At 27.6% G+C, this 57,671-nt stretch carries 50 protein-coding genes (2 of these 50 running past the window's edge); 10 read left to right on the top strand and 40 right to left on the bottom strand.

What is annotated here, in order from left to right:
• The 6 genes from H5J23_RS06795 to H5J23_RS06770 form a co-directional block, all read right to left on the bottom strand.
• A protein-coding gene (locus tag H5J23_RS06795; RefSeq protein ID WP_185891467.1) for an ABC transporter permease crosses the window boundary here: on the bottom strand, positions 1-290 show its start. 496 nt of this gene lie to the left of the window's left edge; only the first 290 of its 786 coding nucleotides appear in the window; its start codon is at positions 288-290; its stop codon lies beyond the left edge, outside the window.
• On the bottom strand, positions 280-1,173 hold the full coding sequence (locus H5J23_RS06790; protein WP_040407346.1) for an ABC transporter permease subunit: 894 nt from the start codon (positions 1,171-1,173) through the stop codon (positions 280-282). The genes H5J23_RS06795 and H5J23_RS06790 overlap by 11 nt, the downstream gene beginning before the upstream one ends.
• 14 nt (positions 1,174-1,187) lie before the next feature.
• Entirely contained in the window at positions 1,188-1,952 is a 765-nt protein-coding gene (locus H5J23_RS06785) for an alkaline phosphatase family protein (protein ID WP_023050921.1), read from the bottom strand.
• An 8-nt stretch (positions 1,953-1,960) separates the two neighbouring features.
• The gene (locus tag H5J23_RS06780) at positions 1,961-3,004 is read right to left on the bottom strand and encodes an ABC transporter substrate-binding protein (RefSeq protein ID WP_255494358.1); all 1,044 of its coding nucleotides are present in this window, start codon (positions 3,002-3,004) and stop codon (positions 1,961-1,963) included.
• Positions 3,005-3,177: 173 nt separating this feature from the next.
• Positions 3,178-4,326, bottom strand: a complete 1,149-nt coding sequence (yiaY, locus tag H5J23_RS06775; RefSeq protein WP_040407349.1) for an L-threonine dehydrogenase — start codon at positions 4,324-4,326, stop codon at positions 3,178-3,180.
• Positions 4,327-4,441: 115 nt separating this feature from the next.
• Complete coding sequence (locus H5J23_RS06770; RefSeq protein WP_185891465.1) at positions 4,442-5,791, bottom strand: CehA/McbA family metallohydrolase; 1,350 nt, start codon at positions 5,789-5,791, stop codon at positions 4,442-4,444.
• A 467-nt stretch (positions 5,792-6,258) separates the two neighbouring features.
• On the opposite strand from H5J23_RS06770, the gene H5J23_RS06765 reads away from it, so the two are divergent.
• Positions 6,259-6,768, top strand: coding sequence for a lytic transglycosylase domain-containing protein (locus tag H5J23_RS06765; protein ID WP_023050859.1), 510 nt, complete (start codon positions 6,259-6,261; stop codon positions 6,766-6,768).
• A gap of 35 nt (positions 6,769-6,803) precedes the next feature.
• On the opposite strand, the gene H5J23_RS06760 is transcribed toward H5J23_RS06765, so the two are convergent.
• From H5J23_RS06760 to H5J23_RS06725, 8 genes are all read right to left on the bottom strand, one after another.
• Positions 6,804-8,747, bottom strand: coding sequence for a KUP/HAK/KT family potassium transporter (locus tag H5J23_RS06760; RefSeq protein ID WP_023050858.1), 1,944 nt, complete (start codon positions 8,745-8,747; stop codon positions 6,804-6,806).
• Positions 8,748-8,863: 116 nt separating this feature from the next.
• A complete protein-coding gene (locus H5J23_RS06755) occupies positions 8,864-10,513 on the bottom strand; it encodes a peptide ABC transporter substrate-binding protein (protein ID WP_023050857.1) in 1,650 nt (549 codons plus the stop codon).
• 12 nt (positions 10,514-10,525) lie between these two features.
• Positions 10,526-11,506 (bottom strand): ABC transporter ATP-binding protein, encoded by a 981-nt coding sequence (locus tag H5J23_RS06750; RefSeq protein ID WP_023050856.1) that lies wholly within the window; start codon positions 11,504-11,506, stop codon positions 10,526-10,528.
• 9 nt (positions 11,507-11,515) lie between these two features.
• Entirely contained in the window at positions 11,516-12,508 is a 993-nt protein-coding gene (locus H5J23_RS06745; protein ID WP_185891463.1) for an ABC transporter ATP-binding protein, read from the bottom strand.
• A gap of 2 nt (positions 12,509-12,510) precedes the next feature.
• Entirely contained in the window at positions 12,511-13,521 is a 1,011-nt protein-coding gene (locus H5J23_RS06740; protein WP_023050854.1) for an ABC transporter permease, read from the bottom strand.
• Between the two features lie 9 nt (positions 13,522-13,530).
• Positions 13,531-14,451, bottom strand: coding sequence for an ABC transporter permease (locus H5J23_RS06735; protein WP_040407313.1), 921 nt, complete (start codon positions 14,449-14,451; stop codon positions 13,531-13,533).
• Between the two features lie 151 nt (positions 14,452-14,602).
• Positions 14,603-15,301 (bottom strand): DUF554 domain-containing protein, encoded by a 699-nt coding sequence (locus H5J23_RS06730; RefSeq protein ID WP_185891461.1) that lies wholly within the window; start codon positions 15,299-15,301, stop codon positions 14,603-14,605.
• A 20-nt stretch (positions 15,302-15,321) separates the two neighbouring features.
• Positions 15,322-16,350 (bottom strand): PTS transporter subunit IIC, encoded by a 1,029-nt coding sequence (locus H5J23_RS06725; protein ID WP_023050850.1) that lies wholly within the window; start codon positions 16,348-16,350, stop codon positions 15,322-15,324.
• Between the two features lie 161 nt (positions 16,351-16,511).
• On the opposite strand from H5J23_RS06725, the gene yjeM reads away from it, so the two are divergent.
• Positions 16,512-18,050 carry a glutamate/gamma-aminobutyrate family transporter YjeM gene (yjeM, locus tag H5J23_RS06720; protein WP_023050849.1) on the top strand — a complete coding sequence of 513 codons (1,539 nt, stop codon included), beginning with the start codon at positions 16,512-16,514 and terminating at the stop codon, positions 18,048-18,050.
• A 55-nt stretch (positions 18,051-18,105) separates the two neighbouring features.
• Here yjeM and H5J23_RS06715 read toward each other — a convergent pair whose 3' ends face one another.
• The 3 genes from H5J23_RS06715 to H5J23_RS06705 all read right to left on the bottom strand — a co-directional run bounded on the left by H5J23_RS06715 (position 18,106) and on the right by H5J23_RS06705 (position 21,442).
• A complete protein-coding gene (locus tag H5J23_RS06715) occupies positions 18,106-18,726 on the bottom strand; it encodes a DUF1847 domain-containing protein (protein WP_023050848.1) in 621 nt (206 codons plus the stop codon).
• Positions 18,727-18,769: 43 nt separating this feature from the next.
• Entirely contained in the window at positions 18,770-19,555 is a 786-nt protein-coding gene (locus H5J23_RS06710; protein ID WP_023050847.1) for a sulfite exporter TauE/SafE family protein, read from the bottom strand.
• A 123-nt stretch (positions 19,556-19,678) separates the two neighbouring features.
• A complete protein-coding gene (locus tag H5J23_RS06705; protein WP_185891459.1) occupies positions 19,679-21,442 on the bottom strand; it encodes a flavocytochrome c in 1,764 nt (587 codons plus the stop codon).
• Positions 21,443-21,930: 488 nt separating this feature from the next.
• Between H5J23_RS06705 and zupT the strand changes: the two genes are divergently transcribed.
• Entirely contained in the window at positions 21,931-22,731 is an 801-nt protein-coding gene (zupT, locus tag H5J23_RS06700) for a zinc transporter ZupT (RefSeq protein WP_185891457.1), read from the top strand.
• Between the two features lie 81 nt (positions 22,732-22,812).
• Here the strand turns inward: zupT and H5J23_RS06695 are convergent, their stop codons facing one another.
• From H5J23_RS06695 to H5J23_RS06680, 4 genes are read right to left on the bottom strand one after another with little or no spacing between them, the layout of a single operon-like run.
• Positions 22,813-24,111 carry a serine dehydratase subunit alpha family protein gene (locus H5J23_RS06695; protein ID WP_185891455.1) on the bottom strand — a complete coding sequence of 433 codons (1,299 nt, stop codon included), beginning with the start codon at positions 24,109-24,111 and terminating at the stop codon, positions 22,813-22,815.
• A gap of 14 nt (positions 24,112-24,125) precedes the next feature.
• The gene (locus H5J23_RS06690; RefSeq protein ID WP_185891453.1) at positions 24,126-24,371 is read right to left on the bottom strand and encodes a glutaredoxin; all 246 of its coding nucleotides are present in this window, start codon (positions 24,369-24,371) and stop codon (positions 24,126-24,128) included.
• A 29-nt stretch (positions 24,372-24,400) separates the two neighbouring features.
• Positions 24,401-25,648, bottom strand: a complete 1,248-nt coding sequence (locus H5J23_RS06685; RefSeq protein ID WP_185891451.1) for a dicarboxylate/amino acid:cation symporter — start codon at positions 25,646-25,648, stop codon at positions 24,401-24,403.
• A gap of 21 nt (positions 25,649-25,669) precedes the next feature.
• Complete coding sequence (locus H5J23_RS06680; RefSeq protein ID WP_185891449.1) at positions 25,670-26,839, bottom strand: MalY/PatB family protein; 1,170 nt, start codon at positions 26,837-26,839, stop codon at positions 25,670-25,672.
• Positions 26,840-26,978: 139 nt separating this feature from the next.
• Here H5J23_RS06680 and H5J23_RS06675 point away from each other — a divergent pair, with 139 nt between their 5' ends.
• Positions 26,979-27,914, top strand: a complete 936-nt coding sequence (locus H5J23_RS06675) for a LysR family transcriptional regulator (protein ID WP_185891447.1) — start codon at positions 26,979-26,981, stop codon at positions 27,912-27,914.
• Between the two features lie 24 nt (positions 27,915-27,938).
• Complete coding sequence (locus H5J23_RS06670) at positions 27,939-28,664, top strand: SDR family oxidoreductase (RefSeq protein WP_185891445.1); 726 nt, start codon at positions 27,939-27,941, stop codon at positions 28,662-28,664.
• 400 nt (positions 28,665-29,064) lie between these two features.
• Here the strand turns inward: H5J23_RS06670 and H5J23_RS06665 are convergent, their stop codons facing one another.
• The gene (locus tag H5J23_RS06665; protein WP_185891443.1) at positions 29,065-29,925 is read right to left on the bottom strand and encodes a patatin family protein; all 861 of its coding nucleotides are present in this window, start codon (positions 29,923-29,925) and stop codon (positions 29,065-29,067) included.
• 220 nt (positions 29,926-30,145) lie between these two features.
• Between H5J23_RS06665 and H5J23_RS06660 the strand changes: the two genes are divergently transcribed.
• A complete protein-coding gene (locus tag H5J23_RS06660; protein ID WP_023051725.1) occupies positions 30,146-30,577 on the top strand; it encodes a hypothetical protein in 432 nt (143 codons plus the stop codon).
• Between the two features lie 66 nt (positions 30,578-30,643).
• Here the strand turns inward: H5J23_RS06660 and H5J23_RS06655 are convergent, their stop codons facing one another.
• Together H5J23_RS06655 and aqpZ are read right to left on the bottom strand one after the other, a co-directional pair.
• Complete coding sequence (locus H5J23_RS06655; protein ID WP_185891441.1) at positions 30,644-31,312, bottom strand: cupin domain-containing protein; 669 nt, start codon at positions 31,310-31,312, stop codon at positions 30,644-30,646.
• Positions 31,313-31,418: 106 nt separating this feature from the next.
• Positions 31,419-32,111 carry an aquaporin Z gene (gene aqpZ / locus H5J23_RS06650; protein ID WP_185891439.1) on the bottom strand — a complete coding sequence of 231 codons (693 nt, stop codon included), beginning with the start codon at positions 32,109-32,111 and terminating at the stop codon, positions 31,419-31,421.
• Between the two features lie 288 nt (positions 32,112-32,399).
• On the opposite strand from aqpZ, the gene H5J23_RS06645 reads away from it, so the two are divergent.
• On the top strand, positions 32,400-33,743 hold the full coding sequence (locus tag H5J23_RS06645; RefSeq protein WP_185891437.1) for a bifunctional diguanylate cyclase/phosphodiesterase: 1,344 nt from the start codon (positions 32,400-32,402) through the stop codon (positions 33,741-33,743).
• A gap of 77 nt (positions 33,744-33,820) precedes the next feature.
• On the opposite strand, the gene H5J23_RS06640 is transcribed toward H5J23_RS06645, so the two are convergent.
• Positions 33,821-34,060: a hypothetical protein gene (locus H5J23_RS06640; protein WP_185891435.1), complete on the bottom strand. Its 240-nt coding sequence runs from the start codon at positions 34,058-34,060 to the stop codon at positions 33,821-33,823.
• Positions 34,061-34,137: 77 nt separating this feature from the next.
• The gene (locus H5J23_RS06635) at positions 34,138-35,484 is read right to left on the bottom strand and encodes an MATE family efflux transporter (protein WP_185891433.1); all 1,347 of its coding nucleotides are present in this window, start codon (positions 35,482-35,484) and stop codon (positions 34,138-34,140) included.
• 254 nt (positions 35,485-35,738) lie between these two features.
• Here H5J23_RS06635 and H5J23_RS06630 point away from each other — a divergent pair, with 254 nt between their 5' ends.
• Genes H5J23_RS06630 through H5J23_RS06620 form a run of 3 tightly spaced genes read left to right on the top strand, consistent with a single transcriptional unit; the run spans position 35,739 to position 36,911 of the window.
• The gene (locus H5J23_RS06630) at positions 35,739-36,362 is read left to right on the top strand and encodes a hypothetical protein (RefSeq protein ID WP_185891431.1); all 624 of its coding nucleotides are present in this window, start codon (positions 35,739-35,741) and stop codon (positions 36,360-36,362) included.
• A gap of 9 nt (positions 36,363-36,371) precedes the next feature.
• Positions 36,372-36,737 carry a hypothetical protein gene (locus tag H5J23_RS06625; protein ID WP_185891429.1) on the top strand — a complete coding sequence of 122 codons (366 nt, stop codon included), beginning with the start codon at positions 36,372-36,374 and terminating at the stop codon, positions 36,735-36,737.
• A 9-nt stretch (positions 36,738-36,746) separates the two neighbouring features.
• Positions 36,747-36,911 carry a hypothetical protein gene (locus H5J23_RS06620; RefSeq protein ID WP_185891427.1) on the top strand — a complete coding sequence of 55 codons (165 nt, stop codon included), beginning with the start codon at positions 36,747-36,749 and terminating at the stop codon, positions 36,909-36,911.
• A 181-nt stretch (positions 36,912-37,092) separates the two neighbouring features.
• On the opposite strand, the gene H5J23_RS06615 is transcribed toward H5J23_RS06620, so the two are convergent.
• The 14 genes from H5J23_RS06615 to H5J23_RS06550 all read right to left on the bottom strand — a co-directional run.
• Positions 37,093-37,554 carry a hypothetical protein gene (locus H5J23_RS06615; protein WP_185891425.1) on the bottom strand — a complete coding sequence of 154 codons (462 nt, stop codon included), beginning with the start codon at positions 37,552-37,554 and terminating at the stop codon, positions 37,093-37,095.
• A gap of 13 nt (positions 37,555-37,567) precedes the next feature.
• On the bottom strand, positions 37,568-39,139 hold the full coding sequence (locus H5J23_RS06610) for a hypothetical protein (RefSeq protein WP_185891424.1): 1,572 nt from the start codon (positions 39,137-39,139) through the stop codon (positions 37,568-37,570).
• A 16-nt stretch (positions 39,140-39,155) separates the two neighbouring features.
• Positions 39,156-40,550 carry a DnaJ domain-containing protein gene (locus H5J23_RS06605; protein ID WP_185891422.1) on the bottom strand — a complete coding sequence of 465 codons (1,395 nt, stop codon included), beginning with the start codon at positions 40,548-40,550 and terminating at the stop codon, positions 39,156-39,158.
• Positions 40,547-41,620: a tol-pal system YbgF family protein gene (locus H5J23_RS06600; RefSeq protein ID WP_185891420.1), complete on the bottom strand. Its 1,074-nt coding sequence runs from the start codon at positions 41,618-41,620 to the stop codon at positions 40,547-40,549. The genes H5J23_RS06605 and H5J23_RS06600 overlap by 4 nt, the downstream gene beginning before the upstream one ends.
• Before the next feature lie 2 nt (positions 41,621-41,622).
• Positions 41,623-43,287 carry an Hsp70 family protein gene (locus H5J23_RS06595; RefSeq protein ID WP_185891418.1) on the bottom strand — a complete coding sequence of 555 codons (1,665 nt, stop codon included), beginning with the start codon at positions 43,285-43,287 and terminating at the stop codon, positions 41,623-41,625.
• Positions 43,288-43,304: 17 nt separating this feature from the next.
• Positions 43,305-43,835, bottom strand: coding sequence for a nucleotide exchange factor GrpE (gene grpE, locus H5J23_RS06590; protein ID WP_185891416.1), 531 nt, complete (start codon positions 43,833-43,835; stop codon positions 43,305-43,307).
• 27 nt (positions 43,836-43,862) lie between these two features.
• Positions 43,863-44,558, bottom strand: coding sequence for a hypothetical protein (locus H5J23_RS06585; RefSeq protein WP_185891414.1), 696 nt, complete (start codon positions 44,556-44,558; stop codon positions 43,863-43,865).
• A 2-nt stretch (positions 44,559-44,560) separates the two neighbouring features.
• Complete coding sequence (locus tag H5J23_RS06580; RefSeq protein ID WP_185891412.1) at positions 44,561-47,407, bottom strand: DarT ssDNA thymidine ADP-ribosyltransferase family protein; 2,847 nt, start codon at positions 47,405-47,407, stop codon at positions 44,561-44,563.
• Entirely contained in the window at positions 47,404-48,594 is a 1,191-nt protein-coding gene (locus H5J23_RS06575; protein ID WP_185891410.1) for a lipopolysaccharide assembly protein LapB, read from the bottom strand. Before H5J23_RS06575 ends, H5J23_RS06580 begins: the two co-directional genes overlap by 4 nt.
• A gap of 326 nt (positions 48,595-48,920) precedes the next feature.
• A complete protein-coding gene (gene brxL, locus H5J23_RS06570; RefSeq protein ID WP_185891408.1) occupies positions 48,921-50,321 on the bottom strand; it encodes a BREX system Lon protease-like protein BrxL in 1,401 nt (466 codons plus the stop codon).
• A gap of 25 nt (positions 50,322-50,346) precedes the next feature.
• Entirely contained in the window at positions 50,347-52,581 is a 2,235-nt protein-coding gene (locus H5J23_RS06565; RefSeq protein WP_185891406.1) for a PglZ domain-containing protein, read from the bottom strand.
• 8 nt (positions 52,582-52,589) lie between these two features.
• Positions 52,590-56,555 carry a hypothetical protein gene (locus tag H5J23_RS06560; protein ID WP_185891404.1) on the bottom strand — a complete coding sequence of 1,322 codons (3,966 nt, stop codon included), beginning with the start codon at positions 56,553-56,555 and terminating at the stop codon, positions 52,590-52,592.
• A complete protein-coding gene (locus tag H5J23_RS06555; RefSeq protein ID WP_185891402.1) occupies positions 56,545-56,988 on the bottom strand; it encodes a hypothetical protein in 444 nt (147 codons plus the stop codon). Before H5J23_RS06555 ends, H5J23_RS06560 begins: the two co-directional genes overlap by 11 nt.
• Positions 56,989-56,999: 11 nt before the next feature.
• Positions 57,000-57,671: the 3' portion of a DUF4007 family protein gene (locus H5J23_RS06550; RefSeq protein ID WP_185891400.1), read on the bottom strand. Its footprint extends 141 nt past the window's final position; 672 of the gene's 813 nt are visible here — the last part of the coding sequence; the start codon falls outside the window, past its right edge; it ends in the stop codon at positions 57,000-57,002.

Here is a 57,671-nt window from a genome sequence, read left to right as displayed (position 1 = left end):
TCCATCATTTTTTCTATTTTTCTAAAGTAGTAAGTAGCTACAAATACAGTTGGTACAAGTACTATCCCTATAAAAAACAGAGAGATTAAACATATCCAAAAGCTTTTTCCAATAGCATTTAAAAACATCTCATTTTGAAAAATTTCTAAATACCATTTTAGTGTCAAACTTTGAGGTAACAAAGTATTAGTCCATTTAGTACTTAAAGAGTATAGTAATGTCCCTAATATTGGTAAAAACAGTGTCGTTAATATAGTTATTACAACCCATATATGAATTTTATTTTTCATATTTTCCTCTTTTCTTTTTTAACATCACTTCATTTATTATTACAACAAAAATCAATATTCCCCCTAACAGTATTGACATTGCACTAGCTATACCTGGTTCATAAGCTACCTCTCCAGCTATATAGCTAGTAATTCTTATTGTCATTACATTGTATGTTCCATTTGTTAGAGCTAACGTACATGCATAAGCTCCCATGGCATTTGCAAACATTATGAGTACTGTTCCTAAAATCTCTTTTAACATAACTGGAATTCCAACTCTTTTCCAAAATGTGAAAGTTCCTCCCCCTAATATATTAACCATCTCTTGCCACTGAGGATCTAATCTATCAAATACTGGATATAGTAAAAGTAATCCTAGTGGTAACTGAAAATATATGTACATAAGCATCAACCCAGTTTTTGAATAAACATCAAACCCATCTATTAGCCCAATATTTTTCAGTAAAATTGTCATTACTCCATTGCTTCCAAGAAGAATTATGAAAGCAAAAGCAAGTGGTATTCCACTAAAATTTGAAAGCATATTTATAAATAGTAAGATATTCTTTTTTGAACTATTTTTTAATCTGTTTAAAGAGTATGCTCCTTGAAGAGAGATTAATAATCCAACAAAAGTTGAAACTAGCGCAAGCTCTATGGAATTAAAAACCGATTGCTTTATAAATTTACTTTTTAATATATACTCATAGTTCTCTAAAGTAATCTCATTAAATTCATTTAAAAAACTTCCTATGACAACTGAGATAAAAGGAGTTATTAAAAACATTCCTATTAAAATTATAAAAGGAATTAAAATTAAAAATCCTTTCTCATGCTCTTTTAAACCTCTTTTAGGTATACTTATTTTTTTGGACTTCTCAAGTTTTAAAATATTTTCCAAGGCTTCCTCCAATCTCAACTTACTCCTAAAATATCACAACATATTTTCTTTATATCTTTTTGATCTATTTTTTTCTCTTTATAATCTTTAGACATATCTCCTAAAATCCAAAGAGGAACTTCTCTTTCAAGTTTGCTATCTCCTCCATGGTTTCCCTTTTCATCCATTCCATGATCAGAAGTTATTATAATCTCATATCCAGCCTCTTGCCACATCGGTAAATAGTGTGAGAAGTAGTAATTCAATTTGTGAACTCTATTTTCATACTTTTTTGAAAGTCCCCCATATTTATGACCTGCATCATCAATATTCATAGTATGTAAAAGTAAAAAGTCTGGATTTTTATCTTTTATAAGCTTATTAGTTAAAGAAAATAGATGAGAATCTGGATAGCTATCTTCCCAATAAAATCTTCCATAGTTTATATTTTTTTCTAAATCTTCAACTTCAATATCCTCTTCTATATTGAAAGGTCCGTTATATAACTCGTGTACCCAATGGTATGCAACGGCTGCTGTTTTCAAATTAGCTTTTTTTGCCAAAGAAAATATACTTTCCTCCTTAGACATTCTATTTATCTGATTATTTATTATTCCACTTTCTATTGGAGTCTTCCCTGTTAAAATAGTTTCATAAAGTGGTCTTGAAAGACTTGGAAGTTCACTTAGCAAAGTAAATTTTTCCCCCATATTAGCTGATTCTAAAGCTTTTAAATATCCCATTTTGTGACTTACGTGATCTCCCATCCCATCGATTAAAACTAAAATTAACTTCTTCATAATCCCTCCTACTTTCTATTTACTAAAACTTCCTCTTGCCAAACTCTTCCTAAATTTTTTGAAGTTTTGTCCCAAGCCTCATGATTTTCAATAGCTCTTGCATTCTTATACTGCTCATCTGGAATCATCCTTTTCTTTATATCCTCTGGCAACTCAATTTTTCTAATTGGTCTTGCATTTCCTTTAGCTAAATTTATTTGACCATCATCACTAAATATATATTCTCTTGTTAATTTAGCTGCATTTGGATTCTTTGCCCATTTATTAATTATTGTTGTATATCCACTTATAAGAGAACCATCTGAAGGGATTAAAACTTCAAATCTATCTTTATCAATTGAATCTCTATAGCTCAAACCATTAAAATCCCAAATCAATCCAACTTCAACTTCACCTTTTTCTAAATTTTGAATATTTGGTGCTGCTGCTGATACTCTTCCCTCTTTTGCTAAATTAGCAAAATACTTTATTGCTGGTTCTATATTATTTTCATTTCCACCTAATGCATAAGCTGCTGCTAAAACTGCACTTGAAGCTTGAGCTGCTGTTCCAACATCTCCTGGACTTACTTTAAATTTGCTATTTTTTAAAGCCTCCCAAGATCTAGGTATATCTTTTTCTGGAATTTTATCTTTATCCACTATAAAGGCTATTGTTCCTGTATAAGCTAACATCCAATGTCCATTTTTATCTTTAGCCCACTCTGGTACCTCTTCCCAATAGCTTGTTTTGTATGGTTGAGTAACCCCTTGTTTCACAGCAATATTTGCAAATCCTGCTCCTATATCACCAATATCTGCTGTAGCATTTTTTCCCTCATTTTTAAATTTTGCAATTTCCTGAGCACTACTCATATCAGTATCACTATGTTTTATATTATATTTTTCTTTTATTTGACTCCAAGTATCTTTCCAATTGGCCCAGTTATCAGGCATTCCTACGGATAATACTTCCCCTTCTTTTTGTGCTTTCTCTTGAATCTCTTGTAAAGTTTCTCCATAAGTTAAAACAGTTGATAAAAGTGTTGCCAATAAAACAAATTTTTTCATCATTTCTCCTCCCTAAAACTTTAATTCTAACTTACTTTAACACCTTCCTGTTAATATAAAATAAATTATCAGTAAATTAATTGTAAAAACTATCTTTAAACTTCAAATAAAATTTTAAACAAAAAAGTGCCAGAAACATTTTCTGACACTTTACTTAAAATATTTATATTATTTTTTTACATTGCACTTCTATATATCTCAATAATTTCCTCTAACGTAGCTTGTTTAGGATTTGTAAATCCACATGCATCTTTTAAAGCGTTTGTTGCTAAAATAGTAAAGTCTTCCTCTTTAGCTCCTAACTCTTTTATTCCTTTTGGGATTCCAATATCATTTGATAACTTTACAATCTCTTCTATTGCTAAATCAGCTGAATTATTTTCATTTACAATATGAGGATTTACTCCTAACAATATTGCAACTTTTCTTAATTTCTCTTTTGATACTTCAGCATTATATCTAACTACATGAGGTAGTAAAATTGCATTACATACACCATGAGGTAAATCATAGAATCCTCCTAATTGGTGGGCCATTGCATGAACATATCCCAATGAAGCATTATTAAAAGCCATTCCTGCTAAATACTCTGCATAAGCCATATTATCTCTTGCTTTAATATCTTTTCCATTAAATACAGCATCTCTTAAGTTTTTAGAAATCAGCTCTATAGCTTTTTCAGCACATGCATCTGTTACTGGAGTTGCAATTGTTGAAACATAAGCTTCTATTGCATGTGTTAAAGCATCCATTCCTGTTGCTGCTGTTAAACTCTTTGGCATATCTAACATTAACTCTGGATCATTTACAGCTATAATTGGAGTTACATTTTTATCTACTATAGCCATTTTTACATGTCTATCTTCATCTGTTATTATACAAAATCTTGTCATCTCTGAAGCTGTTCCAGCTGTTGTATTTATTGACATTAAAGGAAGTTGAGGGTGTGCAGATCTATCTACCCCTTCGTAATCTTTTATCTCTCCACCATTAGCAGCTACTAAAGCTATCCCTTTTGCTGCATCATGAGGTGATCCTCCACCAAAAGATATTACAAAATCACATCCATTATCTTTTAAAATTTTCAATCCATCATTAACATTTGTCACTGTTGGATTTGGTTTTGTTTCATCAAAGATAACATACTCTATTTTATTCTCATCTAATACATTTGTTAATTTTTTAACTAAACCAATATTTACTAATATTTTATCTGTTACTATTAAAGACTTTTTTAAACCTCTCGATTTAATTTCATTTCCTAGATTTTTAATACATCCCTCTCCCATATAAGAAATTGATGGCATGAAAAAAGCATATGACATAATAGCCTCCTAATAAATGTATTTTTTAGTGTACACCAATAATAACTCTTTTTGTACTATAAATCAATACTTTTTTTATTTTTATTATTTTGAATTAGTATTCAAGCTAACTTTTTCACTCTACCCATATTTTTTCTTTTATTTGGAACCACTTTTCTAAAGATGGTTTTTTTAAGCTATTATATATTGGATTTATTACCACCATAGGCTCATCTTTTTCTGATACTCCCTCAATTCTTAGGTATTCTCCCTCTTTAAGTTCATTAAAAATATTAATCTCTTGTCCTACAATCATATTTATAACTTTTCCATTTTTAATAACTCTCCAAATTAAAGTTTGTGAAGAAAGTATCTTTATGCTGATTTCACCATATATTTCATCTCCTGGATAAACAATCTGTCCATTATTTTCCATTCTAAGTTTTATCTCTCCTACTCTAGATATATAAGTTCGTCCTTTTTTCATATTTTCTAAAATATTTTTAGTTTCATATTTATCTAATCTTATATAGTTTAAAGGATCTCCTAAACTTTCTCCATGATTGTCGCTTCCACCTACTGCAAATATTTTATGTCCATCACACCATAACATATCCAATGCTTCTAATGCTTTTTTATCATAATATGGATTATTCCCTTCTCTTGTTGGAGAGTTTATTACCTCTATAAAATCTAAATCTTTTAAATCAATATTATAAAACAACCCTAAAAACATTCTTGAAGTATTATGAAACGGATGATTTAATGATACATATCCACCTTGCTTTTTAACTTCTTTAAATATTTTTGCCAATGAAATCTCTTTAGTATCATTTTCATCTATATGATTATAATAATCTATTAATTTTTTTAAACCAAACAGATTAAAGTGTCCCAAATTATCCAATGTCAATTCTGTTGAAGGTATCACAGGAATATCTATGTCTGGATATTTTGTTAAAACACTGTTATGTTCTGTTGGAAATATAAAATCTATCTCTTTTTTAATTAATTCTTTTTTTATATCTCTTAATGATATACCTCCATCAGATATATTTGTATGATTGTGAAGCTCTCCTGCATACCACTCTTTTGTGTCTAAATAGCAATCTTTTAAAGTTATCTTTTTCATATTTTCTTTTTTTATCAGATTTCCATTTTCAATTTTTATCTCCAACTCAAACTCGTCACTTACAACATAGTTTTTTAACAGTTTTAATTTCCATTCCCCCTCTGGTAACTCTCCTGGAATACAACAATTTGAAGTACTCTCCCAATGCGTTGTTAAATAATATTTCTTCTTAGTAGTTTTAAAAGATGTTAATATTCTAGTTCTTCCTTCGCTATCCTCTAAAGATATTATTATATGTTCAAAGGGTCCCTTATTTAAATTTAAAGAGATTCTATTAATATCATTTGATACCATAAATTTATACTCTAATTTTTCAATATTTTTATCATTATCAAAACTTCCTTTAAATATCATTTTTACTTCCTCCCTAACATTATGTAAATATACTTATTTTAACAAAAATATGTTAAAGCAAAATTAAGTTACAGTAAATTTAGCGTTAATAATAATTTTATTCATCTCAAAAAAAGATTTTTATCTCTTTTCTTGTATATTTATATAGAATATATTGATTTATTAAAAAATATATAGTATATATTTTATTAAGGGAGTTATAATTGGGGGTGTTTTTATGGATTTAAAAAGTCTTTTAATTAAGGATTTAATGAAACAAAAAGAGGAAAAAACAAAAAATTTAAAAGAAAATTTGCATTTAGAAAGCTTAAGATTGCAAAAAAAATAAAAAAAATTTTAATCTATAAATAAGCAAGTAATCATGGAAATCGTAGTCAATCACTTTTGTTGACCCACGGTTTCCTTTTATTTTATTGGTTTTTATGTTATAATAACTATGTGATATTTTTTACAAGAGGTGAGGTTTATTGAAGTTAATATTTAAATTTGTTGCGCTATTTTTTATTTTAACAATCTGCGTTTTCTCTCAAGAAAACAACTCTTCAGATAAAATAAAAGATTACGTAAAGAAAAATACCACTACAGAAAAAACTGCTACTAACATATATAAAAGTATTATTGAGAATTCAGAAAAGCATGATGTTGAACCAGAATTAATTGCTGCTATAATAAAAGTTGAAAGTGATTTTAAACATAGCACTATTTCTACAGCTGGAGCAAGAGGATTAATGCAGCTTATGCCTAAAACAGCAAAACTTATGAAAGTTAATCCTAACGATATGAATGCCAATATAAAAGGTGGAACAAAATATATTGCTTGGTGTTTAGAACAGCAAAATAATAATTTGAAATTAGCTCTAGCATCTTATAATGCTGGAATTGGAAATGTTAAAAAGTACAACGGTATTCCACCATTTAGAGAAACTCAAAACTATGTTAAAAGAGTAATGAAAGAATATAACTATTTAAAAGCATAGCAAAAGAAAAGGTCGTAACTATACGACCTTTTTTATTACTTTATTCTTTTTAGATTTTCATCTGGTAACCCTTTACCAAATAAAATTGGAACTTTTTCAATATCAACTACACTGGTATCAATTCCATACCATTTTTGAGGAGAAACTGTGAATTTTTTTATAAATAACTGAGTGGAAATTATAAAACTATCCCATGCTGAGAAATCATTTTCTAAAGCCAATACCTCTTCTATTATTATAAATTTAAAATTTCCAATACCTTTAAGGTTTTCATAATCTATCATATAGTTTCTTGGTTTAAATACGACCTCTCCTGATTTTATTAAATCACGAATGACTTGAAACATAAGTGTATTTATTCCCTGAGATACTCTAAATCCTAGATTAAAATCTATTACAAAAATTCTATTCTCTTCTATCTTGTTAAAAATATACTCTCTTGTATAAGGATCGTCTGTTACATTTATATTTATAAACCAATAGTTATCTGCTTTTTTAGGTTCATTATTAAATATTGAATAGATAACCTTTGGTTCTACTTGATTCCATAATTTAGATTTTGTTAAATAAACTACATTCCCTGCATAAAGAGGTAGCTCACTGTCTGTTTTTAATATATTAAAATTCTCTTTATAATCAGTTAAATTAACAAACTTAAGATATCTTTTCTTAATTTCAAAGCTATACTGCCATACATACATTACAAATGCCAATGCCGCTGTAATTATCAATGTTACATATCCACCACTTAATATTTTAAAACTATTTGCGTATAAAAATGATAGTTCGATAGTTCCAAAAACTAGCAAAACAACAATCCATAATTTTTTTTGATTTTTTACAAATCTTATATACTGGGATAAAAGTAGTGTTGTCATAAGCATTGTTATTGTTATAGATAGCCCATATGCCGCTTGCATATTTTGTGATTGTTTAAAAATAAATATTATTCCTACACATCCAATACATAGAGCTTTATTTACCGTTCCTATATAAACTTGTCCCTTTTCCTTTGTTGGATATCTTATAGCTAATTTAGGAAAAATATTTAACTTTATCGCTTCAGATATTAAAGTAAATGATCCAGATATTAGAGCTTGGCTGGCTATAATAGCAGCTAGCGTCGCTATTATTACCCCTGGTATAATAAACCATCTAGGCATTATTAAGAAAAATGGACTATTTACAAATGTATGTCCCTCTCTTGAAAGTAGATATGCTCCCTGTCCAAAGTAGCTTAATAGCAATGTTATTTTTACAAAAATCCAACTATAATATATGTTTACTCTTCCACAGTGACCAAGATCTGAGTATAGTGCTTCAGCCCCTGTTGTACATAGAAACACAGCCCCTAATATATACGGGACATTTCCACTAACTAAAAGTTTAAAGGCATAGTATGGATTTATTCCCTCTAGTATTCTTGGGTTTTGTACCAACTGAACGATTCCAAAAAAACCAATCATAGAAAACCATACAAACATAATAGGTCCAAAAATTTTCCCTATCTTTTCTGTTCCAAACTTCTGAACTGAAAACAGTAACAATATAATCACTAGTACTATCATCACTGTTGCATCCTCTTTTAAAAACACTATTAAATTCAACCCTTCTATAGCCGAACTTACAGATATAGGAGGAGTAAGTATTCCATCAGCCAAAATAGCAGCTACCCCAATTATTGCAGGAACTATAAGCCATTTAAAATACCTTTTTACAAGTGCATACAGTGCAAGAATTCCTCCCTCACCATTATTATCTGCTTGTAATGTCAAGACCACATACTTTATTGTCGTTTGTAGCGTCAGTGTCCAAAACACCAAAGAAACTCCACCTAATACTAACTCTCTAGTTGCTATACTATTATTAGTATAAAGAATAGCTTGCATAACATAAAGAGGGGAGGTTCCTATATCGCCGTAAACTATTCCAAGGGCTACAAGTAAAGACCCTATTGTTATATCCTTATTTTTAAACATACCTTTCCTCCATTCCCTTTTTTTATTTTATTCGCTATCTTTATATATTTTCATTTAAATATTTCATTAAAAAAGACTTCACCTAAAATATCGATGAAGTCTTTTAAGATTAATTATTAATTTTCTACATAAGCCTTTTTAAAATGATATCCTCCTAAAGGTGATTTTACCCATCCCTTTACTTTTGGATTAGCTGCAACAACACTTGTATAATAATAAAGTGGAATTATTGGCATATCATCCATTAAAATATTTTCAGCTTTATGAAGCAGCGCTGTTCTCTTTTCTGGATCATTCTCCTTTTGAGCTTCCTTTATTAAATTATCATACTCTGGATTAGAATATCCTGATACATTGTTTCCTCCTCCAGTTACCCAAAGATCTAAGAAGTTCATCGGATCATTATAATCAGCTATCCAACCATGTCTTGCAATATCATAATTTTTATTATTTCTAGTTGTTTGGAATACTGCCCACTCCTCATTTTTTAAATCTACATCTACACCTAGATTTTTCTTCCACATATCTTGAACTGCTTGAGCCACCATTGCATGTCCATCCCCTGTATTAAATGTAAATGTTAATTTTGGTATAGATTCTGGTGTTGTGTAACCAGCCTCAACCATTAATTTTTTAGCTAATTCAACATCTCCCTCTCCAGGCAAATATGCACTATTCTTTGTAAAGTCATTTCCGTCTGTAGCAACTATTCCTTCTGGAACAAAACTTCTAGCTGGAAGTTGTCCAGCCTTTGTAACCTCTTCAACAATAAGTTTTTTATTCAAACCTAAAGCAAGTGCTTTTCTTACTTTTGGATTTCCTAAAAACTTTACCACTTCTGGATTACTATTGTTACCAGACACATTTACAACATAAAAATATGTTCCTAAATATGGATATATTTTTCCTTCTCCACTAGCTAAAAGAGATGGTATCTCACTAGCTGGAGGAGCATCTATAATGTCAACTTCTCCCGCTTTAAAAGCATTTAAATAAGTTTTATCATCCACAATTATATCAAATCTTAATTCATCCAATTTCACATCATTTTTTCCCCAGTAATTTTCATTTGGAACTAATAATATATTTTCTTTAGGACTCCATGATTTAATTTTAAATGGTCCATTTCCTATATAAGTTTTAGCATCTATTGCCCATGCTGGATTATCTTTTACAACATCCTCTCTAAGTGGAAAGTATGATGGTAGAGATGTTAAAGATAGAAAATATGGTGTAGCATTCTCTAAAGTTACCTCTAAAGTTTTATCATCTATTGCTTTTACTCCAATCTCCTCTTCTGTAACCTCTCCATTATAAAACTTTTCACCATTTTTTAAATAAAATAGCATGTAAGCATATTCCATTCCTGTATCTGGTGTTAATCCTCTTTTCCAAGAGTAAACAAAATCCTGTGCTTTTACTGGTTTCCCATCAGACCATTTTCCATTCTCTTTCAGTTTAAAAGTATATACCTTACCATCAGGAGATACTTCAACACTTTCCGCTGCTGCTGGAACTAACTTTCCATCATCCCCTTCCATGAAAAGACCTTCGAATATGTTAGATGCAACAATTGAACCATCTACTGCTGTATTTAACTGTGGATCTATTGTTCTTGGATCAGTTCCTAAATTATAAGATATTGAATTTTTCTTACTCTCTACTGAAGTCTGTGCTTTTTTCTCTTCATCTTTCCCACCACATGCAACTAAAAATAAAACTGCTGATGCTATTGCTAAACTTTTTCCATTTAATCTCCCGAACATAAACTCCTCCTTTTAGATATTAGTATATAAATGACATGCAACTTTGTGATTCTCTCTAACCTCTATTAATTTAGGTTCTATCTCTTCACATTTTTCAAATGCTTTTGGACATCTACTTTTAAATCTGCAACCACCCTTTGGGTTTATTGGAGTTGGTATATCTCCCTCTAAAATTATTCTTTCTTTTTTTGATGATATATCTGGATCTGGTATTGGTATAGCTGATAATAATGCTTCAGTATAAGGGTGAAGTGGAGTATTATAAACCTCATCACTTGTTGAAATTTCAACTAACTTTCCTAAATACATTATTCCAACTCTATCAGAAATATGTTTTACCATAGATAGATCATGAGCTATAAAAAGATAAGTCAATCCTAATTTCTTTTGTAGCTCTTCTAAAGTATTTATTATTTGAGCTTGAATTGAAACGTCTAAAGCTGATATTGGTTCATCACAAACTATAAATTCAGGATTGCAAGCTAGTGCTCTAGCTATTCCAACTCTTTGTCTTTGTCCTCCTGAAAATTCATGAGGATATCTACTCATATGTGAAGAGTTTAATCCCACTAGTTCTAGTATCTCTAAAACTTTTTTATCTCTATTTTTCTCTTCATATAGATTGTGAATCTCCATTGGTTCTTTTATTATATCTCCAATAGTTTGTCTCGGATTTAAAGAGGCATATGGATCTTGAAATATCATTTGAATCTTTCTTCTAAAACTTTTCATCTCTTGAAAATTTAAGTTAGTTATATTTTTATTATCATATACTATCTCACCAGAAGTTGGTTCATATAATCTTACAACTGTTCTACCTAAAGTTGTCTTTCCACATCCAGATTCCCCTACTAATCCAAGTGTTTCTCCTTTTTTTATCTCTAGTGTTACATCATCAACTGCATGTAAAACTTTTTTATTTTTCTCAAATATACTTTTCTTTAAGTTAAAATGTTTACAAAGGCCTTTTATTTCAAGTAAATTTTCTCCCATCTCTCCTCCTTACCTTATACTTACTTTAGGTGCATCTTTATGATTTAACCAGCAAGCTGATTTGTGATTCTCATCAATTTTAAAAAGTGGTGGCATATTCTCCTTACACGCTCTCATTGCAAAATCACATCTTTGATAAAATGGACACCCTTTAGGAGGATTTAAAAGATCTGGTGGTGTTCCCATTATTGGTTTCAATGGCTCTTTCCCCAACCTTTCAGGATTTGGTACACTTTTTAAAAGCCCAGCTGTATATGGATGTTTTGTATTATAAAATATATCCCTTGTTAAACCTTGTTCTACAATTACTCCACCATACATAACATTTACACGATCACACATCTCTGCTACTACACCTAAATCATGAGTTATTAAAATTATTGATGTATTTATTGTTTGTTTTATCTTTCTCATTAAATCTAAAATTTGTGCTTGAATTGTTACATCTAAAGCTGTTGTTGGTTCATCTGCTATAAGTAGCTCTGGACTACAAGCTAATGCCATAGCTATCATAACTCTTTGTCTCATTCCACCTGAAAACTCATGTGGATACTGATTCATTCTAGCTCTTCCCATGGGAATCCCCACCGCATCTAAAAGTTCCACAGCTTTTTCAAAAGCCTCGCTATTGCTCATCCCTTTATGAACAATAAGTGTTTCCATTATCTGCTTTCCTATAGGAATTAAAAGGTTTAATGATGTCATAGGATCTTGGAATATCATTGACATTGTATTTCCTCTAATTTTATTCATCTGTTTCTCATTTATATTATCAATTCTTTGCCCCTTAAAAACTATTTCGCCCTCTTTTATTTTTCCATTTTCTTCAAGAAGTTTCATTATACTCATCATAGTAATACTTTTTCCACTTCCTGATTCCCCTACTACTCCTAAAACCTCTCCCTTTAAAAGGTCAAAGGTCACTCCCCTAACTGACTGCACCTCTCCATGATGTGTATCAAAAGATGTTCTTAATTTTTTTACTTCTAATAACTTTTCCATAACTACCCCCTTACCTTAGGATCTAATGCATCTCTTAATCCATCCCCTAATAGATTAAATGCCAATATTGTTAAACATATTGCTAAAGTTGGAAATACTAATTGATATGGATATAATCTAAATCCACCTAATGCATCATTTGCTAGCGTTCCCCAAGAAGCTGCTGGTGGAGTAATTCCTAAACCTATAAAACTTAAAAATGCTTCTGTAAAAATTGCTGATGGTATTTGTAAAGTTAATGTAACTATTATTGAACTCATACTATTTGGCAAAAGATGTTTAAAAAGTATTCTTCTATTTGAAGCTCCAAGTGTTCTAGCAGCTAAAATATACTCCTGCTGTTTTAACTGTAAAATCTCCCCTCTTACTATTCTTGCCATTCCAATCCAATATGATAATGCCAGTGCTAAAACTATATTTAAAAATCCACCTTTTTCAAAAGTAACCATAATTAAAATTACATATATTGTCATTGGAATAGAGTATATAATATCCACAACTCTCATCATAAAAGTATCAACTCTTCCTCCAAAATATCCAGATACTCCTCCATATAAAATTCCAATTATTAGATTTAAAAAAGATGCTATAAATGCAATTGCTAAAGAGTAACGTGCCCCATACATAACTCTCACAAAAATATCTCTTCCAAGTTGGTCAGTTCCAAACCAATGAGCTGCACTTGGAAATCTATTTGTCATACTTAAGTTAGTTTCAAAGATGCTATATTTTGAAAAAATCGGAACCACTACAGCAAGAGTTGTTATCAGTATAATAAATATTAATCCTGCTATTGAAAGTTTATTTTGTTTTAATTTTCTCCAAGCATCTTCAGCGAAAGTAAAACTTTTTCTAGTTATCTCCTCTTTCACCTTTTCGTTTTCAGTAGCAAATGTAAAATCTAACTCTGAACTTCCCTCTTTAGTTTCAGTATTAGTATATTTCACAGCTTTAGAAGAAAATATCTCTTCTCTAAAATTAGCAAAATCTACTTCTATATTTTTGTAAGCCATACTTCCTCCCTATTTATCAAGTTTAATTCTTGGATCAATAACTACATAAAGTAAATCTACAATTAGATTACAAATCATTAAAAATGCACTATAGAATATAGTCACTCCCAAAATAACTGTGTAATCTCTATTTGTTATTGTTGTTACGAATTCACTTCCTAAACCTGGAATTGCAAATATTTTTTCGATAACAAAGCTTCCAGTTAATATTCCTGCTACTAATGGACCAAGATATGTTACTATTGGAATTAGAGTATTTCTTAAAGCGTGTCTTATAATTATTCTTCCTCTACTTAGACCTTTTGCTCTTGCTGTCCTTATATAATCTGATTTCATAACCTCAATTAATTTTGATCTAGTTAATCTTGCTATAAAAGCTATTGAATAACCTGATAAAGCTACACTTGGTAAAATATAGGACTGCCAACTTTTAAGTCCCACAATTGGAAACAGTTTTAATTTTACTCCAAAAATATACATTAAGAAAACTCCTATTACAAAGCTTGGAATAGTTACACCAAATGTGGATAGTAACATACATAGTGAATCTGGCCACTTGTTAAAGTTTAGTGCTGCTAGTATTCCCAAAGCTATTCCTATAACTAGAGATAATGATACTGCTACTAGACCTAATTTTGCAGATGTTGGAAAGGAATAACCAATTATCCAGTTTACTGTTCTTCCCTCTCTTTTCATACTTGGCCCTAGATCTCCCCTTGATAAATCTTTTATGTATGCTACATACTGCTCACCTAAGGGTTTATCTAATCCAAATTTCTCTTCTAATTTTACTTTGATTTTTGGAGGTATATTCTTTTCCCCATCAAAAGGGCCTCCAGGCATGAGTCTCATTAAAAAAAATGTTAATGTGATAACTAAGAAAAGTGTAAAAATTGTTGTTAAAATTCTTTTTAAAATATATAGGACCATTCTTTTTACCCCCTATTAAAAATTTAAAAAGATTATACATCTTTATTTTATTTTTTGCAAATATTTTTTTATTTTTTTATTTTTTGCAAATATTTTTTATTTTACTGTATAAAAAAAACTTTATCTAAATTTTATAGATAAAGTTTTTTGCTTAAAATCCAATTACTCTTATAAAAAATGTTAGTATTGGAACAATTAATATTGCAGGAAGATAGTTTGCCACCTTTATTTTTGTTATTCCAATTATGTTTAATCCCAATGCTATTATTAGTAGTGACCCTACACTTGTTATCTCTGATATTGTATTTTGTGTTAAAATAGGTTCTAAATATTGTGCTAAAACTACTAACAATCCTTGAAAAAGAAAAACAAATAATGAAGAAAATAATACTCCTATTCCTAAAGTTGCTGCTAACATTGTCGATGAAATTAAATCTAAAAATGATTTTGTATAAAGCATTTGGTTATCACCTGTTAATCCAGCATTTAGTGAACCAACAATAGTCATAGCTCCTATACAAAAGAGAAGACTTCCTGTAACAAATCCTTGAGTTACAGACACTTTAGAGTTTTCATCCTTTTTTACTTTTCTTTCAAAATACTCTCCAATATTTTGGATTTTTTCATTTAAATCAATTCCCTCTCCTATAATTACCCCTAGGATAATTGATCCTATTAAAACCAATGGATTTTCACCTTTCAAAGTTCCAGAGATTCCTATTGATAGAGTACATAACCCAATTCCTATCATAATAGAGCTTGTAAACTTTTCTGAAATTTTACTTTTAAAAATTAAACCTACAAAACTACCGATAATTACAGCTAAGGTATTCACTATTACTCCTAGCATTTTACCACTCCCCTTATATCTTAATTTTCTATTTTCATATCCCCATCTTTTATAAATTCTCTTTTTCTAAGAAAAATTGATATTAGGTATGTTACCACTCCTGGGAGTAAAATGTAAAGAGTAATTATTAAAAAAATAGTTTTCACTCCTCCTCTTCCTATTTTATCCATAGTTATATAGCTCTCGAGTATTCCTACTAACCCACTTGTTCCCATTCCTGCTCCTGCAAAACTATTTTCCATTTTAAAAACTATCGTCACAAGTGGACTTAAAATAATTGATGCTAATATTTGAGGTATCCAAACTCTCCAATTTTTAACTATATTTGAAAATTGAAGCATAGATGTTCCCAAACCTTGCGCTACTAATCCTCCCCATCCATTTTCTCTAAAACTTGTCACTGCAAATCCAACCATTTGAGTACAACATCCAAGTGTCGCAGCTCCAGCTGCAAGGCCCTCTAACTTTAGCATCATTGCTATTGCAGCACTACTAATTGGTAAAGTTAAAGCCATTCCCATAAATACAGATATTAATATTCCCATAAAAAATGGGTGTAGTTCTGTTGATTCCATAACTAAAAATCCTATTGCAGTCATTAGCTTTCCTAAAATTGGACCTACACTTACTCCTACTAATCCTCCTACTAAAATTGTTATTGCTGGTGTTAAAACTATATCTAGTTTTGTTTCCTTTGAAATTAGTTTTCCAAACTCTGCACCAATTAAAGATGCTATATACGCTCCAACAGGTCCACCTAAAGAGTATCCAACCATTCCTGTAAAAGTTGATGAAAACAATACTAAAGGTGGAGCTTTCAAGCTATATGCTATAGCTACTCCTATTCCTGCTCCTGTTATATCTCTAGCAATAGGCCATATAGTATCTGTTAAAAATTTTATGCTTAATTGTTGACCAAGCATATTTAAGATTGACCCTGTTATTAAAGTAGAAAACATCCCTAGTGCCATAGCTCCTAGTGCATCTACAAAATATTTTTTTCCTGATAATTCTACATCTTTTCTTTTTAAAAATTCACGTATCTTCATAATGAAATATTATATCATACTAAACCTAAAAATGTCACTTTTTAACCATATTAGAACTTTTATTAACTTTAAACACTCTATATTCCTTACCTATTTGACACCTTATTTTGCTAATGATAGAATACAAAAAATCACTTTATTATTTTTTAAGGAGGAACCTTATGAGTAATCACACAAAAACAGATCAGAACAAAATGGGAATGACGGCTCTTGCATTAATGATTTTTACATCAGTTTATGGATTTGCTAATATCGCATTATCCTTTTTCAACATGGGATATTCTGCGATACCTTATTTCCTCTTATCAGCAGTTTTATACTTTATTCCGTTCTCTTTAATCATTGCAGAGATGGCACAAGCTTTTAAAGATGACCATGGTGGTATTTACACTTGGATGGAAAAGTCTGTGGGCATTAAATGGGCATTCACTGGAATTTTTATGTGGTGGATATCTTATGTTGTATGGATGGTTGGAAAAGCAACTAATATGTGGATCCCTCTATCTTTTGGTATCTTTGGTAAAAATATTTTTACAGATGCCAATGTTATGGCATGGACAGGATTGAAATCATCTCAATTTTTCGGAATTATTGGAATTATATTCATGATTTATACTACTTATGTAGCTATAAAAGGTATTAAAGGAATTTCAAAGGTTGCTTCAATCGGTGGAATTGCTGTTATAGCTTTAAATATTCTTCTATTCGTTGGAGGAATTTTAGTTCTTTTAACTAAGGGATTAACTTTTGGAGAGACTAGTTTCAACCTATTCACTTCTCCTAATCCTAACTTTGCAACTCCTGTTGCTTCACTAGGATTTTTAGTTTATTCAATCTTTGCTTTTGGTGGAATGGAAGCATCTGGTGGATTAGTTGACAATGTAAAAGATAAAAAATCATATATTGGTGGACTAACTTTTGCTGGAGCAATTATCTCTATTGGATATGCTATTGGAGTATTTTTAGTTGGAACATTTACAAACTGGGCTGACATTATGGGAGCTACTGATGTAAATGGTGAAGCAATTGTTAACTACGCAACTGTTACTTATGTTATTGTTGGACAACTTGGACTTACTCTTGGAAAAATATTCAATATGAGTAATCCTGAAATTTTAAAAGTTTTATTTGCTAGATTTGCTGGATTTGGAATGTTCTTCGCATATGTTGGAGCTTTCTTTACGCTGGTTTACGCTCCATTAAAACAGATGATTGATGGAACTCCTGAAGAGTTATGGCCATATGGAATTGGATCTGATGACCCAGTTACGAGAACTCCTAAAAAAGCTTTAATTATGCAAGCTATATTTGTTGTAGTTATGATAGCTCTTGTTGCTTTTGGTGGATCTGGAGCTTCTAAATTCTTTGCTACTTTACAAGGAATGACTAATATTGCTATGACACTACCATATATATTCATCTCATATGCTTACATTAAATTCTTAAATAATGATAGTATTGATAAGCCTTTCCAAGTTTTATCAAGAAATAAAAGTTTTGGTATCTTTGCTGGATGGATAGTAACTTTAGTTGTTACTTTTGCAAATATATTCTCAGTTATGGATTTAAATGGCTCTGATGTTGGAATTTTTGGAATAAATATACCTGGTGTTTACGATGAATTTATAATCGGACCAGTTATCTTCTCAATAATTTCATATTTAATCGTTCATCACTACGAGAAAAATAGAAAAAAATAATATTATTTTGTAAATTAAAAGGTATCTTGAATAATTTCAAGATACCTTTTTTATATTAGAATAGTTTTTTCTTATAGTATGCATCAGCTTGATATATTGCTGCCACAGGATTGTGACATAATACTCTATCTTTTACTGCAAATACAGTAACTGGTGCTTCCGAATGTTTTATAAATAATGTATCGTGTCCTACGCAAAGACCAAACAGTATATTTAAATCTGTTTTCTCTTCGTTTAAATGTAATGCTTGCCCAATTGGATTACACATAATATCATTTTTCACGTAAGTTTCTTTTTCCTCTTGAGGTATTCCTAAAAATCCCTTTAAAATAGCTCCATTTTTACAAATTACAGAAACTACTTTTAATCCGTGGTGCTCTAATATTTTTACAAAAGTTTTAGCTTCTTCGTGAAGTCCTGTGCAGAAAGCTAACCCTATACGCTCATATCCACATTTCTTTGCAAAAGCTATAGTCTCTTGAACACGAGTCCAATTTGTATTTCCTTCAGCTTCTACAAGTGCTGATTGAACAGCAATTGTTAAGTCATCTCCTACATGTAACTCTTTTGCTTTATTTTGCATCTCTTCATTTCTACTAGGACAAAATACCTTTGGCATTTTATCTTGGTCCTTTGATAAACAACCTCTTGTCATACATTTTGCACAAATACTCATTTTCTCTCTCCTAACTCATTGTTTTTGTTTTTATTTTTAATACTTATAAAACTCCTAGATAACTCATTCCATTATAAATACTAATTAAAATTATTCCTACAACCATGCATAGATATATTTTATCTACACCTTTTAGTGAAAGTTTTTTTGAAATTATAGGACCAACCGTACCTCCGATTACTCCTCCTGCAACCATCATTACAAATGCTAACCAAACAAATTCAGGTATCCCTTTAAAAATTGTTTGAGCTACGCTTACTCCCTGTGAAAACAGTATTATGTAAATAGAGTTTATTGCTGCTTCCTTTGAGTTTAAACCAAAACATAGATATAAAATCATTAAATTTATTGGCCCTCCACCAATACCTAAAAATGAAGATAATGCTCCTAATAGAAATCCAATTATTAAAGATACCGTTGTATTTTCTATATTAAAAGGTGTAATTTTTGATTTTTGAATAGTGAATATCAATACCCCAACTGTAACTGCCGCTAAAACAAATGATTGAACTGCTCCAGCCATATTTGGATCTCCACTTGCAACTCTTACCCAATCAAACAGCTGTTTACCTAAAAGACCTCCAATAGCTGCCCCAATGGCTAACGGTGTTCCTCTTTTTTTCTCTGGCCTTACCCCTGCCTTACTATTACGATATAGTGTCATCGTTGTCATTCCAAGTACAGTACATCCTGATAAAAAGCTAATTGTTGATACTTGCATTGTTCCCAAAGCATCAAGAATTGGTTTAATAATAACTCCTCCGCCAATACCACTTATAGCTCCTAAAATCGATGCCCCAAGACAAACTACAAAATACAATATTTCCATACTACTCCCCTCGTACTATTTTATTTTTTGTTTTGCTTAATTTTATCTGATATTTGACTTATACGTCAACACAATGTTTTTGTATTATTTATTTTGTTTATTTTTTAATCTTTAGTAGCTTTTTTAATTCACTTTTTGTAAATTTTTAGCTGCATTTTCACCTGAAATTTTTCCAAATACCGTTATATCTGTAATAGCATTACTTCCTAAACGATTTTTCCCATGAATATCTCCAGTAACCTCTCCAGCAGCAAATAACCCCTCTATTGGATTTCCATTTTTATCTAAAACTCTCCCTTTTGAATCTATTACTAATCCACCCATTGTATGATGAATAGCTGGGGTATTTTTTAGAATATAATATGGTCCCTCTGTAAATGCTACAAGTCCACCTCTTTTATTAAACTCTAAATCTTTTCCATTTTTAGCATACTCATTATACTTTTCAACAGTATTTTTCAACTCTTTTGCATCTATTCCAAAATGCTTTGCAGCTTCATCAATAGTATCTGCTTTCACTAAAATTCCTCTTCTTAATAAGGCTTCATACTCTCCTTTATGATGAACAGCTACTTCTGTTTTATCTAATTGGGCTTGATCCCAGAATAAGTATCCTACTCCACCAGTTTGTTTAGTTATAGCAAAAGAGATTACATCTCTTCTATCTAACTCTTCAACAAAACGTTTTCCCTCTTTATTAACTAAAATTGCACTTCCTGCTAATCTTACATCTCCTGTATAAAGTAGCGCTCCATTTTCTGGATCACAAACTGGATAAGTTTGGATAAATTCCATATCTGTTGTTGCTGCTCCTACTTTTTCTCCCATTACAATTCCATCACCAGTTATTCCAGTTGTATTTGTAGAAAGAATCTTTTCATCCATTCTTGGATCATGTTTTTTTCTCATCTCTATATTTGAACCGAATCCACCACTTGCTATAATTACTCCATTTTTCCCCATAAAATTATGTGTTTCTGTTGGTGTTAAAGCTTTTACTCCAACTACTCTATTTCCTTCTGTTATTAATTCCACTGCATTCATCTCTAAATAAACTGGAATTCCTAACTCTTTTGCTTTTGTCATTAATTTTCCAATAACTTCTACACCACTTGCTCCATTTGGAACTAAACTTCTTTTAACTGAATGTCCACCAAAAAACATCTGTCTATCTTCAAATACAACATTTACATAATCTTTTAACCATATTGCTCCATCTAATGCGTTATCAGCTAAAACTCTTACTAAATTAGGATTGCTTTCGTTGTCTCCACCTTTCATTGTGTCATTGAAAAATTGATCCTTACTATCTTTTAGCCCCTCTTTTTTTTGTACCCAGTTTTCTGGTGCTGCATACTCTGCTCCAGAAATAAGTGTGTTCCCACCTGGAAAAGCCATTTTCTCTATAACAGTGACATTAGCTCCATTTAGTTTCGCTTCTATTGCTGCAATTAATCCCGCTCCACCAGCTCCGATAACAACAACATCATCTTTATGCTCTACCACTTTATCAGTGAATTTTTCTTTAGTCTCTTTAACTCTTCTTAAATCTGTTTTATATCCTGAAGATTTTATTGCATTATTTATAGCTGCTATAACTCCCCTACTTGTTCCTGTTGCACCAGCTACTACATCTACTCCTAGCCCTTGTGTTTGTAAAACTTTTTTTGGAATAATATTTACAGGTGCCTCTGATATTATTGGCGTATCTGTATTTGAAATTACTTTTATATCCTCTATTTTATCTTTAGAGAGTTTTACCTCTACTTTTATCTCTCCTTTATATCCATTTGCACTTCCTAAGTATATTCCCTCTTTAAAATTTTCTCCCATACTTAGATTCCCCATAACTACCATCAACGACAATAACAATAATCTTTTTTTCATTCAAAAACTCCTCCGTATCTATACTAGTATATTTTATAATAATATATTTATAACTAAAAAACAACATTTTATCGTTTTTTTAAACTTATAATTTTTAAATATTAAAAAATAATAATATTTATTATATATATTTTCTAATTATTTTATTACATATATCATTTTATAACATCATTATTTTTTAATTACTTTTATAATTTTAAGACCATATTTAAAGTATTTTACTTGAAAAACAAATGTAAATATCTACTTTTTCATTTTTTTGGACAAACGTTAATTTTTTTGACTCTCTAATTTTGAATTTAAAACGTTCGTTTGAATTTATCCTTATAAAGGTAGAATTACTTATAAAATCAACCTAAAGTGTTCAAAACTACCTAAAATACCCTTTCAAATATTTGTATTACACTCTCTTTTTATTTTACTTTGACTTTCAAATATTTTATTGATATAATTAATGTAAAATGAATTTTATAGAAAGAGGTATTTATATGAACAATATTTTATTTGCATTCCTTTTAACACTCGGTGCTGGATTATGCACTGGAATTGGAAGCTTTATTGCATTCTTCTCTAAAAGAACAAACATAAAATTTTTATCAGTGACGCTTGGATTTTCTGCAGGTGTTATGATATATGTTTCATTTATAGAGATTTTCCCCACAGCTCAAGAATCACTTATTAAATTTGCAGGAGAAAAAAATGGAACAATTTTTACTGTACTTGCCTTCTTTGGAGGAATGCTTTTAATAGCTTTAATTGATAAATTAATCCCAAGTTATGAAAATCCTCATGAGGTAAAAAATATTGAAGATATCAATGATAAAACACTGGAGAAAAATAGAAGTTTGCATAGAATGGGAATCTTCTCAGCATTAGCTATTGGTATTCATAACTTCCCAGAAGGATTAGCAACTTTTATGAGTGCAATAGATAACCCCACTCTAGGAATTTCTATCGCAATAGCAATAGCACTGCATAATATTCCAGAAGGAATAGCTGTATCAGTCCCTATTTACTTTTCAACTGGAAGTAAAAAAAAGGCTCTTATGTACTCCTTTTTATCAGGAGTATCAGAACCTCTTGGAGCAGTAATTGGATATTTAATATTACTACCTTTTATGAATGATTTAATTTTCGGTATAATTTTTGCTGGAGTCGCAGGTATCATGGTCTTCATCTCTTTAGATGAACTACTTCCTGCAGCAGAAAAATATGGCGAACACCATTTATCTATCTATGGACTAATAAGTGGAATGATTGTCATGGCAACTAGTTTATTAATATTTTAGTAATTTTATTTAAAAGTTTTTTTAAAAAAATAAAAATCTAAGGTAGATATAAAATATATCTACCTTAGATTTTTATAGCTTTCAATTATTATTCATCACTTTTTCAAGCATAATATCTAATATTACTTTATCCGTAGTTTGCATCCCTAACTTTGATACCCTACCTAAATTTTTTACAGTATCTTCTGGAGTAGAAGCACAAATTCCATTGCTCGAAGGAATAACTATATCTGAATAAGCTAGATACGCACTCATTACAGCTGCATTACTTGCTGTTGCCAGTTTTAAAGCACATCCTATTTTACCACCATCACAGATCATTCCTGTAAGATTTGCTATCATATTAATAATTGTTTTTCCCATTTGGTTCGTACTTCCATTCATAAGATAAACCATTGCACTTGAAGCACTTGTTGCTGCTGCAACACCACATCCACATGTTGCGGAAAGTTTTCCTGAAAATTGTTTAATATAAACATTTAAAGTATGAGCTATAGCTAAAGCCCTCAAAAGTTTAATTTTTTCAGATTCCATATATTTTGCAAACTCTACCACTGGTATTATTGTTGTTAAACCATGATTTCCACTTCCAGCACTACTCATAGCAGAATATGGACATCCTGACATTCTACTTTCTGATGCACTTGCTACCTTAACCATTATTCTACTAAAAAGAGTATCTCCTAAAACGTCATTTTTTGTAAGCTTTTTTAAACTGTGTGCTATTCCAAGCCCATCTTTATTTTGCTCTGATAAGCCAAAATCTGCCAAAGCAGTATTCATTAACACTCCATCATACATAAACAAAAGTTCCTCTTCTGTACAACTATCAATAATCCTAACTATTTCTTCTATTTTTAAATCTGATAATCTCTTGTATAATTGGTTATCTAAAATAGTCAACTCTTTTTGTTCACTTAGTAAAACACCATTTTTTTCTATTAAAAAAATATTATCGTGAGAATTTTTAATTATGCATCTTGCAGTTCCTTCAGTAGTTTTAATGATAGCTTCAATATAAAGGACTTCTTTTGATCTATCAATAGTTACTATAACTAATTTTTTTTCAATTAACTCTATTGTTTTTTTACTGATTTCATCTGTTATTTTATTAAAAAGTTGAAGTTTATCTTTTGGATTCGAAAGTAAAGCTCCTAAAGCAGCTGCATAATTTAATCCAACATGTTTAAATCCAGGTATTCCTACAGCCATTCCATTTTTATATATACTGGGGTTAACAATAATTTCAATTTTTTCAATAGCTCCACCAACTATTTCAGCAGCTGTAGCAGTGGATAAAGCCACTGCTACAGGTTCAGTACAACCTAAAGCTGGTACAACCTCTTGATGTAAAAGTTCTAATAATTCAATTTTATTCATTAGCTCTCTAACTCCTATAAAATATCATCTAAATTTAAAGTAACTTTTTCATCTTTTAAAAAACAAGGAATTCCAAGTCCTCCTTTATTTTTTACTTCTTCATATATAGGATTAGTTTCTCTAATATTTAAATACTCTTTTAAAGCTGGAAAACTTGAAGATATATCTTTAAAATCAAAATCTACCTTATTCTCTTTAAGTTTGCATAAAGCGTAAATTGTGTCTGGACATAAATGACTACCTATAACTATTATTTTCATAAAACTCTCCTTTTATACTTTTTTATATTTTAAACTGTTAAAACTTCCTCTTTATTTTCCTCAATCCATTTTTCTCCCTCTACAACTCTAGAAACCATCATAGAAGCAATTGTATCTCCAGCGGCATTTAAACAAGTTGCCATTGGATCAACTAAAAATCCTAATGTAGCAACAATTGGAAATGCTTCAGGTGGAAATCCGAATAAACTCACTATTAGCATTTCACCAACTAATCCCCCTCCTGGAGCTCCAGATAATACAAATGCACTAAGTATTGATACAACTAACGCCATAAGATACGTATCTATTCCTGCAAATTCAAGATCAAATATTCCAAATAAAAAACTTATTTTTAAAATAGATGAAATTACTGATCCGTCCATATGCATTGTTGCTCCCATAGGTAACACAATTTCATATACATCTTTTGGAACACCTATGTTTTTACATGCTGCCATATTTGTTGGTAATGTGGCAACTGAACTTTGTGTAGCAAATGCTGTAAGAGCTGGTGTTAGTATATACTTTGACATTCTACTTACTCCCTCTTTTCCTCCAGAAATATAAGCATAAAGTGGAAATGCTAATACGGCATACAAGATACAAGTTGGATAGTATATTAACATCGCTCTTCCGTAATCACCTAATAATTTAGGTCCAAACTCACCGATTAAACTTGCAAAATATGCTCCTAAACCAACTGGAGCTAATTTCATAATTAATTCAACAAGTTTCATTATGATATTGTTCATATTATTTAATAATTTTCCAACTGGACTTTCCTCTCCACCACAAACAGATACACTAAATCCAAATCCAATAGAAGCAATAATAATCGGTAACATATTTTTACGACTAAATAATCCACTAAAATCATTAACTGTTAAAGAATTTACAATTAAATTAGCTGCGCTACTAGGAGTTCCCATATTCCCTGAATTTAAAACAATTTTTGCTCCAACTGCAGGTGGAAAAATATTAACAACTACAAATATTAAAATAGCTGCTACTATACCAGTTCCTATAAAAATAGCCATTAAGCTTCCTAAAATTTTCCCAAGTCTTTTCATATTTAACATATTTCCAACTGCTGTTGAAATTGATATAAAAACCATTGGAACAACAATTGTAAACATTAAATTCAGAAAAATATCCCCAATTGGTGAAAGAATCATAGCTTTTTCTCCTAAAACAACACCGACAATACTACCTACAATAATCCCCAATAAAAGTAAAATTGAACTTCCATAATTTCCCCAAAATTTTGATCTTTCCATTTTTTTACTACCTCCCTCAGTTTATAATTCGTCAACTGCTTTTTTTAACTGATCCAATGCTTGTTTTAAAACACTTTTTGGACATGCAACATTTAATCTCATAAATCCACTTAACTCTTTATCAAATGCTGTTCCACTATTTAAACCAAGTTTTGCTTTTTCAATCATAAATTTCTCTAACTCTGTATTAGTAAGATTTAAAGCTCTACAATCTAACCACATTAAGTATGTTGCATCAGGAGCATAAGTTTTAATTTTTGGAATATTTTCTTTACAATATTCAACTACGAAATCAAAGTTATTACTAATATATGGTAACAGCTGATTTAACCACTCCTCTCCTTCGTTGTAAGCTACTTCCATAGCAACAGATGAAAAAGAATTATTACGATGAATATCTTTTGAAAACCACCATTTATCAAACTCATCTTTCAACTTATTATTTGGAAAAACAATAGTACAAGCTTGTAATCCTGCTAAATTAAATGTCTTTGTTGCTGAAAAACAAGTTACCACTGTTTTTTTAGCTAAATCACTTACTGTTGCTGTTGGAATAAATTTTTTGTCATGAAAAATCAAATCCGAATGAATCTCATCACTTACTAGTAAAACATCGTTCTCTGCACAAAGATTTACAATTTTTTCAATTTCCTCTTTTTTCCATACTATGCCTAATGGATTATGTGGATTACAAAATAAAAACATAGAGACTTTTTTTATTTTATTTTCAAAATCTTCCCAATCAATAGACCATTTTCCATCTTTCTCTACAAAATGATTTGTTAATATATGATTACCTGAGTTTTGAACTATTTCGAAAAATTCTCCATAAACTGGTGGTTGAATTAAAATACTACTTCCACTTTTACACCAAATTTCAGCCATCACTGTCATAGCAGGAACTACTCCTACAGAAAATGAGCATAATGATTTATCAATCTCCCACCCGTTTCTTCGCTTTTGCCAATCGCACCCAGCTTTAAAATAACTATCTGGTCTTGAAACATAACCAAAGATTCCCTCTTCAGCTTTATTTTTTAAAGCATCTATAATTGGTTGAGCTGTTTTAAAGTCCATATCTGCTATCCAAAGTGGTATTAAATCATCTGTCCCAAATTTTTTTATTCGTTCATCATATTTTGCACATCTAGTGTTTGCTCTAGAAATAACTTCATCAAAATTATATTTCATCTTCTAGTTTTCAACTCCTTTTGTAATTTATAATCAGATATTACCACGAAACAATATAGTTGTAAAATTGAATATATTGATATATAATATAGAAAAAAATTGTATTTTAGAACATTAAATACAATAGTATGGAGTTAATATGAATAATAGCGATGTTATAGCTTTTTCAGAAGTTGTTAAACAAGGAAGTTTTTCTAAAGCTGCAGAAAAACTTTTTATTACTCAATCTGCTTTAAGTTCAAAAATCAAAAACCTTGAAGTGGAACTTGATTGTAAACTTTTTTATAGAAGAAAAGGTGTAAGATACGTTGAACTTACCAAAGCTGGAAAAGATTTTTTAAATTTAATTGATCGATGGAATAAGCTTTGGTTCGAGATGTCCAATATTAAATCTACAGTGTCTGATATTTCTTTTGTAGTTTCTGCATTAAATAGTATTAGCACTTCTCTTCTTCCACAAGTTTTTCTAAATTTTTTAGAAGGAAATAGTAAAGTCTTTTTAAAAACAGAGGATTTATCTAGTTATGCTTCTTATGATGCCATTGAAAATAGAACGGTTGATTTTTCTATTGTAGTTGATCAAAGATACTCTTTAAATGTTTCTTGTAATCCATTATTTTCAGAAAAAATGGTAATAATCTCTGGAAATAACTCTAGTTTTTCTGATAAAATTGATTTATCAGAACTAGACCCTTCTAAATTCATTTATTGTCCTTGGTTTTTAGAATTTGAACAATGGTGCCAAGTTTGTTTTGGGAAAAATTTTAAACCCTATATTCAAATTCAAATAGTACACCAAATAGAATTTATGTTAACAAATAAAGATTGTTGGTGTATTGTGCCAAACACTGTTGCTCAAATGCTTGTGAAAAAATCAAATATAAAAGTTCATGAAACAAACTCTAATCTCCCTAAAAGAAAGATATTTTATTTACACTCCATTGAAAATAGATATGAAAATCATATTATTTCTGAATTAATTTATCATTTGAAATGTGAACTTATCAAATTAGAGAAAAATGGAGTTTTAGAATGTGATTTTCAATATGTTGAAAAAGATTTTGAATTGATATAAAAAATTAAAAAAGTTAGGTGAATTATGGAAAACGATAAGTTAAAAAAGATTTGTATTATTACTGGAGGAAGTGGTGGCATTGGTTACCAGCTTTCTGAAGGCTTTAATAAAAAAGGATATAAAGTAGTTGTTTTAGATATTAAAAAGCAAAAAGAACTTTCAAAAGATATTGATTTTATAAAAGTTGATTTGAGATTAGAAAATGAAATAAAATATGTCTTTTCTCAAGTTATAGAAAAATATGGAACGGCTCACATACTTATAAATAATGGAGCTATTTCAAATTTTAACAAAAGTATTGAAGATATCTCTATCAATGAATTTGATGATGTTATAAATGTCAATCTTCGTGGAAGTTTTATATGCTGTAAGGAGTTTATAAAAGCAAATAAAAAACAAAACTATGGGCGAATAATAAATATTGCATCTACTCGGTGGAATCAAAATGAAGCTAACTGGGAAGCTTACGGTGCTTCAAAAGGTGGATTAATCTCTATGACTAACACTCTTGCTATCTCTCTTTCTAAAACACCTATTACTGTTAATGCAATAAGTCCTGGATGGATACAAGTAGATAATTATGAAGATTTAACAGAAACTGATCACTCTCAACATCCTTCAGGTAGGGTGGGTATTCCTCGAGATATCCTTAATGCTTGTTTATTTTTAGCTAATCCTGAAAATGATTTTATTAATGCTGCAAATTTAGTCATTGATGGTGGTATGACTAAAAAAATGATTTATGAATAGTAAATAATTTACAAATAAAAAAGTAGAGGGCAACCATCACAAATCCCTCTACTTCACTACTAAATCACCTTTGAATAACTTTAAAACTTTCAATCATTTTCTTAAAAAACTTTTTAAATCTCTTAATAGTAAAACAGTTTACTGACTTTAAATCTATTACCTCATATAATAGTTAGAAAAACAACTTCACGATTTGTTAAAATTAATTAAAATACTATTTTTCTTCATTTTTTAAAAATTAAAACATCTTTGAAACTGTGTGATGGCTATTTTCTTACTTTAAAACTTTTAAATTCTTTTCTACCTTCTAACTATTATTATAACTTTTAGACGTTTTTTTTCTAAAAAAAAGTTTGAAAAAATTTGAATTTTTCATTATCCCTCTCCAGTAACACTTTACTTATGCTTTATTTAGCCATTCTATTAACTTTTCATAATTTTCTTCAGCATCTTTTAAGCCAAGTTTATATAATGTATCTATTTTATTTAAATCTTTTTCCAATCTATCTACTACCACAACCTCACTTGGTCTAAAAACAAAGACATCATCTTTTCTTTCTAACTCCTCAATTTCTCTTAAGGTTCGATTATATACCAAATGTCTTCTATTAAGAGCTTTAGCTACTTTTGGATATTTTTTATAATATAAATTTATCAACAGTTGTAATTTCAAAGGATCTTTTTTATATGTCTTGTCCTCTGTTAAAATAATTACATTTTTGTTGTTTCCATCTAAAATCGATTGAACTATTGGAATAGGAGAAGCAATCCCACCATCTAAATATATCTTTTCATTGATTGTTGCTTCTTTAGATAAAAATGGTAAACTTCCAGAAGCAATTAAAGCTTCTAATAAATCATCTGTTTTTCTAAAATCTTTTTTACTAAAAAATTCTGTTTTTCCCTTCAAACAATTAAAAGCTCCTACTTTGAACTCTAAATCACAATTAGCAAAGGTTTCGAAATCAAAAGGTGAAATGTCATATGTAATTTTTTTATATGCAAAATCTGTATTAATATAACTACCATTTTTTATTAAATGTTTATATCCCATATACCTATCATCATTTAAATACTTTAATATAATGTCAATATTTCTTCTTTTCTGTCTAGAAGCATATGATGCTGAATAAATAGCTCCTGCTGATACTCCAACTGTATATTTAAAATATAATTTTCTTAATAAAAAATAGTCTAAAATACCTGATGTGTAAGCTCCTCTTAACCCACCACCTTCTAATACTAACCCTATATTATTCATAGTTCATAACTCCTTTAATTATCTGAAAGATTATTTTAAAATTTTAATACTATATATATAAATATACCTAAAAATCAAAAAAGTCAACATTTTTTTGAATCATGGGTCAAATGTGTGTATTATTAATACAAATATATATTGTGCTTCTTTGAAAAAAGTTATATAATACTCTATAGTCTTAAAAATTCTATATTGATAAAATATACCTAGGAGAAAATAAATGGAAACAATTATAAAAGATTTGAAAAATGAGTTATCTTATAAAACTAGATTAGAAGCTTTAGATAAAATTAAAGATTACGATTTAAATGATGAGGAGTATTTTTTTATAAAAATTCTTGTAATTAAATTAGCTTTAAATGATAGAGTTTTTGCTGTGAAGCACGCTGCTTTTTTACTTTGTCAAAAAAATAAACTTAAAAAAAATAACGAACCTATCAATTTAGGAAAAAAGAATACAGGATATTCTCCTAATGACGTTAGAAAAATGTTTTTAAAAATTAAAAGACAAACAGGAATGGAGGCTTTAGATTTAGATCTTTTTAAAGAGTACTTCCAAACTATCGCTCCTCAAATGTATGACGTTATGTCTTCTGAGCATATGTATTTTGATAACTGGATAAGAGGTATTTATAAATATTTATCTAAATAATTGTAAATTTAAATTACCCCCTACTTAAATATAAGTAAGGGGTAATTTTATATGTTTATTTTAAATCTAATTAATTTCAATTAACAGAAATTTACTATCTGTTTTAGCTTTTATTTCATACAGAACATTGGGAGGGATTACTATAATTTGATCCTCTTTTAAAATCTCTTTCTGATTATTAATAGCTATATCTAGCTCTCCATGTAAATTTAAAATTAGCAGTTCACCTTCAGTTTTATTATGCTCAATCTCTTCATTTTCAGATATGGCAAACATTAATGACGTTAGATTCTCTAAATTTAAAACTCTTTTACTGACAACTCCACCTTTAAATCCAGTCACTATATCTTTCATTAAAAGTTCTTTTGAATACTCTAAATTTACAAACCCACCAATCTCTTCGTGTTTTTTTACTATTATCAATAACATTTTAGCCTTTTCTAAAGCTTTTAAAGCATGAGGTATATTTGCAGGCATTAATATCATCTCACCTTTTTTTACTTTATGAACTATTTTATTTATAGAAATTTCTAACTCTCCGTCTAAAACATAAACTAAAGCATCTGCTGGAGCACTATGTTCACTTAACATCTCTTCTTTATCAAAAGCAAAAACAGCTGAATTCAAAGAATTTTTTAAAGCAATCATCATACTATTTATCGTTTTTTCTCCATAAGGAACTAAATCTTCCAAATTTATAACTTTATTGAACTCCATATTTCTTATTGCATTCATTTTATTTCACCTCAATTTTTATTAAATAAAATTAAAACTATCTAAAATGAATTTTACCTCAATATGAAAATAAAATATGTATCATATGTTACTCTTTTAATAATTTTTAATTTTTTTCATCTAAAATTAATTTATAAATAACTCCTGCAATGATAGCACCTGCTAATGGAGCCACCCAGAATATCCATAGCTGATTAAGTGCTTCTCCTCCTGCAATAAGTGCAACTGCTGTACTTCTAGCAGGATTTACAGATGTATTTGTAACTGGAATACTAATTAAGTGGATTAAAGTTAATCCCAATCCAATAGCTATTGGAGCAAATCCTTTTGGAGCCTTTTCAGATGTTGATCCTAATATTATAAATAAAAACATAGCTGTTAATACTACTTCTGTTAATACTCCAGAAGCTAATGAGTACCCATTTGGAGAAAGAGCTCCAACACCATTCAATGCAAATCCGTTATCTAAAATAAAAGTTGAAGAACCAGAAGCTATTGCAAGTAATACTAATCCTCCAATAAATCCTCCTACAACTTGAGCTAATATATATGGAATAACCTCTTTTTTATCAAACTTCCCAGCTGTAAATAATCCTATTGTAACAGCAGGATTTAAATGACATCCTGATATATGTCCTATTGCAAATGCCATAGTTAAAACTGTTAATCCAAAAGCTAAAGCCACTCCAGTAAACCCAATTCCTAGCTCTGGATATCCTGCCGCTAAAACAGCACTTCCACACCCTCCTAAAACTAACCAAAAAGTTCCTAAGAACTCTGCAAATAATTTTCTAAACATTATTTTATACCTCCTAATTTATAACAATTTTTTAACAAAAAATATTATATCAAAGTTTACATATAGTTAACAATGTAAATTTTTTTAAAACACTAGTGTCTCTTTGTATCGTTTTTTTATTTTACACAATGTACTGAAAATACTGATTTATTAACGCAACTTCTTTAAACTAGATTGTAATATTATTCTAAAAATGACACAATTTTTTAGAGTATAAATCTATTTTGAAAAAATGATTTTATAATATATAATAACATTAGAATAAAATTAGCATGGGGGAAATTTAAAATGAAAGAAAATTTGGCAATTGTTGCCTCATCATTATTTACAGCTATGAGTGCAGTTTTACTTTTTAAAACTGTTGATAAAGAAGTTGTAAGAGATGAAATATTTGATCCTTTAACTGGATTTTTTAATAGAAGTGAATACAATAGATTTTGTTTAAAAAACAATTTAAAAACAGGGGTTGCAATTTTAATAGACTTAGATAATTTCAAAGAAGTTAATGATACATATGGTCACCACATTGGAGATAAAGTTCTGGTTGAATATGCAAGCATTTTAAAAAAAGTGTTCAGAGATGAGTTTGGAGAGAATAATATATTTAGAATATCAGGAGATGAATTTTACTGCTTTTTAAAAAATACAGAATATAATAATATTTTAAAAATATTAAAAACTAGACTAAAAGAAAGTTATTTTTTAGAAAAATATGACGTTAAATCAAGTATTGGGGCACATCGCAAACAAGAATACGAAAAAATAGAGTTATCTTTTGTTAATGCAGATTTTGCAATGTATGAAGCTAAAAAAATATATGGTCACACAGTTTACGAAACAAATGAAGCATTTTTAAAATTAAAAAAAAGAGAAAATTTAATAAAAAAAATAGTAAAAGAAAGTGTCGAAGAAATTTATGTATTAATTCAGCCTAAAGTTTCTTTAGATGATCCAAGTCAAATTGTTGGTGCTGAAGTTTTAGCAAGATGGAAAAATAAAATATTAGGTGAAATTTATCCCAATGAATTTATCCCAATCGCCGAAGAATTAAAAATAATCGATACAATTGATTTTAAAGTCGCAGAAGAAGCTATTAAAATCTCTAAAGAATGGGTTGCTACAGGTAAGGTTAAAGATGATTTTGTAATATCTTTTAATTTTTCAATGTTAACTTTAGAAAAAAAAGATGTCGTTGAAAGAGTTTTAAAGCTTTTAAAAAAATATAGTTTAAATGGAAAAAATATAGAAATTGAATTAACTGAAAGCATTTTTAGTTCTGATTTAAAAGAGTTAATGGAAAAAATAAAAAAACTTAGAGATAATAAGATAAATATATCACTAGATGACTTTACAGCAGGACACTCAACCGCAGCTATTTTGCCAATTTTAGATATTCAAACGGTAAAATTCGATAGAACACTTTTAGAAAGTGTTAGTAAAAGTAAAAAAGGAAAAATTATGTACGAAAGTTTAATTAAAGTCATAAAAAGTTTAAATTTAAAAATGGTATCAGAAGGAATAGAAACTCAGGAAGAATTAGAATTTTTAAAAAAAAATGGTATCTTTGTAGGACAAGGCTACCTCTTTTCTAAACCTGTTTCCAAAAAGTTATTTTTTGAGAATAAAAATTAACTATCATTTTATAATAAAAAAAGATTCTTTCTAATATTAATTGAAAGAACCTTTTTTATTTTACAAGAAATTAAATATTAAAAATCTTCTTCTTCAACCTCAAGAAAACTTTCAATCTCTTTTAATCCAACAAATACATTTTCTTCACTAATATCGTCATCTGTTGAAACAATTAAAGTTGGAAAGACTTTAACTGAATACTCTTCTACAAGTGATTTATTCTCCTCAACATCTACATATTTGACATTTTCAAAGTCTTTCAAAATCTCAATAACCTCTTCAGATTCTTTTGAATTTTTTTTATAAAAAAGTATCATTTCTAAACCTCCTAATTAATATAGTTGTAGAAATATACTAAAAAAACATTGAAATCCTTCAAAAAATATAATGTATTCTAAACTACCACTTTCTTTGGCAGATTTCTTTTTAGCATTATAACTGTTATAACAGAACTTATTGTATCTGCTATTGGTTGAGCTAACCATATTCCTCGTAATCCTAAAAGTTTTGAGCAGATTGTTATTAACGGAATTAATAAAATAACTTGTCTTAATAAACTTAAAAACATAGCTATTTTTCCTTTACCTACAGCTAAAAAGTAGTTACTTCCAGCCATTGCTAATCCTATTGCTGGCATTGCAATTAGGTATATTCTCATTCCTTCTACTGACATTTTTATAATCGTTGGGTCATTATTAAACATTTTAACTATTGTAATTGGAAAACTTTCTATAAAAAATAGTATTACAAAAAATATTAAAGTTCCAACTCCCATAGATATTTTAAGAGCTTCCTTCATTCTATCAAACTGTTTTGCTCCATAATTATATCCAATAACTGGTTGAGCTCCTTGAGATATTCCATATACAGGCATAAAACAAAGAAGAGCAACTGCATTAACTGTTGTCATAGCTCCAATTGCTAAGTCTCCACCATAAGTTTTTAAAGCATTGTTATTTATTACTTGAACCATACTTGTAGCTAATTGCATTACAAATGGAGATATTCCAATGGACAAAATAAGTTTTATAATATTTAAATCTAAAGAAAAATACTCTTTTTTTATTTTCAAATCTGACCTTTTACTTTTAAAATAAGCATATGATAAAACTAGTGTCACAATTTGAGAAAATATAGTAGCATAAGCAGCACCTTTTACTCCTAAATTCAGTACAAATATAAATATTGGATCTAAAATAATATTTACTAAGCAACTAAAAACCATTATAGCCGAACAAATTTTCGGACTTCCATCAGCTCTAATAATATTATTCAAAGCATAGCCCATTATATTAAATACAGTTCCATATAAAATAATAGTGATGTAATCTTTGGCATATTTAAATGTTATATCACTAGCTCCAAAGCTTTTTAGTATCGGCTCCATAAAAAGAGTTCCAAGTATTGTTATTCCTATTCCTAAAATTATAGACAGTGTAATAATATGTCCAACTATTTTTTCTGCATCTCTTTTTTTATCCTCTCCCAATTTTATAGAGATATTTGCTGTAGCTCCTATCCCTATTAACATTGAAAAAGCTAAAACTATATTAGCTAATGGTAGTGTAACTCCTACTCCTGTTATAGCTAATGTTCCAACTTCTGGCATATTTCCAATATAAATTCTGTCAACTACATTGTATAAAGCACTTACTAACATACTTATTATTGCTGGAATAGAATATTTTAATAGTAAACTCTTTATATTTCCATCTTTTAACGTCATATTTTTTTCACTCATATTTTACTTTTTAAATTTACTCCTTCATTTTCAGTCTTGATAATTAGTTTACACCTTTTACTAAAAATAATCAATAAAAAAATGACTAATCAGTCATTTTTTAAAATGTCAATTAATTTATTTTTAATTCTCAAAATAGCAAATTTTTATTTCTATATTAAAATATCTTTAATAAAAAAAAGATATTTAAAACTTTTTAGTAAAAATTTAAAACAAGTGTAAAAATTAAATATCTTTTATAAAGGAGCGTGAATATGAAAAAATTATGGATATTTTTTTTGATAGTTCTCTGTCTTTCAAGCTGCGGTAAATCAGCACCTCAATTAAAAACCGATAAATACATGGATGTAAATAAAGTAGTTCAAACTGGCCAAGGACGTACAGTATGGGTTTCTTCAGCCAAAGTATCAGGAAACTACGAAGCTGAATTTGATAAAACTTTTGGTAATACATTTTTAAAAACTATTGTTCAAGATGAACTATATAAAAGTGGTTTTAATGTTATGGAAAGAGCTGAAATGGGAGATATTATGGAAGAACATATCTTTTCTAAAACAATGACGTCTACTCCTCTACCTTCAAACATGATTCCTGCTAAATATACCCTATCTATGAAACTTATAAATATTCAATCTTCTACAAGTGGAATATTTCTTCCTCTAATTTATATGGATACAAATGATGAAATTGAATGTTCTGTTGAGCTAAAACTAATTGATAATACAACTGGAGTTGTTAAAACAAGAAGTGGTCACGCTATAGTTGTTTTAAATAGTAAAAACATCTTACTTTTCTTTGGAGATATAACTTCTAGTAGTAACGGTGGCGTGGAATTTTCTATAAGAAGTGCTATAAGAGATGCTTTAACTAAATTTTAGGAGGGCTCTATGAAAAAATTAATTATTTTTTTAATATTAAACTCTTTTATATCTGGAAAAGAGATCATTTACAGTAGTTTTCCTGAAACTTCTAACTCTATTGATATAGTTGAAGGTTACAATAAATGGCAAAATCAAGTTTTAGATTTAAGATTAAATGAGGATTTAAGAGAACTTCAGCGTTTAAAATCCAAAGGTGAGATTCAAAAAGAACAACTTAAATTTCTTTATAGAGATGCTGAATATAGAATTATTACAGAAAGAGAAAGCCTTAAAAATGATTTAATTCGAGCTAAAATATATTATTACTACCATAAACATCATAGAAAATACTACTACTATGACTTTAACTACAATATAATCTATTTAAATTAAGGAGGACCTATGCCAAAAAATACTTTTTTTGAAGATGACTATGATGAAAATGAAGAGTGGGAAGATGAATTTAATGACTTTTACGAAGATGATGAACTAGATTATGAAGAGCTTAGAGATGCTGAAAAGGGATTTAGACACACTCATATCCCAAATCCAGATTTCAATTTCTAATTGCTTTTTAACTTTAAAATAATTTTTTATATAATTTTCAAACTTTTTTTATACAGTTTTCAGTCTAAAAATTGTAACAAAAAAATGAGAACATAATTAACCCCCTTAAGAGCCTCTACCCCCAGAGGCTCTTTCCCTTTTTTTAAAACAGCTCATCTCTATGTATAAAATATTATAATTTCTACAAAGCTATAATTTTTTCCTTTTTTAAACTATAACTGAAAAGCTCTGCTAACACTTCTAACTCACATTTTCTTTTCTCTGAAATTACTTCAAAATTATTAAAATAATTACTTATTTCATTCATTTCATTTTGAGTACAAATATTAAGTTGGCTCAATAATTTAATCGCTATATAACTTGCATACTCTTCATTTTGAATGATTTTAGATTTTTCTATAAGCATATGACCAATTTCATGAAATAAAACAAAAAAAGTTAATATATCTAATGATAAATTCAGTTCATAAGAACTTTCTAATAACTTTTTTTTACATAATTTTATCAATTCAAACTTTTCATTTTTATTTTGAATGTATTTCAAATACACACCTAATTTATTTTTTTTATTATTATTTAAATAAATCTTCACATTGTACTTTTTATTTATAAAATCTATCAATAAAAATAATTTCTCATCCATAACTTTACTTTCTTTAATTTATATTTATTTGTCTTCTTTGGTCATAAGAATTAAATCCTGCTTTATTATAACCTCCCTTATCATAACCCTGTCTGTTATAACCTTCTTTGTTATAACCATTTTCATCATAAAAAGTTCCATTTTTATGTTTATTATTTTTGGTAAATTTATTCCAACTATAACCATCCTTATCATAGCCTTCTTCATTATATCCATATTTATCATAACCTCGTTCATCATAACCATCAGTATCATAACCACTTTCATCATAGCCGTCTTTATCGTAACCTTCTTTACTATAACCCAACTCATCGTAACCTAACTTATTATAACCAAACATATCATAACCTAACTTATTATAACCAAACATATCGTAACCCTTTTCGTCATATTTTGTCTTTGTTATTTCATGAATTCCATATTTATCAAATTTTTTTATACTATAACCTGCTTTGTTATAACCATCTTTGTCATATTTTGTCTTTGTTATTTCATGAATTTCACTTCTATCAAATCCAGCTTTATCATAACCTTTTTGATTATAACCATCCTTATCATAGCTTGTCTCTGTTTCCTTATGGATACCCAATCTATTATATTTTTCTTTATTGTAGCCACTTTTATCATAACCTCGTTCATCATAAACAGTTTTTGTGTTTCTATGAATTTCTTCTTTATTAAATCCTCTTAAATCATAACCTTCCCTATCATAACCATATTCATTATATTGTGTCCCTGTCTTTTTATGAAAGCCAAATTTACTATAATTTTCTTTATCGTACCCTTCTTTATCATAACCATATTCATTATATTGTGTCCCTGTTTCTTTATGAATACCTGCTTTGTTATAACCATCTTTATCATATTTTGTCTTTGTTATTTCATGAATTTCACTTTTATCAAATCCAGCTTTATCATAACCTTTTTGATTATAACCATCCTTATCATAACTTGTTCCTGTTTCCTTATGGATACCCAATCTATCATATTTTTCTTTATTGTAGCCACTTTTATCATAACCTCGTTCATCATAAATAGTTTTTGTGTTTCTATGAATTTCTTCTTTATTAAATCCTCTTGAATCATAGCCTTCCCTATCATAACCATATTCATTATACTTTGTTCCTGTCTTTTTATGAAAGCCAAATTTATTATAATTTTCTTTATTATAACCTTTTGAGTCATAACCCTCTCTGTTATACCCCTCTTTGTTATATCCCTCTTTGTTGTAACCACTTCTATTATAAATTGTTTTTGTTATTTTATTTATTCCCTTTTTATCAAAATCTCTTCTATCATAACCTTCTTTGCTATAACCACTTTTATCATATCCTTCTCGATTAAAACCTTCTCGATTAAAGCCTTCTCGATTATACTTTCTTTCATCATAACCATCAGCATCATATCCCAATTTATCGTATTTTGTTTTTGTTATTCTATGAAACTTTTCTTTATTAAATCCTCTTCTATCATAACCTTCTTTATCGTAACCTTTTTTGTCATAACCTTCTGAATCATAAGTTGATTTGTCTGCTAATGCAAAATAAAGAATTGTAACAATTAACATTAAAACTAATAATTCCATTCTCCCTCCTTTTTTCTTAAGAAACAATTTCAACTACTTTTTCAATAAATGTAGAAGTTACTTTATGAATATTTGGATAATTTCTTTTTATTAAAGATATTCCATCTCTTATTTCATTTTTTCTTTCTTTATTTAATTGATTCAACCCATCTTTTAAAGAATCATCATTTTTATCAACTAAAGAAGCTATACACATTTTCAATCCTCTCGATATTCCATTATGTGAAAAAAAAGTTTTAAACTCTTCTACAACTCTTAATTGTAGCCTATTTAATTTTTCTATTTCACTATAAATATCCTCTACCTCTTCATACAACTCTCTATAATACTTTTTTATTCTATCTAAAGATGCTTTTATAATTTCTCCACATTCTCCTGAATAGACCTCTAAGTGCCGTAAAATATTATTTAAATTATTTTTTCTATCTTCTTTAGTATTTTCAGTTCCATGCATATAATAAACTAATGGCCCTTTTAACATTCCCTCTACTTTATCGTCATTTAGTAAATTATCTGTTAATTTATAAAGAGTAGCAATTTTAATTCGTTCATTTAATTCACAATTTTCATCTAAACACAGTGTCTTAGCTATTTTATATAGTATTTCCGAAAATTCATATCTTTGAACTTCTGATAAAAGAATACCTAATCTTGTAAAATCCCATATAACATTTTCTCTAATTTGAGGGTCATTTGGTATTATTTTTTTTATATCTTTAACTAAATCAACTATTTTATAAGTATCATCCATTCTAATATAGGTTTCTATCAATTTTGAGTAACAATAATAGTCATTAAAATCAACCTCTCCATCACTCATAATATCCTTTTTTAATAATTTTTCTACTTCAAAATATCTTTTCTGTTTCCAATATAAACTAATTAGCCACCCCATAACTTCTTTATCAGTTTTATCAAATTCATAAGCTTTTAAATATAATTTTTCTGCTTTATCTATTTTTCCCATCATTTCAAATGAAAATCCTAAATTACAAATATAGTTCATATTATCAGGATAATTATCAGCTAATATCATATATTCAAGAGAAGCTTTTTTATACTTTCTTTTTAACATATATGCATTACCCAATGAATTTCTTATTGTACCTAATTCACTATTAAACTCTAAGATTTTTTCAAAACATTTAATTGCATCATCATAATTTTCATTTTCTAAATGTTTTTTTCCGTTATTTTCAAGTTCTTCAATCTCTCCACCACATTTAAGAGAAATATCATAATTTTTTTTACTCTCATCATCTTTTAGAGTATCATAGGCCTCTCTTATTATTTTATATTCCTCTGGATTTTTCTCTGGTGGATACTTACGTAAAAGTTTAACATATGCTTTTTTAATTTCTTGTTGAGTTGCTAAATCTGAAATTTCTAATATTTCGTAAAAATTTTTCATTTCACTCCTCCAGCTTCATATTTTCTTAATAGAGTTTTTACTTCTTGCGTATAGATTTGTGTATTAGGATACTTAATTAAATAACTATTAAATACCTTTATTGCTTCACTCATTCTGCCTAAATTTTCATATGTTTTTCCTAGCCAAAACATACTTTCTCTAGAATATATCGAATATTCATTTGATTCAGAAAGTATTTCAAAATATTTTAATGCTTGAGAATATTTTTTTTCTTTTCTCAATTTAAGACCTTTATTAAACAACTCTTTTGCTGTAAAGTCATTTTTTAGAATCAATGTTTCATCTATTTTTTCAGGTTCAATTGCTTCATTTTTTACTATATTTATATTTTTTTCTTTTTGTAATTTTAAATTCTTATTTTTTTCTAGTTTTAATTCCTCTTTTAACTGATTTAAATTAACTGTTGATTGTTGATTTACTTTTTCTAATTTTTTAAACTCTATATTTTTTAGATTTATTTTATTTTCCAAAGAATATTTTTCATAAAAACCAAATAATATTCCTAATAAGCCCAATATTAAAAAATATACTCCATATTTATTTTTACTATTTTTTATTTCTGGAATTTGTTTTTGAAGTATAAAATCACTTATTCTTAAACTTTCTTTATTATAACTATCCAATTCTAAAGCTTTTTCTATATATTTTAAACTTTGTTCTTTTTCATTTTTATCCAAATAATATAAACTAGCGAATTGATATAACTCTACATTCGGTAGTATTTCTTCTAATTTTTGTAGTATTTCCTGTATCTCCTCTTTTTCTCCTACTCCTTTTAACAAATCATTGTAAAGAGGCATATATTTTTCTTTTATTGAACCTTTTAAAAATTTTATATATTCTCTAACACCTTCACTTTTATTTTCTATTTGATTTAAATAATTTAAAGAGTTTTGAAAATTTCCCAATAACATTTCTACTAATGATAACACTTCAAGTAAATAATCATTTTTTTTATTTAACAATTTCGTTTGTAATACTTCTTTCAATTTAGAAATGTTGTTTTCTTCTATCAGCCTATCTATGTATTTTTTTAATTTTAAATCCATATCTACACCTCAAAAAGTATGTCTGTTAATTCATCATCTAATTTATTTAATTTATTTTTATCGTCATTTAATAGAGCTTCTTTCATTTGATTCAAAATATTCTTTATAGTATTACAATTTTTTTCAGAAGCTGTTTCTAATTTTTTTTCTGCAATATCCATGACTGTTTTATAATCACTGTAATATAATGATGATTTATATGATGCTATACTCTTAGTTGTTCCTACTTCAATCTTATCTTTTGCCTTTCTAATTTCAAAAGTTCCCTCTGTTATATCTCCTGTACTTTCAACAATAGCTATTACATGTAAAATCCCATTTAAATCGTATTCAAATTTTACTATAATTTTTTCTAACCCAGCTTTACTTAATGGGATATTTTTAACTAACAGCTCTCCCATACCTATATTTTCCATTACTAACTCTTCTTTACCTTCATAGATTTGAATTCTCGCTTCAGTTTGATTATCACTAGATGTTGTATAAATCTGTTCGCCATCTGCTGGTAACGAACTATGTTTTTGTATAATTTCTGAAAATACCCCCGGCATGCTCATTCCATGATAATTTCCCACACACGATATTCCTAAAGCATGACTACAAATATCTGTTAATATAATTCCTGTTTCTGATGGAATCTCTCCAGATTTTATAGCTCCTTGTACTGCTGCTCCTAATGCTACTGCCTCTTGTAGATTATCAAAATAATAAACTTTATCACCAAATTTTTCTTCTATTTTTTTCTGAATATATGGTATATTTGAAGTTCCACCAACTGGCAATACAACATCTATATCTTTTTCATTTAAATTGGCTTTCTTTAATGCATTATCTATAAAGTTTAGTGTTTTATCTACAACATCCTTTATTAACTCTTCAAATTTTTCTCTTGTTAAAGTTGTTGATAAATTAAACTCTGGTATTATTATCTCTGCAATATCTCTTCTAGAAAGATCTATTTTAGCAGCTTCAACTGTATTTTTTAATATATTATATTTTTCTCTATTTTCATTTCCTTTGTAAACAATCCCATGCTTAGAACCTAAGTACATCATTATAGTTTCATCTATATCTTTTCCTCCTAAATGATTATCTCCATCTCCACTAACTACATCCATTATTCCCATATCAAACTCTAAAATACTTACATCAAAAGTTCCCCCTCCAAAATCATATACAAGTATTTTCTCTTCGTTATCTAATTTATCAAATCCATAAGCTAATGCTGCTGCTGTAGGTTCGTTTATAACTCTCTCAACTTTTAAACCAGCTAATGCTGCTGCTTTTATTGTAGCTATCTTTTGAAAAGCATTAAAATTTGCAGGTACAGTTATTACTGCTTCATCTATTTTCTCTCCTAAATGCTCCTCTGCATATTCTTTTACATATTTCAATATTTCTGCTGATACCTCTTCAGGTAAAAACTCTTTTCCTCTTGAATTAGCTATATAATTTGTTCCCATCCTTCTTTTTATCTCTATTATTCCATTTACAAAATCATTTTTCGCTTCTCTTCCGACTATAATATTATTGTAGTTATCCAATACCACTGCTGAGTCAATTAAATTAGTTTTTTGTAAACTTGGAATAATTTCTATTTTTTCATTTGAATAAACTCCCACTGCTGATGTTGTTGTTCCTAAATCAATTCCTATTATTTTTTTCATAACAAAAATCCCCCTTATTATTTTATTATTACTTTTGCATATTTTAATATTTCTCCATTTTCTTTATAACCCTGTTCTACAATTTTTTCAATTGTATAAGAATCTTTTTTTTCTATATCTTGATTTAGTGCTTCATGATATTTAGGATTGAATTCTTGTCCCACTTCTGCCGAATAATCAATTCCATCTTTATTTAATAAATATTTCTCTTTTTTTAATACTAAGTTTAAAACCTCTTTATTTTCTATACATAAATCAAAGGTATTTATTATAAAATAATTTTGCAATATATTTATTAATAACTCATTTCTTTTTTTTAATTCCTTAACTAAAATAAAGTTTTCTTTTTTTAATGTTTCTGCTTCTTTATTACCTTTCTCTATTTCAGTTTTTAACTGTGAAATTTCACTTTGAACAAATAAAGTTCCTTTTTTTATCTCTTTTTTTAAGTTTTGTTCTACACCTGATAAATTATTTTCATTATCTTCTAAAAAATTATCTTCTAAAGTTTTTTCAGTAAATTTTCTTAATTCCTCTTTTATATTCATTTTCTCTCCCCATTGATTCTCACTTTTTTAATTTTTTTCAAAAATTTTTAATTGCTTTAATGGATTGTAAATATCAAATACTTCTTTGATTATTTTTCGGTACGACTGAGGATTTTCAAGTGCTGTAACTAACAATCCTCTTCTAAAAAGTGATACATATAATGCTGCTGCCTTTGCTTGATTGTTTATTGATTTTTTAGGATTGAACTCGATATCTGTAAAAGCATCATATTCTATAATCTCTTTTGCTAAATCCGAATTTTTTGCTAATGCATTTATATATAGCCAATCATAAAAAAGAGTTTTAGGTTCCAACTCCCACTTAGTTCCAAAAAATTCAAATCTAATAAGTTCTCCTGATTCTTTTAACTTTTTATACCTTTTAGCTTCTAAAGAATCTAATTTAAAAATCTCTTTATATGGTCCTCCACTTTCAAAAACTTTACTTGCTTGAAATGCTGATTCAACGCTATATTTAGTATTCCCCTTTACTATCATTAAATTAAATGCACTTAATTTAACTCCTAATTCTTTTTCGGATTTAGACGATATTTCTAATATTTTTAAATTTGGATTTTTCTTTTGAAAATTTTCATGCAAAGAAGATATAGATTTTTGTTTTTGAGACACTGCAAACCCTGGGAACCATTGAAATTCTACTTCACTCTCCTCAACAAATTTATCAGAATTAACTTGCGAGATAAAAACTGGTCTCTTTGACATTTTTAACACCCCCTCTTTTCAAAATATTTTTGTCCTAACATAAATTTTATATGTTCAGCTTTAGGATGAATATAGGCCCCTCTTTTTTCTGTATAATCATTTTTTTCTAAATAAATATAATTTATATATTCTTTTTCTATTATATTTTTTATCAAAATCTCTGCTTGAGAATCTGTTGGATAATTTTTAGGTATTTTTCCTAATAAATTTTCAAACATTTTTTCAAAGTCAAGAAAACTTGAATATTCATAATTATCATCTTGAAATCTACTATTAGCTGCATTAGTTGGATAAAATAAACATTCTTTCTCTAATAAAATTTCTGGATTTATAGAAATAACTACATATGCTTCTTTACATTCTCTCCTTTTTTTAAAAAGTAATTTATAATTTGGAAATGATACTGATATGCTTATGTAATCGTATTTATCGTCTAATCTCACAAAATCACTATTAAAGTAATCAATTTTATTTGAGTCTAAATATTTTGTAGAGCAAATTCCATATTCTAATATATTTTTAAGATTCTTCATTTTAGTAAAATGAATTAACTCTTTTATACCTCTTTCCTTTATAGCTTCTGACATCATATATTTATAAAGCTCTTTCTTTATCTCCTGATTCTTCTTTTCTTCTAAGTTTTCTTCTTCAAATATTGGTGACAAAAGCTGTTTAAAAAAATCAGTATTTAATGTGTAGTATACCCATTTGGAACTTCTTGTTAATCCTACATATATTAAATTTAACTCTTGCTCTATCTCCTCTTTAGACATTCTTTCTAAATTTTCTATGAAATCCAAACAATCAATATTTAACAGCAATTTTTCAAATTCATATCCCTTAGAACCATGAATTGTTCCTAAAACATTTATATTATTTTCTATATTTTCTTTTAATTGATCAAAGGATAGTATTCTTTGAGATAACTCACTTATTTTATCGTCAAAATCTGTGTCTAAATACTCTAGTAACCTAATTCCTAATATAATATCTGGATTTTCTTCCCATCCTTGTTTAATATATTCGTTTAACTCTTGATAGTTTTTATAGTTTTTTAATGAAAATAAATATTTTATATTCTCTATTTGTCCTTCTTTAAAATATTTTACATCTTTAAATTTTTCTAAATTAATTTCTTTCAAAAAAATAATTTTTTTATCTGAAGTTATAGCTGCTTTAATCATATTAAAATTTTTTCTAAATAAAATTGTTAATATACCTTTTTTATCATCAATAAGTGTTAGAAAGGATTTCTTTTCTTGTAATAAATTTTTTCCTATTAAAGGATTTTTATAATTTTTAATACTTAAAATTTCACTACAAACTTCTGCCATTTCAGGTCCTATTCTATAAGAGGTCGTTAAATTATATAATTTAGATTCTTTTATTTGAGAAAAATACTCCATTGCATTTTTAGCTCCTCTCCACAAATAAATTTGTTGGTGGGTATCTCCAACTATTATTTTCCGAGCATTTGGAAATTTATAGTCCATTATATCCATAACAACTTCATTTGAATCTTGTGCTTCATCTAACATTACAATTTCGTATTTAAATATTCTCTCTCTATCTTTTTGATATTTTTTTAAATAATAATCATGAGTTTCTGAAATGGTTTTTTCTTCCATTAATCCTTCTAACTTTATTAACCATTCTGATAAATCTTCTATTTTCTTCTCATAAAGTTTTTTCATTTGTTCAAGTAATTTTTTTTCTTCTAAAAAAACTTTAATCTCTTCGGATGTTATATCTTTTTTTACTTCTAGAGGATTGTCTTTATTTTCTTTTCTTTTATTATAATCTCCTAATAATACACCTAAATAATTTTTAAAGCATATTTCCTTTATTTCAACTTCTTTCTTTTTTATAAATTCTACATGTAAAATCTCTTTTCCTATAAGGTACAATTGGAATATTTTAGATAAAAAAGTAGCATCTGGAAATGATAGCTTTAACTTCTGAGCTATTTTAAAAATATCTAAATTTTCTTTAGTATTTCTAAGAGAATATTTTTCATAGGCTAAACTATGACTTGTAACAACTCTTACATTTCTATATTCCTTAAATCTTTCCTCAGCTTCCTCTTTCATTTTTTTATTATAAACAATATATAAAATTTTTTTATTACTCCACCTTGTGATTACCCCTTCTAATGTTGTTGTTTTTCCACTTCCCGCTACAGCGTTAACTACAATAATCCTTTCCTCTGAATTAACAACAGCCATTTGTTCTTCAGAAAGTGATTTTCTTTCTAAAAATCTTTGAAAAATAGTTTCTTGAAAGTGTTCTAATAAAAGGTTTAAATTCTTATTGTAACTACCTATATCGTGTATTATATTATCATTTTTTTTAATCAGATAATCGGAAAGTTTTTCTAAAAAATCAGAGTTTGCACCTTCAAATATAAGTGTTCCATCTTGATAAAAATTTAAAACAACTTTATAATTTTCACTTAAACACTTTATTTTATATAGATATAGACTTTCTCTGTTCTCTAATGTAAAATCAATAATTTTTAACTCTTTTAATTTCATTAATTTTAAAGTTATTTTTTCCTTCTCTTTAAAATCCAATTTATATTGTTGAGAAATAGTTATACCTTTTTTAAAATTAAATTTATCTAAATAACTTGATTTTTCATTTTGAACAATTTGAATTGTTTTTGTTCCATCGTTTTTTAGATAAACTTTTAGCATAACTTTATCCTCTTTTTTAATTCCTTCAATTTGATATAAAGGCAAGGAATTATTCATATGTTTTACTAAGCTTAAACTATACCCTTCTTTCTTTAAATACGAAGATATTTTAACTAATATACTATATATAGTTTCTATGCTTTTTACACTCATAAAGCTTCCTCTGAACTCTCAAATTTTAAATTTATTGCTGAAAATCCATATTTATTTTTCTTATTATCAAAAGTTTCAATTAAATTAAACTTCAATGGAGTCCCTATAACTGGGCCCTTCTTACTGGGATACTCTTTTGTTTTACAATAATATCTCTCTCCACTTTCTCTCTTTATAAAGAAAAATTTGTCTTTGATACTATCAACTTTTCCTTTGTAAAAAACTTCATCTTTCCAACGTAACTCTTTGCAGTTTTCTAAAAATCTCTTTATAGAAATTTTAATTAATTCCTCCTTAGATAATTCTATGTTTTCTAGCTCTGCCATCTCTTTATCTTTTGAAGTAATTTTCCAATTTTCTTCTAATCTAATTTTAAAATATATTTTTAACGATATGATTGCTAATTTTTCATCATAATCCTTTAGATGTGTATATAAATCTAAAAAAAGATTTAACTTTTTATTTACTTCTCCATAGGCACAAGCTGCATCTAATAAATAATTTTTTCCTTTTGTAAATTCACATTTTTTTAAATAAATTATTCCAATCTCTCTTAATATGAACCAGTCATTTTTCTTTTTTTGTATATCTTTATATATTGAAAGAGCTTTATCATAATTCTTATTGTCTACATCATATTCTGCTACTCTTCTCTTCAGCCAAATATCTGAATCGTTTGAAAACTCCTTTAAATTTTCCAATGCTTCCATTGAAATTTCTTTTGCTTTTTCATAATTTTTTAATTTTTCATAAGCTTTCGAAAGTTGCATATAATACTTTTCTTTTTCAGAACTTTTTACTATATTTTTACCATTGCTTTCATATTTTTGTTGTTCATCTGATAAAAATTCTACCTCCAATTTTTCAAGCCATTTTATTATTTTATCGTATTCTGGATTTTGTTTTTTAAATAAAATTTCTACAACTTTAAAAACTGTTATTTTATAAAATACATCACTATTTTTTAAATGAGTCATTATATAAATAATATACTCTTTATTTTCATTATTTATCTCTTTCATTTCTTTTATAATAGAGTCATATATTGTCTTAATAAACTTAAATGAATATTTCTTATCAAAATCATGACTTTTTTCATTATTTTTTTCTAATTTAAAATATTTAAATGCTTCTTTAAAATCTTTTTCTTCATAAGCTTTCAATGCTATTTCTATATTTTCAGTCATAATTATCCTCCTACAGAATTTTTTCTCTGCTAAAGTTAAATCTTTAATTAAAATATAACTTTTTTACAGTTATTTCTCATCAGTTATTGAATAACGGTATATTTATTGTTTTAAAGCTATATTTTAAGTACTTTTATTTCAAAAAAATGATTTTTCTTCATTTTTACTATTTTTTTGACAAAAGTTCATTTTTTTGACTCTCTTATTTCAATTTTAAGCGTCTCATTTATTTTTGGACTCATAAGTATAGACACCTCTAAAAAATCCATTTAAACCATATTAAATACATCATAGAGGCATCTAAAACTAGTGTATTACAATTTGTATTACAAATCTCTTAAAATCATATATTGAATTTGCTTATCAAAGGTTTTATCCTTATTTATTCTATAGTTTTGATCTACAACAAACTGTCTATATTCTACAGCTAACCCTACAATCTCTTCCAACTCTTCATCAGTTAAATTTCCATCTGGATAAACTAATTTTATCATTCCATTAACTATTTTATTTATTGAAATCACATCTCTTGTTGAAGCGTGCTCTAATCTAATTCTATTTAATATATACTGATAGTTTACTCTTCTTAATTTATGAAGAATTTCACTAAAATAATCAGCTGCAAAACCTAAATTTTTTGTATAAGCTTTATTTGGATTTCCTATGCTTTTTATTTCCCAGCCAGGAACAACTCCAGCTAATCTATCTAAAAATGCAGAATGAGTATTAGTTTCATGTAAAAGATTTTTTAATAAATCTTTTTGTTCAAAATATCCTGCAGGTAAATTTCCAACCATCATTATTCCACATTCACTTACTTTTTCAACTCCACCACGATCAAATTTTCCTGAAGCCAAATATTGATATAATTTTGTACTTACATCTTCTTGAAGTCCGCTTTTCTGAATTTTATCAATTTCATCAAAAAGTAAAACATCATACTGAACCAACAATCCATCTTGCTTAGTTGTTAGGTTATAAAATAGTTGTGGTCCTGACACTTTACTTCCTGAAATGACTCTAGAATATGAACTTATATTTTCGTAAACGTAAGTTTTTCCTGTTCCAGGACTTCCAAATTCCATCATAAATACGTTATTTTCAACCATTGGTATTAATCTAGAAAGAAGTATTAGCTTCTCTCTCCTAGTATAATTTTCATAGTTCAGTCCAACTGTACTCATCATTATATTTAACCAATGTTCTGAATCAAATTGCTCTCTTGCTTCTTTCAATTCATCCACATCTATTTCTGATAGCTGAAAAGGTTTAAAATTTATTAATCTTATATCTTTTTCTTCGTCATCATAAAAAATTTCTCCCATTCCCCAAAGCCCATCTATCAATAATCTTGGATGATCTATTAGTACTTTATCATTAACCTCTGCATCTGTTATCCCTAAACTAGGAATCTCCATCTGTGTTGGCTTTTTTTTATTTTTTCCTAAATTGATTTTTACTTTAAATTTATCAATTATTTTTAAACTTCCATTTATTCTTAAACTATTTTTAAACTTCTCTTTTTCTCTACTATCTATTCTATGTTCATGAATATAGTTATTAGTTTCCTTTAATCCATCCTCTGTTATTTCATCTTCACAAAAATACCCCAAAAGATACTCTGATACATATCTAGGTAGCCCTTGTATCTCATTTTTTATAGCTTTGGGTTTATCTACCACTGCACTTCCAAAATTCTCTTTTAGAAGTCTTTCCCATAACTCCATTTCTCCTCCTCAATTTAATTAGTATTTAAAGTAAAGATCGACTACTCTTTAATTTTTTATTCATTGCCAATCTTTGATTTTTTATAATTTTTAATACTAATGTTTCTTTAAAAGAGTGTTTTTCTCCCTCAAAATAAAATTCTATTTCTACAATATCCCTATACTCACCTTCTAAATTTTCTTTTAGTTCTAAAGGTATTTGGATTAATTTATTTCCCTCTACTTCTTTATACTCTTTTGTAAGGTTTTGATATTTTAAATTTACTTTCAAATTTTGAATTACATTACTGTTTTTTATCAAAATATCAACTTCAGCTTTAGAATCATTTTTTATTTCAGTTGACTTGACTTCTAATTTAATAGGAACAAACTCTTTTTCTTCTGTTTTAAATACACCATAGGGTATTAAAACCTCTTCAAAACTTATTCCACCATGGTTGAACTCACCAGTTTTTTTAGGATATTTTCCATATTTATAAATTAAATAAAAATAGTTTTCTTTTTCTTTTTCTGAAATTGGTAAATAGTACTTAGACATAACCTCTCTATTTAATGTATAGAAATTATTATCTCTTTCAAATAATGTATCCAACTCATTATAAACTTCATCATCATATATATTAGAAAATACTTTTATATATCTACCATGATTTTCAACTTGTAATCCTCTTTCTGTTAATATATCCTTATATTTGAAACTACTTAAATCATCATCATAAAGTCTCATTGCTCCGTGATCAGTCATCATTATTATATTAAATCTATCTTTTTCTATATTCTCCAATAACTTATTCAACTTTAATTCTATCGTATTTTGTAGGTACTCTTCTGTTAAATCTTTTATATTATGAAAGAAATTGTCTAAATCTAATATCTCATAAAGAAAATTATCTCTTGTACTTTCCTCTTTTAAATCATCTATCGAGTTTACTTTTACAACATCACTTTTAAAGAAGTCCTTTGATTCTATTTGATTATATTTTTTTCCAGTATATAAAATTTTTTTACAATAACTTGTCACTGTTGGTATACCACTCAAAATAATTTTATCTAAATGACAATTAAAGCCTTTTTGCTGCATATATTTTTTTATTCCTAACCAAATATCATACCTTAGGCAATCTATAAAAATATATAAATTATTTCTATTATTATTTAAAGTGTTATAGCTATTTTCGATTGCATAATCTAGCCCTCTTTGCTCTGAAGAGCTATATAATAAACTATAATTTTTTAAATAAAATTCTTCAAACTTTTTATTAGCTTCACTCCATATATTTTTTATGCTTTGCTTTAATGAAAATAAATTAACTCTATACTTCTTTTCAATATTTTCTATTAAACTCTCTAAATTTTTTTCAGATGAAAGACTATTATAATTTAAATATATTTCCATAAAAAACTCTTGAAAATCTTGTATAGTTACTTTATCTTGTCTTCTATTTTTATCTATTTTTATCAAAGCTTTAACTATATTTTTGATATCTAAATATGATTCATTAAAAAAAATCTCAGCTTTTTCCAAATTTATCAAAATAATATCATACCCTTTTAGTTGATTCATTTTTTCAATATTTCTCTTTAAGAAATATTCTTTTTCAAAAGGTAAAATACCATTTATTTCTCCAAAATATCTCTCCTCTGGAAACTCATTAAATAAAGACATTTTTTTACTATCTTCCCTTAATTTTTTATCACATTTAGAAATATAATTTTTTAACTCTTCTCTTTCATAGGAAAAACTTTTTTGTAAATTTAAATTTGTCTTTCCCAATTCATATAGTTCCAGAGTAGCAACTTCATCTAATAATATATTAAAATTATGCTCCTTATATTTTGAAAAGATAATAATATTAGTTAAAAGTTCTAAATAATTTTCTATTGTTCTATTTTTTTCATTTAAAAGAAATTTAACTTCTGTAAAATACTGTTTTTCTAAAATCTCTATTATTTTTTTTGAATTATTAGGATAGTTTAAAGCATTTAAAAGAACTCTAAATAGATTGTCTTTAGGACCTAAATTTACTTCAGGCCCTTTAACTTCGTATACCTCTTCCACTTTTACACTTTCATATTGTTCAAAATCTAAAAATAAAGAGAAATACTTTTTATTTTTTATAACAATTTGAAATTTTTCATTTTCTTTATATTTTTTAAAAAATTTACTTCTAGCTTCAAAATAAGATTCCAAATCCTTTACTATTATGTATTCTTCCAAAGAATAATACTCTTTAGATATATCTTTTATAATTTTTATCATAGCCCCACCTATATTTTTGCACTCATAATCTCCTGTGCTTTGTGTTTTTCTATAATACTATTAAATCTATTTTTAACTTCTTCTAAACTTAGATATTTTTGTCCAGTTCCTTGAAGTTCCAATAATAACTCTTGTGTTAACTCTTCAAACTCTATATTTCTTTCTCTAATTGGTTCTAAATTTTTCTCTCTTAATAATACATTAATCTCTTTTTCTATCATGTTAAATTCTGTCTCTATTTCTCTAACTTCCGTTCCTGTAGTTTCTTCATTTGAAACTCTATTTAATGCAAAAATAATATTTTTGTAACTATCACTATTTATCAAGTTTTCTTTTATACTATTTTCTCTTAATCCATCATCATAACTCTGATAAACTCCCAAAACTCTTTTCTTATATTGAACAAATAAATCATTTAAAGAAGTTTGTTTTCCTTCTAATTTTTTTAAATCTCTTTTATCGCACATTTTACACGCTGATATTTCATCTTCTAGCTCAATAACTTCACACTTTTCGTAGTTTTTCAAATTATCATAAAAGTCGTCTAATGAAGATATATTTTTTAAATCTAACTTTTTTAGTGTTCCTATTATTTGAAGCTTGTCTTTTAACTCTTCTAAAAATTCTCCTCTTAACTTCGCAAACTCTTTATGATATGAGTCGTGTCTAACTTTATATTCATTATTATATTCTTTTAAAAGCTGAATTGTTTTTTCTTCTAACTTTTCAACTAAAGCTACATTTAAAAAATCATTTTGATAATATTTTAATAATTCATCCACTTCTCTTAATTTATCTTTTAAATCTCTATATCCAGTTAAATCATATATTCTTTCATCTAAATGTGGAATTAATATACTGCATTTTTCATAACTCATTACTATCTTGCTCGTTAACATTTGTAATTTAATTAAAAAACTTTTAAACTCCTCTATATTTTGATTAAATTCACTTTTATTAAAAATATTTGGCAACTCTACCATCTTATTAAAAAACTCTTCTGGCTTTAAAATATTAGATAATTCTCTTAATCTATCTACTAAAACTTTTAATTTTTTAGTTTTTACTCCTCTTGCTTTTAAACGTTTTTCTCTATCTTGTAAATTTTCTAAAATAGTCTTTATTTCACTACTTAAAATTAAAAATGGATTAAAATCATTGTTGCTGTTAGCTTTAAAGGCTCGTGCTTTACTTTGCTTAACTATTCTTAAACTATTTAAAGCATTCCAAATAGATTCAACCTCTATTGGTATCAAAAACTCTTCATTTTTTTCTATTTTATAATCTCTAGGACTTCTAGAAACTTCTTCTAATGTTTTAGCATCTAAGCTAATTTGCTTTTCTTTTTCATTCTCTCTATTTGTAGAAATTACTATCTTTCCTGTTTTACTAGCCACAAATAAATATACATCAACTAATTTTTCTGATAACCCATAAGGAGCCTCTTGTAAAAGATTATATTTTTCCCATAATTCTATTTTTTCATCTAAAATAATATTCATAATCTCTTTGGATATTTCACTAGCACCTTCACTAGGCATTTTTAATTGATATTTAAATCCACTTACTGTTTCAGTAAATTCTATTAAATCCAAAGGTTTTAATAACATTTTTAGTTGTTTTACTGCTGAAGATGTATCATTTTTAGCAAACTCTCCAACACCTCTATCTATACACATTTTAGTAATATCATTAATTCCAGCTCTTGTATTAAAGTTTTCAACTTTTATTTCTCTTGGAAACTTTGTATAAAAATTAAATAATAATTGTTCAAAAAATTTCCTTTCACTTCTTAGAGTCGTTTCAACATTTCCCTCTCCAAATATAAAAGTAAAATTCTTTAAATTACTAAATTTTCTAAGATATTTATTTCTTATTTTATCTTCTAATTTACGTCTTCTTTTTACGATAATTTTTTTAATCTCTTCATTTGTTGCAACTTCTTTATCTGTATTTTCTATTTTTAATAACGCTCCATACTCCTTTAAATCTTTTTCTTTAAAAGCTATATCATTTACAAAAGCAATACAAATATTTTTGTTTACATCTTTAAACAATTCTTTGTAGCTCTCGATTAAAGCCTCTTTATTATATTCTTCATGAAAATCTGGAACAACAAATATTAGTTTTCCATATCCTCTACTTGATACTAAAGATTCTATATTTCTATTTTTCAATTCTTCTAGGTTAAGTTTTATAGAATCTATATTTACATCAAATGGAAAAAATCCCAAATTATACTTTAATGAATAATTTCTTTTAATAAATATTCTACTTTCTGATTTTTCTAAAATAGTTTTCATTACATTTGTAGGGGATATTTTATCCATTTCTTCTGATATTTTTTTATCAAATTTTATTCCACCAGTTCCTGCTACTAATCTATATGCTCCATTGTTCACAATAACATTTGAATAATTAGTACTTACAAGTTTATTTAAATTTTCTCTTACTTTCTCTTCTGATTCCTCTTGATAGATATCTTTTAAATCCTCTGCTGTTAATTCAGATTTTGCTCCTGTTTTAGATAGTGAGCTCGAATAGGCTATTGTTATTGCTCTTAAGTATTGAACTACTTCACTTTCTTCTGGATAACCATTTATATTTTGATTATATATATTTATAATTTCAGGATTTTTATTATCTATAGCATTTTCAAAAGATTCAAATAAATCACTTAAAGTTACTAAATTAAGTTTTCCATTCTCTTCTACACTTCTTGAAAAATATCTCTCTTTAACAACTTCTTTTATAAATCCTAAAGTTGTTCTGGTTTTTTGAGCAAATATTTGAGAAATTGGTGTTAGATATTCTATTGTAGCTGGATGTATTGGATAAAAATCCAAAAAATCATGTTTATATTTTTTTTCTAATTTATCAATAAATTCCTCATGCTTATTCTTATACAACTGAAAATTTACTTTATCAAGATTTAACGTATTCTTTATAAGTTCATTTCCTTGCTCAAATTTTAAAATATGAGTTTCAAATCTTCCAATAATTTTATCTAGTTCACTTTTTATACCAATACCATATGCTTCTAATATAGTATTAATATCTTTATGGATTGATGTTATGAATGCTACATTTTTTTGTGCACTTTTAGCTGTTAATTGACATAACTCTTGAATTTTTCCTAAATCTTTATTTATTCTTTTATTTTCAACAGATGCTGTTATATAAGCTGAAAATTCATCAAATATTATAACTAACTCATTATAACCATTTGCCTTTAATTCATCATTTACTTCATCTAAGAAATCACTCAAAGTTCCAACTTCAACTTTAACTCCAAGCTTTAATACATCTTTTATTATTTCTCTTGCTTTATTTAACCCATCTCTTGATGAATTTGAAAGGCTTGCTAATAAATCTTCCATAGTATCATCATTTTTTTCCAAATACTCATCTATTTTTTCTGAATATATTGGATATGCATTTTTCAATATTTCTGCTACAGATGAATATACCGCTGTCATTTTTAGATTTTTAAATTCCTTTTCCATAGCTTCAATTACAGTACTTTGGATAACATCTACAAACTCTTTTTCATTTTGTGCTTCTCCATTTATTCTTACAACAAAATATTTTTTTCTATCTTGAATGTATTGTAATTGATATTGTAACTCTGGAAAATCTTTAAAATGCTCTATCATTTTAGTTGCTAAAGAACTATTTTTCATTTCTAAAATAATACTAAGCATCAATAAAAAATATGATTTACCTGTACCATATTGTCCAGATAAAATATGTGCTCTTTTAGCAGTAGTATTTATATCTCCATTTAAATTTTCTATTCTTTTTTTACTTCTAACCATATTAAAACTTTCTAAAATTTCTACAAAAGTTTCGGCTATTTCATCTGTCATTATATATTTTGATAACATTCTTTCATGTTCATCAATATTTAATCCCCATGTTAAGTCTACAACTGGCTCAAACTCTCTAATACTTAATATATCTTTAATCCTCATTCTGATCTCCTATGATTATATTCTTTTCTGGATAATATGATTTTAATTCTTTTTTTAGTTTCATTATCCTTATATTAGAAAAAATAAAAATAACTTTATTTTTAAATTTTTGTAGCTCCATCTCTTTAAAAAACTCTTGAAACTCTTCTTTAGCAAATAATATATTTTGAATTATTTCCAAATTATCAATCACTAATACCCTATTCTCTTCCAGTGAAATATTTTTTACATAATCAAAAAATTTTCCTCGATTAAAAACTGTTGGTGTTAAATTATTATCTTTAAAAAACTTATACCCTTCTTTTTCAAAATCTAAATAATTAATATCTTTTAACTCTAAAAAATTTTTCTTATCTTTTAACTCTTTTAAATAAATATAAGCATTTATTCTAGAAACTATATTTTCATTTAATATATTTTGAATTTTTTCCATAGTTTCTCCTTTTAAGAATTTTCTATCATCATATTTAAAATATCTTCTTTAGTGTATCTATGACTCTTTCTTATTTGGTATAGTCCACCTGTTAAATCTATATCTATTAATCCTAAAGCTTGAATCTCTTCTAATGTTTCTATAATCGCTTCTTCATCCATTAAAAAGATTCTTCCTAGATGATATTTATCATTTATTATAGAAGAAATCTGCATCTCTGTTTGGCCCTCTTTCCATAAATCATAAATTATATATGCGCCAACTAAAGGTTCTACCCAATACGAATGAATTTCATAAACAGGGCTCTTTTTATCATCTATTATTTTCTCTAAAATACCCATTTTTCCAAAACCTGTTTCAGATTCCTCTAAAACTTTTACTGCATCTTTTATAAAATCAGGATATTTAGGATCTGCTCCAAAACTTATCATATATTCTTTAGCACTTTCTAAAGTTATCTTATTATCATAATCCGCAACTTTTGTACTTAAATATTCATTTAAAACTTCAGAAATATAGTAGTGACCATCATTTTTTTCTAAATTTGGATTTTTAGCCAAATAGTATAGCATCAATGGCTCTACATAATCATGCGAATCTCTAATTTTTAAATAAGTTTTACCTAACTGAGTTAAAACTATTTCTTTATTAACTATTTCAATAGAACCTATATACTTTAACCA

This window comes from Cetobacterium sp. 2G large (assembly GCF_014250655.1).
Taxonomy (GTDB): Bacteria; Fusobacteriota; Fusobacteriia; order Fusobacteriales; family Fusobacteriaceae; genus Cetobacterium_A; species Cetobacterium_A somerae.
This window is presented reverse-complemented; position numbering and strand designations above follow the sequence as displayed.

What these genes read in the sequence shown, in the direction of transcription:
- H5J23_RS06785 (WP_023050921.1), bottom strand. Translation starts at nt 1,952, where the DNA reads ATGAAGAAGTTAATTTTAGTTTTAATCGATGGGATGGGAGATCACGTA.
- H5J23_RS06780 (WP_255494358.1), bottom strand. Translation starts at nt 3,004, where the DNA reads ATGATGAAAAAATTTGTTTTATTGGCAACACTTTTATCAACTGTTTTA.
- yiaY (WP_040407349.1), bottom strand. Translation starts at nt 4,326, where the DNA reads ATGTCATATGCTTTTTTCATGCCATCAATTTCTTATATGGGAGAGGGA.
- H5J23_RS06770 (WP_185891465.1), bottom strand. Translation starts at nt 5,791, where the DNA reads ATGATATTTAAAGGAAGTTTTGATAATGATAAAAATATTGAAAAATTA.
- H5J23_RS06760 (WP_023050858.1), bottom strand. Translation starts at nt 8,747, where the DNA reads ATGTTTAAAAATAAGGATATAACAATAGGGTCTTTACTTGTAGCCCTT.
- H5J23_RS06755 (WP_023050857.1), bottom strand. Translation starts at nt 10,513, where the DNA reads ATGTTCGGGAGATTAAATGGAAAAAGTTTAGCAATAGCATCAGCAGTT.
- H5J23_RS06750 (WP_023050856.1), bottom strand. Translation starts at nt 11,506, where the DNA reads ATGGGAGAAAATTTACTTGAAATAAAAGGCCTTTGTAAACATTTTAAC.
- H5J23_RS06745 (WP_185891463.1), bottom strand. Translation starts at nt 12,508, where the DNA reads ATGGAAAAGTTATTAGAAGTAAAAAAATTAAGAACATCTTTTGATACA.
- H5J23_RS06740 (WP_023050854.1), bottom strand. Translation starts at nt 13,521, where the DNA reads ATGGCTTACAAAAATATAGAAGTAGATTTTGCTAATTTTAGAGAAGAG.
- H5J23_RS06735 (WP_040407313.1), bottom strand. Translation starts at nt 14,451, where the DNA reads ATGGTCCTATATATTTTAAAAAGAATTTTAACAACAATTTTTACACTT.
- H5J23_RS06730 (WP_185891461.1), bottom strand. Translation starts at nt 15,301, where the DNA reads ATGCTAGGAGTAATAGTGAATACCTTAGCTGTAATTATCGGTAGTTTT.
- H5J23_RS06725 (WP_023050850.1), bottom strand. Translation starts at nt 16,350, where the DNA reads ATGAAGATACGTGAATTTTTAAAAAGAAAAGATGTAGAATTATCAGGA.
- yjeM (WP_023050849.1), top strand. Translation starts at nt 16,512, where the DNA reads ATGAGTAATCACACAAAAACAGATCAGAACAAAATGGGAATGACGGCT.
- H5J23_RS06715 (WP_023050848.1), bottom strand. Translation starts at nt 18,726, where the DNA reads ATGAGTATTTGTGCAAAATGTATGACAAGAGGTTGTTTATCAAAGGAC.
- H5J23_RS06710 (WP_023050847.1), bottom strand. Translation starts at nt 19,555, where the DNA reads ATGGAAATATTGTATTTTGTAGTTTGTCTTGGGGCATCGATTTTAGGA.
- H5J23_RS06705 (WP_185891459.1), bottom strand. Translation starts at nt 21,442, where the DNA reads ATGAAAAAAAGATTATTGTTATTGTCGTTGATGGTAGTTATGGGGAAT.
- zupT (WP_185891457.1), top strand. Translation starts at nt 21,931, where the DNA reads ATGAACAATATTTTATTTGCATTCCTTTTAACACTCGGTGCTGGATTA.
- H5J23_RS06695 (WP_185891455.1), bottom strand. Translation starts at nt 24,111, where the DNA reads ATGAATAAAATTGAATTATTAGAACTTTTACATCAAGAGGTTGTACCA.
- H5J23_RS06690 (WP_185891453.1), bottom strand. Translation starts at nt 24,371, where the DNA reads ATGAAAATAATAGTTATAGGTAGTCATTTATGTCCAGACACAATTTAC.
- H5J23_RS06685 (WP_185891451.1), bottom strand. Translation starts at nt 25,648, where the DNA reads ATGGAAAGATCAAAATTTTGGGGAAATTATGGAAGTTCAATTTTACTT.
- H5J23_RS06680 (WP_185891449.1), bottom strand. Translation starts at nt 26,839, where the DNA reads ATGAAATATAATTTTGATGAAGTTATTTCTAGAGCAAACACTAGATGT.
- H5J23_RS06675 (WP_185891447.1), top strand. Translation starts at nt 26,979, where the DNA reads ATGAATAATAGCGATGTTATAGCTTTTTCAGAAGTTGTTAAACAAGGA.
- H5J23_RS06670 (WP_185891445.1), top strand. Translation starts at nt 27,939, where the DNA reads ATGGAAAACGATAAGTTAAAAAAGATTTGTATTATTACTGGAGGAAGT.
- H5J23_RS06665 (WP_185891443.1), bottom strand. Translation starts at nt 29,925, where the DNA reads ATGAATAATATAGGGTTAGTATTAGAAGGTGGTGGGTTAAGAGGAGCT.
- H5J23_RS06660 (WP_023051725.1), top strand. Translation starts at nt 30,146, where the DNA reads ATGGAAACAATTATAAAAGATTTGAAAAATGAGTTATCTTATAAAACT.
- H5J23_RS06655 (WP_185891441.1), bottom strand. Translation starts at nt 31,312, where the DNA reads ATGAATGCAATAAGAAATATGGAGTTCAATAAAGTTATAAATTTGGAA.
- aqpZ (WP_185891439.1), bottom strand. Translation starts at nt 32,111, where the DNA reads ATGTTTAGAAAATTATTTGCAGAGTTCTTAGGAACTTTTTGGTTAGTT.
- H5J23_RS06645 (WP_185891437.1), top strand. Translation starts at nt 32,400, where the DNA reads ATGAAAGAAAATTTGGCAATTGTTGCCTCATCATTATTTACAGCTATG.
- H5J23_RS06640 (WP_185891435.1), bottom strand. Translation starts at nt 34,060, where the DNA reads ATGATACTTTTTTATAAAAAAAATTCAAAAGAATCTGAAGAGGTTATT.
- H5J23_RS06635 (WP_185891433.1), bottom strand. Translation starts at nt 35,484, where the DNA reads ATGAGTGAAAAAAATATGACGTTAAAAGATGGAAATATAAAGAGTTTA.
- H5J23_RS06630 (WP_185891431.1), top strand. Translation starts at nt 35,739, where the DNA reads ATGAAAAAATTATGGATATTTTTTTTGATAGTTCTCTGTCTTTCAAGC.
- H5J23_RS06625 (WP_185891429.1), top strand. Translation starts at nt 36,372, where the DNA reads ATGAAAAAATTAATTATTTTTTTAATATTAAACTCTTTTATATCTGGA.
- H5J23_RS06620 (WP_185891427.1), top strand. Translation starts at nt 36,747, where the DNA reads ATGCCAAAAAATACTTTTTTTGAAGATGACTATGATGAAAATGAAGAG.
- H5J23_RS06615 (WP_185891425.1), bottom strand. Translation starts at nt 37,554, where the DNA reads ATGGATGAGAAATTATTTTTATTGATAGATTTTATAAATAAAAAGTAC.
- H5J23_RS06610 (WP_185891424.1), bottom strand. Translation starts at nt 39,139, where the DNA reads ATGGAATTATTAGTTTTAATGTTAATTGTTACAATTCTTTATTTTGCA.
- H5J23_RS06605 (WP_185891422.1), bottom strand. Translation starts at nt 40,550, where the DNA reads ATGAAAAATTTTTACGAAATATTAGAAATTTCAGATTTAGCAACTCAA.
- H5J23_RS06600 (WP_185891420.1), bottom strand. Translation starts at nt 41,620, where the DNA reads ATGGATTTAAAATTAAAAAAATACATAGATAGGCTGATAGAAGAAAAC.
- H5J23_RS06595 (WP_185891418.1), bottom strand. Translation starts at nt 43,287, where the DNA reads ATGAAAAAAATAATAGGAATTGATTTAGGAACAACAACATCAGCAGTG.
- grpE (WP_185891416.1), bottom strand. Translation starts at nt 43,835, where the DNA reads ATGAATATAAAAGAGGAATTAAGAAAATTTACTGAAAAAACTTTAGAA.
- H5J23_RS06585 (WP_185891414.1), bottom strand. Translation starts at nt 44,558, where the DNA reads ATGTCAAAGAGACCAGTTTTTATCTCGCAAGTTAATTCTGATAAATTT.
- H5J23_RS06580 (WP_185891412.1), bottom strand. Translation starts at nt 47,407, where the DNA reads ATGAGTGTAAAAAGCATAGAAACTATATATAGTATATTAGTTAAAATA.
- H5J23_RS06575 (WP_185891410.1), bottom strand. Translation starts at nt 48,594, where the DNA reads ATGACTGAAAATATAGAAATAGCATTGAAAGCTTATGAAGAAAAAGAT.
- brxL (WP_185891408.1), bottom strand. Translation starts at nt 50,321, where the DNA reads ATGGAGTTATGGGAAAGACTTCTAAAAGAGAATTTTGGAAGTGCAGTG.
- H5J23_RS06565 (WP_185891406.1), bottom strand. Translation starts at nt 52,581, where the DNA reads ATGATAAAAATTATAAAAGATATATCTAAAGAGTATTATTCTTTGGAA.
- H5J23_RS06560 (WP_185891404.1), bottom strand. Translation starts at nt 56,555, where the DNA reads ATGAGGATTAAAGATATATTAAGTATTAGAGAGTTTGAGCCAGTTGTA.
- H5J23_RS06555 (WP_185891402.1), bottom strand. Translation starts at nt 56,988, where the DNA reads ATGGAAAAAATTCAAAATATATTAAATGAAAATATAGTTTCTAGAATA.